This window comes from Pseudomonas sp. RA_5y_Pfl1_P24 (genome assembly GCF_963970945.1).
GTDB lineage: Bacteria > Pseudomonadota > Gammaproteobacteria > Pseudomonadales > Pseudomonadaceae > Aquipseudomonas > Aquipseudomonas tritici.
On the sequence record NZ_CAXAOJ010000020.1, the window covers coordinates 1 to 57671 of the forward strand.

At 58.2% G+C, this 57671-nt stretch carries 47 protein-coding genes, 2 tRNA genes and 1 other RNA gene (1 of these 50 running past the window's edge); 28 read left to right on the forward strand and 22 right to left on the reverse strand.

Features of this window, described 5'->3' with window-relative positions; genetic code table 11:
• Positions 1 to 257 precede the first annotated feature (257 nt).
• The 6 genes from AACY30_RS25270 to AACY30_RS25295 form a co-directional block, all read right to left on the reverse strand.
• Positions 258 to 584, reverse strand: coding sequence for a DUF2388 domain-containing protein (locus AACY30_RS25270; protein WP_339436792.1), 327 nt, complete (start codon positions 582 to 584; stop codon positions 258 to 260).
• A 124-nt stretch (positions 585 to 708) separates the two neighbouring features.
• Positions 709 to 1089, reverse strand: a complete 381-nt coding sequence (locus AACY30_RS25275) for a hypothetical protein (protein WP_339436793.1) — start codon at positions 1087 to 1089, stop codon at positions 709 to 711.
• Between the two features lie 287 nt (positions 1090 to 1376).
• Positions 1377 to 1773: a transfer-messenger RNA gene (gene ssrA / locus AACY30_RS25280) on the reverse strand.
• A gap of 104 nt (positions 1774 to 1877) precedes the next feature.
• Positions 1878 to 2156 carry a hypothetical protein gene (locus AACY30_RS25285; RefSeq protein ID WP_033898249.1) on the reverse strand — a complete coding sequence of 93 codons (279 nt, stop codon included), beginning with the start codon at positions 2154 to 2156 and terminating at the stop codon, positions 1878 to 1880.
• A 150-nt stretch (positions 2157 to 2306) separates the two neighbouring features.
• Positions 2307 to 5117, reverse strand: a complete 2811-nt coding sequence (locus tag AACY30_RS25290) for an FAD-binding and (Fe-S)-binding domain-containing protein (RefSeq protein ID WP_339541305.1) — start codon at positions 5115 to 5117, stop codon at positions 2307 to 2309.
• Between the two features lie 70 nt (positions 5118 to 5187).
• Positions 5188 to 6882, reverse strand: coding sequence for a lactate permease LctP family transporter (locus AACY30_RS25295; RefSeq protein ID WP_339439265.1), 1695 nt, complete (start codon positions 6880 to 6882; stop codon positions 5188 to 5190).
• 251 nt (positions 6883 to 7133) lie between these two features.
• Here AACY30_RS25295 and AACY30_RS25300 point away from each other — a divergent pair, with 251 nt between their 5' ends.
• Positions 7134 to 7901, forward strand: coding sequence for an FCD domain-containing protein (locus AACY30_RS25300; RefSeq protein ID WP_028617983.1), 768 nt, complete (start codon positions 7134 to 7136; stop codon positions 7899 to 7901).
• 36 nt (positions 7902 to 7937) lie between these two features.
• Here AACY30_RS25300 and smpB read toward each other — a convergent pair whose 3' ends face one another.
• A complete protein-coding gene (gene smpB / locus AACY30_RS25305) occupies positions 7938 to 8420 on the reverse strand; it encodes an SsrA-binding protein SmpB (RefSeq protein WP_049711476.1) in 483 nt (160 codons plus the stop codon).
• Positions 8421 to 8588: 168 nt separating this feature from the next.
• On the opposite strand from smpB, the gene AACY30_RS25310 reads away from it, so the two are divergent.
• The gene (locus tag AACY30_RS25310; protein WP_339471724.1) at positions 8589 to 9023 is read left to right on the forward strand and encodes a type II toxin-antitoxin system RatA family toxin; all 435 of its coding nucleotides are present in this window, start codon (positions 8589 to 8591) and stop codon (positions 9021 to 9023) included.
• Complete coding sequence (locus AACY30_RS25315) at positions 9016 to 9318, forward strand: RnfH family protein (RefSeq protein ID WP_339541306.1); 303 nt, start codon at positions 9016 to 9018, stop codon at positions 9316 to 9318. Before AACY30_RS25310 ends, AACY30_RS25315 begins: the two co-directional genes overlap by 8 nt.
• A gap of 63 nt (positions 9319 to 9381) precedes the next feature.
• Here the strand turns inward: AACY30_RS25315 and AACY30_RS25320 are convergent, their stop codons facing one another.
• Positions 9382 to 9909, reverse strand: a complete 528-nt coding sequence (locus AACY30_RS25320) for an outer membrane protein assembly factor BamE (RefSeq protein WP_339471726.1) — start codon at positions 9907 to 9909, stop codon at positions 9382 to 9384.
• 98 nt (positions 9910 to 10007) lie between these two features.
• Between AACY30_RS25320 and fur the strand changes: the two genes are divergently transcribed.
• Entirely contained in the window at positions 10008 to 10412 is a 405-nt protein-coding gene (gene fur, locus AACY30_RS25325; protein WP_003194220.1) for a ferric iron uptake transcriptional regulator, read from the forward strand.
• Positions 10413 to 10498: 86 nt separating this feature from the next.
• Here fur and recN read toward each other — a convergent pair whose 3' ends face one another.
• Positions 10499 to 12172, reverse strand: a complete 1674-nt coding sequence (recN, locus tag AACY30_RS25330) for a DNA repair protein RecN (protein WP_339541307.1) — start codon at positions 12170 to 12172, stop codon at positions 10499 to 10501.
• Between the two features lie 254 nt (positions 12173 to 12426).
• On the opposite strand from recN, the gene grpE reads away from it, so the two are divergent.
• The 8 genes from grpE to AACY30_RS25370 all read left to right on the forward strand — a co-directional run bounded on the left by grpE (position 12427) and on the right by AACY30_RS25370 (position 22892).
• On the forward strand, positions 12427 to 12987 hold the full coding sequence (gene grpE, locus AACY30_RS25335; protein WP_049711480.1) for a nucleotide exchange factor GrpE: 561 nt from the start codon (positions 12427 to 12429) through the stop codon (positions 12985 to 12987).
• A gap of 102 nt (positions 12988 to 13089) precedes the next feature.
• On the forward strand, positions 13090 to 15006 hold the full coding sequence (gene dnaK / locus AACY30_RS25340; RefSeq protein WP_339471730.1) for a molecular chaperone DnaK: 1917 nt from the start codon (positions 13090 to 13092) through the stop codon (positions 15004 to 15006).
• 317 nt (positions 15007 to 15323) lie between these two features.
• Positions 15324 to 16448, forward strand: a complete 1125-nt coding sequence (gene dnaJ / locus AACY30_RS25345; protein WP_339420282.1) for a molecular chaperone DnaJ — start codon at positions 15324 to 15326, stop codon at positions 16446 to 16448.
• Between the two features lie 10 nt (positions 16449 to 16458).
• Entirely contained in the window at positions 16459 to 17265 is an 807-nt protein-coding gene (gene dapB / locus AACY30_RS25350; RefSeq protein ID WP_339420284.1) for a 4-hydroxy-tetrahydrodipicolinate reductase, read from the forward strand.
• Between the two features lie 257 nt (positions 17266 to 17522).
• Entirely contained in the window at positions 17523 to 18659 is a 1137-nt protein-coding gene (carA, locus tag AACY30_RS25355) for a glutamine-hydrolyzing carbamoyl-phosphate synthase small subunit (protein WP_065881648.1), read from the forward strand.
• A gap of 105 nt (positions 18660 to 18764) precedes the next feature.
• Positions 18765 to 21986, forward strand: coding sequence for a carbamoyl-phosphate synthase large subunit (gene carB / locus AACY30_RS25360; protein WP_045060049.1), 3222 nt, complete (start codon positions 18765 to 18767; stop codon positions 21984 to 21986).
• Positions 21983 to 22459: a transcription elongation factor GreA gene (gene greA / locus AACY30_RS25365; RefSeq protein WP_049711485.1), complete on the forward strand. Its 477-nt coding sequence runs from the start codon at positions 21983 to 21985 to the stop codon at positions 22457 to 22459. The genes carB and greA overlap by 4 nt, the downstream gene beginning before the upstream one ends.
• A gap of 28 nt (positions 22460 to 22487) precedes the next feature.
• Positions 22488 to 22892, forward strand: a complete 405-nt coding sequence (locus AACY30_RS25370) for an MFS transporter (RefSeq protein WP_339471736.1) — start codon at positions 22488 to 22490, stop codon at positions 22890 to 22892.
• Positions 22893 to 22901: 9 nt separating this feature from the next.
• Here the strand turns inward: AACY30_RS25370 and AACY30_RS25375 are convergent, their stop codons facing one another.
• The gene (locus AACY30_RS25375; protein WP_017139256.1) at positions 22902 to 23210 is read right to left on the reverse strand and encodes a YhbY family RNA-binding protein; all 309 of its coding nucleotides are present in this window, start codon (positions 23208 to 23210) and stop codon (positions 22902 to 22904) included.
• A gap of 105 nt (positions 23211 to 23315) precedes the next feature.
• Here AACY30_RS25375 and rlmE point away from each other — a divergent pair, with 105 nt between their 5' ends.
• The 16 genes from rlmE (at position 23316) to AACY30_RS25455 (ending at position 39568) form a co-directional block, all read left to right on the forward strand.
• Positions 23316 to 23966, forward strand: coding sequence for a 23S rRNA (uridine(2552)-2'-O)-methyltransferase RlmE (gene rlmE / locus AACY30_RS25380; protein ID WP_034117848.1), 651 nt, complete (start codon positions 23316 to 23318; stop codon positions 23964 to 23966).
• 200 nt (positions 23967 to 24166) lie between these two features.
• A complete protein-coding gene (gene ftsH, locus AACY30_RS25385) occupies positions 24167 to 26077 on the forward strand; it encodes an ATP-dependent zinc metalloprotease FtsH (RefSeq protein ID WP_339471737.1) in 1911 nt (636 codons plus the stop codon).
• Positions 26078 to 26085: 8 nt separating this feature from the next.
• Positions 26086 to 26937 (forward strand): dihydropteroate synthase, encoded by an 852-nt coding sequence (gene folP, locus AACY30_RS25390; RefSeq protein ID WP_339541308.1) that lies wholly within the window; start codon positions 26086 to 26088, stop codon positions 26935 to 26937.
• A 16-nt stretch (positions 26938 to 26953) separates the two neighbouring features.
• Complete coding sequence (gene glmM / locus AACY30_RS25395) at positions 26954 to 28291, forward strand: phosphoglucosamine mutase (RefSeq protein ID WP_339420293.1); 1338 nt, start codon at positions 26954 to 26956, stop codon at positions 28289 to 28291.
• A 66-nt stretch (positions 28292 to 28357) separates the two neighbouring features.
• Entirely contained in the window at positions 28358 to 29113 is a 756-nt protein-coding gene (gene tpiA / locus AACY30_RS25400) for a triose-phosphate isomerase (RefSeq protein ID WP_003194193.1), read from the forward strand.
• A 4-nt stretch (positions 29114 to 29117) separates the two neighbouring features.
• Positions 29118 to 29501, forward strand: coding sequence for a preprotein translocase subunit SecG (gene secG, locus AACY30_RS25405; RefSeq protein WP_003235031.1), 384 nt, complete (start codon positions 29118 to 29120; stop codon positions 29499 to 29501).
• A 21-nt stretch (positions 29502 to 29522) separates the two neighbouring features.
• Positions 29523 to 29608: transfer RNA gene (locus AACY30_RS25410), tRNA-Leu, on the forward strand.
• A gap of 96 nt (positions 29609 to 29704) precedes the next feature.
• Positions 29705 to 29781: transfer RNA gene (locus AACY30_RS25415), tRNA-Met, on the forward strand.
• Positions 29782 to 29921: 140 nt separating this feature from the next.
• Positions 29922 to 30380 (forward strand): ribosome maturation factor RimP, encoded by a 459-nt coding sequence (rimP, locus tag AACY30_RS25420; RefSeq protein ID WP_049713475.1) that lies wholly within the window; start codon positions 29922 to 29924, stop codon positions 30378 to 30380.
• A gap of 47 nt (positions 30381 to 30427) precedes the next feature.
• Positions 30428 to 31909, forward strand: a complete 1482-nt coding sequence (nusA, locus tag AACY30_RS25425) for a transcription termination factor NusA (protein WP_049711491.1) — start codon at positions 30428 to 30430, stop codon at positions 31907 to 31909.
• A gap of 27 nt (positions 31910 to 31936) precedes the next feature.
• Positions 31937 to 34447, forward strand: coding sequence for a translation initiation factor IF-2 (gene infB, locus AACY30_RS25430; RefSeq protein WP_339471739.1), 2511 nt, complete (start codon positions 31937 to 31939; stop codon positions 34445 to 34447).
• Between the two features lie 159 nt (positions 34448 to 34606).
• Entirely contained in the window at positions 34607 to 35002 is a 396-nt protein-coding gene (gene rbfA / locus AACY30_RS25435; protein WP_065875288.1) for a 30S ribosome-binding factor RbfA, read from the forward strand.
• Positions 35003 to 35005: 3 nt separating this feature from the next.
• A complete protein-coding gene (gene truB / locus AACY30_RS25440) occupies positions 35006 to 35923 on the forward strand; it encodes a tRNA pseudouridine(55) synthase TruB (RefSeq protein WP_016976825.1) in 918 nt (305 codons plus the stop codon).
• Positions 35924 to 36082: 159 nt separating this feature from the next.
• Positions 36083 to 36352: a 30S ribosomal protein S15 gene (gene rpsO, locus AACY30_RS25445; RefSeq protein WP_003176135.1), complete on the forward strand. Its 270-nt coding sequence runs from the start codon at positions 36083 to 36085 to the stop codon at positions 36350 to 36352.
• A gap of 194 nt (positions 36353 to 36546) precedes the next feature.
• Entirely contained in the window at positions 36547 to 38652 is a 2106-nt protein-coding gene (gene pnp, locus AACY30_RS25450; RefSeq protein ID WP_049711495.1) for a polyribonucleotide nucleotidyltransferase, read from the forward strand.
• A 295-nt stretch (positions 38653 to 38947) separates the two neighbouring features.
• Positions 38948 to 39568, forward strand: coding sequence for a BON domain-containing protein (locus AACY30_RS25455; protein WP_339471741.1), 621 nt, complete (start codon positions 38948 to 38950; stop codon positions 39566 to 39568).
• A 233-nt stretch (positions 39569 to 39801) separates the two neighbouring features.
• Here the strand turns inward: AACY30_RS25455 and AACY30_RS25460 are convergent, their stop codons facing one another.
• From AACY30_RS25460 to AACY30_RS25515, 12 genes are all read right to left on the reverse strand, one after another.
• Positions 39802 to 42732, reverse strand: a complete 2931-nt coding sequence (locus AACY30_RS25460) for a DUF748 domain-containing protein (RefSeq protein ID WP_339541309.1) — start codon at positions 42730 to 42732, stop codon at positions 39802 to 39804.
• Between the two features lie 87 nt (positions 42733 to 42819).
• Entirely contained in the window at positions 42820 to 43836 is a 1017-nt protein-coding gene (locus tag AACY30_RS25465) for a class I SAM-dependent rRNA methyltransferase (RefSeq protein ID WP_339541310.1), read from the reverse strand.
• Positions 43837 to 43893: 57 nt separating this feature from the next.
• The gene (locus tag AACY30_RS25470; RefSeq protein WP_339471743.1) at positions 43894 to 44763 is read right to left on the reverse strand and encodes an oxygenase MpaB family protein; all 870 of its coding nucleotides are present in this window, start codon (positions 44761 to 44763) and stop codon (positions 43894 to 43896) included.
• A 16-nt stretch (positions 44764 to 44779) separates the two neighbouring features.
• Positions 44780 to 46717 carry an acetate--CoA ligase gene (gene acs / locus AACY30_RS25475; RefSeq protein ID WP_339471745.1) on the reverse strand — a complete coding sequence of 646 codons (1938 nt, stop codon included), beginning with the start codon at positions 46715 to 46717 and terminating at the stop codon, positions 44780 to 44782.
• 105 nt (positions 46718 to 46822) lie between these two features.
• Positions 46823 to 48487, reverse strand: a complete 1665-nt coding sequence (pgi, locus tag AACY30_RS25480) for a glucose-6-phosphate isomerase (protein WP_339420303.1) — start codon at positions 48485 to 48487, stop codon at positions 46823 to 46825.
• Positions 48488 to 48713: 226 nt separating this feature from the next.
• A complete protein-coding gene (gene panC / locus AACY30_RS25485; RefSeq protein ID WP_339541311.1) occupies positions 48714 to 49565 on the reverse strand; it encodes a pantoate--beta-alanine ligase in 852 nt (283 codons plus the stop codon).
• A complete protein-coding gene (panB, locus tag AACY30_RS25490; protein ID WP_049711503.1) occupies positions 49562 to 50362 on the reverse strand; it encodes a 3-methyl-2-oxobutanoate hydroxymethyltransferase in 801 nt (266 codons plus the stop codon). Before panB ends, panC begins: the two co-directional genes overlap by 4 nt.
• Before the next feature lie 278 nt (positions 50363 to 50640).
• Positions 50641 to 51126: a 2-amino-4-hydroxy-6-hydroxymethyldihydropteridine diphosphokinase gene (gene folK, locus AACY30_RS25495; RefSeq protein WP_339471749.1), complete on the reverse strand. Its 486-nt coding sequence runs from the start codon at positions 51124 to 51126 to the stop codon at positions 50641 to 50643.
• 2 nt (positions 51127 to 51128) lie between these two features.
• Positions 51129 to 52532 (reverse strand): polynucleotide adenylyltransferase PcnB, encoded by a 1404-nt coding sequence (locus tag AACY30_RS25500; protein WP_065875682.1) that lies wholly within the window; start codon positions 52530 to 52532, stop codon positions 51129 to 51131.
• A gap of 708 nt (positions 52533 to 53240) precedes the next feature.
• Positions 53241 to 54671 carry a sigma-54-dependent transcriptional regulator gene (locus AACY30_RS25505; RefSeq protein WP_339471750.1) on the reverse strand — a complete coding sequence of 477 codons (1431 nt, stop codon included), beginning with the start codon at positions 54669 to 54671 and terminating at the stop codon, positions 53241 to 53243.
• 22 nt (positions 54672 to 54693) lie between these two features.
• The gene (locus tag AACY30_RS25510) at positions 54694 to 57648 is read right to left on the reverse strand and encodes a sensor histidine kinase (RefSeq protein WP_175402993.1); all 2955 of its coding nucleotides are present in this window, start codon (positions 57646 to 57648) and stop codon (positions 54694 to 54696) included.
• Positions 57632 to 57671, reverse strand: partial view of a hypothetical protein gene (locus tag AACY30_RS25515; RefSeq protein WP_003176118.1) — the 3' end only. Its footprint extends 137 nt past the window's final position; only the last 40 of its 177 coding nucleotides appear in the window; its start codon lies beyond the right edge, outside the window; the stop codon is at positions 57632 to 57634. Before AACY30_RS25515 ends, AACY30_RS25510 begins: the two co-directional genes overlap by 17 nt.

Here is a 57671-nt window from a genome sequence, read left to right on the forward strand (position 1 = left end):
TTGAAAAGGTCGCCGAGGTCGAGCAGGTGCTGCTGAACAGACATAAAAAATCCGATGCCAGATATCTGGCATCGGATTTTCTAGGAGCTTCGACGTGAGCTCAAATGCTTAAGTGAACAGCATTACGCTTGTGGGCGGACCTAAAGGGAATTCTTCAAATGAGTAGGGCGACTTTGCACTCTGCCCTGTAAATGCCAGGTGAAAAGGATGTCGCAGAAACGAAAGGTCTGGTGTGGCGGCTGGCTTGAAGGTCGCTTTCAGAATGATGTAGCTATCGACTGGGCCAGCTGCATGTCTGACATGAGCGGAGAAGGATAGGTTGACTGGTAGTATCTGGACGCCTGCTCAAACTCCGCGCCGCGAATCTCGCCGTCTGAACCAATGAAGGCCAGGGCGTCAGTCTTGGCTGACTTGAAAATCTCAGGCGGTTCGGTCGTGAGGGATGTGGTCGCCCCAATTAAAATGGTTGGCGCGGAGATTGTGAGAAATATCGCGGCAGCGATAGGGTTGGCGCCATCACCTGATACGGCCTGCGTGCTGATCGAAGCCAGTAGGGCGATTGCCAACGTCTTCCATGTGTCCATTCTACGAAGCTTCCATTGCGATCTGAGGGCGCCACATTAGCAGAGCAGGGCGCTTGCCAGAAACAAGAAGCCCGGCGCTTGGCCGGGCTCATTGATGGCTGCTTATGCTGCTACCGCCAAGGTATCAGCCCTCACAGGCACCAGGATCTTTATATGCTTCGCACCAGGCGGCCTTCAGAAGAACTTTGCATTCGGCGTCGTATTTTTCACGTAGTTTGGTAGTGCTAGCTGGCGTCATCGGCCCGGGTATCTCGTTGCGCAAGTCCACCAATTTTTGCGCAACGTCATCCTGGGCCTGCGGGGTATCGCCAGCATGAACCAGAAGCGTGTAGAAAGCTTTTGAGGACTGCTTGCGGCTTATGTCGGGCTGGTCACCAGCTACTGAAAGCAATTCGTAGTAGGCCGCGCAGTGGAGATCTCTCTCTTTTGGGGTTTCTGCTTGGGCGGTTAAGGAAATGCAGGTGAAGATGGCGCAGAAGGCCAGTGGCATCGAGGATAGGCGCATGAAAACGAGTCCATTCGAGAGGGGCACAGATTTTATCAGCTCAGGGCATAGATACAAGAAGCCCGGCGCTGGGCCGGGCACTAGATTTTCAACTGCTCGAACTTTCCGGGGGCAGTAAATCGCCACGCAACCTTAAAGGCTGCGCCGCCGCTTATCAGTTCTGATTGCTGAATTATTGAGGGCCACCATTTCACGAGATTCTGCGCCTTACTCCAGTACCACCACCCATTCAGGCACAAAAAAGGCACTTGCGGTAACCGCTAAGTGCCTGATTTGTATAGCTTGTTTGGTGGAGCCGGGGGGATTTGAACCCCCGTCCGCCAGTACTCCGCTGTCGGTACTACATGCGTAGCCGTTTCTATTAAGTTAACCCTCAGCGACCCGAAGGGCAGGGTGCTTTGGGCGAGTTGTGTAAGTTTTAGCCGCTTCGTCCACAACGTACTGCACGGCGATTCTGTTCTATATGACAATCACTTTGGGTTTACAGACATCCCCTGGTGATTGCTGGACCCGAAGGTACCAGAAGCTCAGGGCTAAGGCTGCTTACGCAGCGAGAGCGAATTCCTGGCCGTAGTTTTCGTCATTGGCAACTATAAGAAGTTGCAACAGTGGATTTACGAGTTCTGTTACCAACTCGGCATGCACCTAAAGTTTCGCGACCGGCGTCGAATCCTAAACGGCCCCGTGCTTGTAACTCGTTGTTTCTTAGTGAGTGACAAGCCTGTGCAGTGTACGCCAAACCGTCACGGAAGGCCAACCCGAAGGTTAGCCGTCCCTGACCGTGCTGCCTATTGGCCGCCTTTTTCGCTGTTCTGCAGGTCCTGCAGCGCCTTCGAGGTGATCTCAATGCACTTTTTGTCATCGCCGGCGGCGTGGGCTGCTTTAGCCGAAGACACAGCGGTATCTATCTCGCCACTTTTACCACTGGTGTCGGTGGCGAGCAGCGCTTTACCGTTGTTGATTTTGTCCAGGTTGATCTGGCACAGGTCTTTATCACCTGCCGCGAAAGCAGGGGACGCCAGCATCGCAGCGGTAATGAACAAGCCAGCAAGAGCGGAACGCTTCATAGGGTATCTCCTTGCGCAAAAGGGCTCGACGCTGCTGGCATTGAACGGCTGCCAGCGACATCAGTGATGAGCCTCGTTTGTCGAGGCCTATGCAGATGACTACACCGGCGCGCAGGGGTTCTGTTTTTTTGCAGGCTCATTTTTGCAGGGTCAGTGGGCGCGAGCCTGCGTGACACGGTCCACCAGGTAGACCAGCCCGTGATAATCAATGCCGCCATGCTGGCTCAGGCCGATCTCGCAGGTGCGGCTGGTGGAGATACCCTCGCTGCAATGCTGCACCGCGTCCTTGAGGGTGCGCAGTGAGTGGGCGTTGAGTTCCGGCGTGGTGAAACCCTTATCGCCAGCAAACCCGCAGCAATGAATGCCTTCCGGGATGACCACGGTGTTAGAGCAGCGCCGGGCCAGGTCGATCAGCGCCTGGCTCTCTCCCAGATGCTGGGTGCTGCAGGTGACGTGCACGGCGATGGGGGCTGCCTGTGGTGTGAAATCGAGGCGATCCATTAGGTGAGTGCGGATAAAACGCACCGGATCGTAAAGATCCAGCCGTGTTTCAGCCAGATCCTGCACCAGACGCAAGGTGCACGGGCTGGTGTCGCAGTAAATCGGGTCGAGCCCGCCGCGGCTGGCGTGGAGCAGGGCGCCGATCAGTTCCTGGCGCTTGTGTTCGGCCTGTTCAGCGTAGCCTTTGGAGGCAAAGGGCTGGCCGCAGCACAGGTTGTCCTGATTGTCGGGGAAGACGACTTGGTAACCGGCCTTTTCCAAGAGACCGCGGGTTTTGTCGTACAACGACATCTGTTCTTTATCTCCCGCCGCCGGGCCCATGGCGCGTGAGACGCAGGCGGCCAAGTAGACCACCCGTGGCCGCTCGTCCGTGACCGCCGGGCTGAAGCGGATGGCTTTCTCCGGTTGCGGCATGGCGTTTGTCCACTGCGGAATCTGTCCCTTGGACAGCTTGGTGACGGTGGCCGATAGCTTCGCCAGGCGAGGTGCGCCCAGCAGCATGCGTGCGCCGTTGGCGACATGCAGGGTAAAGCGCGCGCCCTGCAGCGCAGTGGCGAAATGAGTGGCGAGCCATTCGGCCGTTTTCGTACGGTCGGCGTCACGGCTGCGTAGTTTTTTCACCAGGTCGCCGGTATTGATTCCCACGGGGCAGCGTTGAGCGCAAAGGCCGGTGGCGGCGCAGGTGTCGATGCCTTGATAGTGGTAGGCGGCTTCTAGCTCGGTGGTGTCGACGCCCGCTCGTTTCTTCGCCTGGATATCGCGCCAGATCACGATGCGTTGGCGTGGACTCAAGGTCAGGCCTTTCGACGGGCACACCGGCTCGCAGAAGCCGCATTCGATGCACTTATCCACAAGCTCGTCGGCGGCGGGTAGCGGCTTGAGGTGCTTGAGGTGGATTTGCGGGTCTTCGCTGAGCACCACGTCCGGGTTGAGAATGCCATTGGGGTCGAGCAGGCGTTTGAGTTGCCACATCAATTGATAGGCGTCGCTGCCCCACTCCAACTCAACGAACGGCGCCATGTTGCGACCGGTACCGTGTTCAGCTTTCAACGAACCACCAAACTCCACCGCCACCAGGTGCGCCACGTCGTCCATGAACGCTTGGTAGCGTGCGACTTCTTCCGCGCTGTTGAAGCCTTGGGTGAACACGAAGTGCAGGTTGCCTTCCAGCGCGTGTCCGAAAAGGATTGCTTCGTCGTAGTGATGTTTGTCGAACAGTTCGATCAAGCGATTTACACCGATTGCCAGTTGCTCGACCGCAAAGGTGACGTCTTCGATGATTACCGTGGTGCCGGTTTTGCGTACGGCGCCGACGGCGGGAAAGGTGTCTTTGCGAATGGCCCACAGGCGCGCATTTTCTACCGGGTCTTCGGTGAAATCGACCTGTTTCTCCACAGGGAAATCGGCCAGGGAGGCCATGATCAGCGCCAATTGCTCATGCAACAAAGACGGCGACGCTGCGCGAGATTCGATCAATAGTGCGCAGGCATTTTCCGATAGATGTTGTACGAAGGCGGGCATGCCCGGCTTGTCTTGAACCGAGCGCATGCTGCGTCGATCCAACAGCTCGACGGCCGAGACCGGTTGGGTCTTGAGGACGGTCACCGCGTTGCAGCAGGTCTCGACATCCGGAAACACAATCAAGGCCGAGGCTTTGTTCGGATGATCGACCACCGTGTCATAGGTGACCGCACTGATAAATCCAAGCGTACCCTCGGAGCCCACCAGCAGATGGCTGAGGATATCCAGCGGCTCATCGAAATCCACCAGGGCATTAAGTGACAGCCCGGTGGTATTTTTCAGGCGGTATTTGTGGCGGATTTTTGCCGCCAATTCAGCGTTTGCCCGCGTCTCGCGGCCCAGTGTCGCCAGGCGTTCCAGCAGCGAGCCGTGTTGTTCGCGAAACGCCGCCACGCTGGCCGCGTCTTCGGTGTCCAGTCGGCTGCCGTCAGCCAGTACCAAGCGGATGCCTGCCAGGGTGTGATAGGTGTTCTGCGCTGTGCCGCAGCACATGCCGCTGGCGTTGTTGGCGACGATGCCGCCGATCTTGCAGGCATTGATCGACGCCGGATCCGGCCCGATCTTGCGCCCAAAAGGCGCCAGCCATGCATTGGCCTGGGCGCCGATCACGCCAGGTTGCAGGCGAATTTGGGTGCCCTGCCCACGAATTTCGCGGCCGTTCCAATTGTCCCCCAGCACGATCAGCACTGAGTCGCTGATGGCTTGGCCCGAAAGGCTGGTGCCGGCTGCGCGGAAGGTGACGGCCACACGGTCGCGTTGGGCGAGTTGCAACAGCGCCACCACCTCGTCTTCCGACTCCACGCGGATCACCAACTGTGGGATCAGTCGGTAAAAACTAGCGTCGGTGCCAAAAGCGAGGGTGGAAAGGGGATCGTCGAAACGCCGATCTTTCGGGATCAGTTGTGCGACGTCGCTCAGAAAAGCAGCAGGCAGGCTCATCGGTCCTCCAGAAATAGCAGACGCCGGAATGGGTGTCCGGCGTCGATTCTTACCCTATTACGTACCGACCTTAATGCACCAGCATTCCGGTGAACCAGTAGGCCTGAGCCAGGGTGATCAACCCGACGATCGTCGCAAAGAACAGGCTGTGCTTGAGGGTAAAGCGGAACAGGTCGGATTCCTTGCCCACCAACCCCGTGGCGGCGCAGGCCACGGCAATCGATTGTGGCGAGATCATTTTGCCGGTCACACCGCCACTGGTGTTCGCGGCGACCAGCAGCGTGTCGTTGACACCGATCTGATGCGCGGTGGTGGCTTGCAGTGAGCTGAACAGCGCGTTGGACGAGGTGTCGGAGCCTGTCAGGAAAACGCCCAGCCACCCGAGGAATGGCGAGAAGAATGGGAAGGCTGCACCTGTGCCGGCCAATACCAGCGCCATGGTCGAAGACATGCCGGAGTAGTTGGTGACAAAAGCGAAGGCTAGCACCATGCCAATGGACAGAATTGGCCAGCGCAGTTCGTAAAAGGTCTCTTTTAAAGTGGTAAGACCAGTTTTTAGATTGATCTTCAGCACCAGCATTGAGATCAGCGCAGAGAAGAAAATCGCTGTGCCGGTCGCCGAGATGGGGTCCAGCTTGAACACTGCCGCAATTGCAGTGGGGTTGGTCACAATCGGCGCAACTTTGATCACCAGTTGGTCCAGGTGCGGGATCGCGAAGTTGAACACCCAGCTATACATCGAGCCGCCGGCGGCGAACATGGCCTTGAACGGCTTGAGGGTCCAGATAGTGACCAGCACGGTCAGAATAAGGAACGGTGACCAGGCCTTGAAAATTTGCCCCAGGCTGTACGGTGAGACAACCGTGTTGCGTGGCAGACCAAAACCGCCGGCGCTGGCGACGACCGCTGCGCTTGAAGTCGCACCGGCAATCTGTGCACCTGCTGTGCGCTTGGGTTGCCAGACTTTCAGGAACAGGGTCAGGGAGATCAAGCTGGCGAGCGCCGAGGTGATGTCCGGCAGTTCCGGGCCGATGAAGTTGGAAGTGAAGTACTGGGTGATGGCAAAGCTCAAGCCCGCTACCAGTGCGGCCGGCCAGGTTTCACGCACGCCGCGCAAACCGTCCATCATGAACACCAGCCAGAACGGCACGAACATCGACAGTAGGGGCAACTGACGGCCAGTCATGGCGCCGATTTTGAACGCATCGATGCCGGTCACTTGGCCTGCAACGATGATCGGGATACCGAGTGCGCCGAAGGCCACGGGGGCGGTGTTGGCAATCAGGCACAGGCCAGCGGCGTACAGTGGATTGAAGCCAAGGCCGACGAGCAGTGCCGCGGTGATTGCCACGGGAGCGCCGAAACCGGCGGCACCTTCCAGGAAGGCGCCGAAGCAAAAGCCGATCAGCAGCACTTGCAGGCGTTGGTCGTCGGTGATCGATAGGACTGAGCTGCGAATGACTTCGAACTGGCCGCTCTTGACGGTCAGTTTGTACAGGAACACGGCCGCGACAATGATCCAGGCGATTGGCCACAGGCCATAGGCAAAACCGTAACCGGCGGCGGCCAGTGCCATGTCCACCGGCATCTGGAAGGCAAAGATCGCTACCAGGATCGACAGCGCCAAGGTGATGCTGCCGGCTACGTGACCTTTGAGGCGGAACACGGCCAGGGCCAGGAAGAAGAATACGATCGGAATAACCGCCGCCAGTGCGGACAGGCCGAGGCTGCCGAGTGGGCTGTAGAGCTGTTGCCAGGTTTGCATATGGGGTGGCCCCTGATTGTTGTTGTTTGGTCAGCTTGGATAATTGGTAATACCAATTTACAATCGCTGTTGGCTAGAGTAAAAGCCTTGGCAGGCGTGTGTCAATTTGCCGCTCGCGAAACTTTGGTCGTAGGTCCGCGGGCAGGTGGTTCTGATCGGTTGAAACGAGGGCGTTCTGATAGGTGCTGCAAGCGCTGCGATAGGCCAGAATAGAGGCCCCGGCGAGTGGTCGGGATGGTGGAGAGTGAGTTATGGGGTTTGATCAGGTGCGTCAGCGCCGTTTGTCTGACGATATCGTCGAGCAGCTTGAGGGCATGATCCTTGAGGGCACGCTAAAGTCCGGCGAGCGCTTGCCGGCCGAGCGCGCCTTGGCTGAGCAATTTGGTGTGTCGCGCCCTTCCTTGCGGGAGGCAATCCAGAAATTGTCTGCCAAAGGCTTGCTCGTCAGCCGCCAGGGCGGGGGGAACTACGTGGCTGAGTCATTGGGTTCTACTTTCAGTGATCCGCTGCTGCACCTGCTGGAAAACAATCCCGAAGCTCAGCGTGATCTGTTGGAGTTTCGCCAGACCCTTGAGGCATCTTGTGCCTATTACGCAGCGCTGCGCGCCACCGAAGTCGATCGTGAGCGTCTTACGGCGGCTTTCGAAGCGCTACAGGATTGCTACACCCGTTCCGATGAAGTAAGTCGTGCGGAAGAGGGGGCGGCGGATGCGCGGTTTCACTTGGCTATCGCCGAGGCCAGCCACAACGCGGTTTTGCTGCACACCATTCGCGGGCTGTTCGACCTGCTCAAGCGCAACGTGGTGACCAACATCGGTGGCATGTACCAGCAGCGTACGGAAACCCGCGACATGCTGATCAGTCAGCACCGGGATCTGTACCTGGCAATCATCGAGGGGCGGGCCGAGCAGGCACGAGAAGTTTCCACACGTCACCTGCTGTATGTGCAGGAAGTGTTGGAAGAGGTGCGTCAGGAGGTTCAGCGTGTGGCGCGTGCGGAGCGGCGCAAGGGGATGTAGCCGAGGGGGGGTCCCAAGGCTACTTCGCAGCAAGGGTCAGTCTTCCTTGCCCTTGTTACGCACAGCGCGATGCAGCTCGCGATTGGAATCGCGCTCGCGCTCGGTATCACGCTTGTCGTATTCCTTCTTGCCTTTGCCCAAGGCGATCTCGCACTTGACCAGGTGCTTGCTCCAGTACCAGGACAAGCAGATGCAGGCGTAGCCCTTCTGCTGTACGGCGGAGGCGAGCTTTTCCAGTTCGCGAGCGTTGAGCAACAGTTTGCGCGTGCGTACCGGGTCGGCAATCACGTGGGTGCTCGCGGTGGTCAGCGGGGTGATATGACTGCCTAGCAGCCACGCCTCGCCATCCTTGAGCAGCACATAACTGTCGACCAGTTGCAGCTTGCTGGCACGCAGACTCTTTACTTCCCAGCCGGCCAGGACCAGACCAGCCTCGAACCGATGTTCGATGAAGTAATCGTGTCGCGCCTTTTTATTTTGCGCGATGGTCCCTGTGGGGTGTTTCTTTTGTTTAGCCATAGGGGCGGCATTATAGGGAGTTGCGAGCGTATCGGCTACGGTCAACCTGCGTGCTTGAGCGTGTTGGACGAATCCCGGACAATGCGGGCAGTTCTCTTGTTTTTTTCTTTCGCGGATCGGGCTGTTCTTTCGCGATGTTTGCCGCTCAGCTGTGGAAATAACGCACACATGACGACGCATATTCAACGTTCGGCGCTGCTGCCTTATCCGGCACAAGCGCTTTATGACCTGGTCAACGACGTGGCGCGTTACCCGGAATTCTTGCCGTGGTGCTCGACAGCCGAAGTGCTGGAGGGCAGCGATGAATACATGGTCGCCAGCGTTGGGGTCGCGAAGGGCGGCCTCAGTCAGCACTTTGTAACGCGTAATGCGCTGGTGCCCGGGAAATCCATCGAAATGAAGTTGCAGGAAGGGCCGTTTACCCAGTTGCATGGCGTCTGGGTATTCAAGGCGCTGACCGATAAGGCCTGCAAAATAAGCCTCGATCTTTCCTTTGATTACGCCGGTCCTGTCGTGCGTGCGACGTTGGGGCCTTTATTCAACCAGGCGGCCAATACGTTGGTGGATGCGTTCTGTCAGCGAGCCAAGCAACTGCATGGTTGAGATTGAAGTGGTATATGCCGCCATGGATCGCCAGGTTTTGCTGGTGGTGAGGGTGCCAGCAGGCACCAGCGTGCGCTCGGCGGTTCAGGCGTCAGGTATTGCCGTGCACTTTCCAGAGCTGGATCTGGCTGATTGCCCTTTGGGGGTATTCGGCAAGGTGGTCGCGAACGCGCAAGTGCATGCCGTGCAGGCGGGTGATCGTATTGAGATTTACCGGCCGCTGCTGGCGGACCCGAAAGAGGTGCGCCGGCTGCGCGCAGCCAAGGCTGCTTTGGCCAAGCAGCAGAGCTCGTAGGCCCTCCAAATGGGAGGCAACAAAAAGCCCGGCATGCCGGGCTTTTTGTTGGGCACCGCAAACTTACTGCGGGCTGGTGTCCAGAGGCTGCGGCGTCGGGACGGGAACAGTTTCCACGCCGTCGATGTCTTTCTGGATCTTGTCGAGCAAAGATCCAGGCTTGGCCGGTACTTCAGACTTCGGCTTCTCGCCTTCCTGCGCAGGTGCGGTCACGTTAGTGCCGTTATCCTTGCCGAGCAGGGCTTCATCACGGCTTACGCCAGGCATGAAGTCGCCGGACAGGCTGACAAGCTGGTCATTGCCATTGAAGATGACACTGACGCGCTCCTGCTGGCGTTCACCGCCACCTGGCTGCAGGCTGTAGAGATAATCCCAGCGATCGGCGTGGAAAGTGTCGGTCAGCAGGGGGTTACCCATAATAAACCGTACTTGCCGTCGGGTCATTCCGGGGCGTAACTGGTCTATCATGTCCTGCGTGACGACATTGCCCTGCTGGATGTCGATTTTGTAAACCCCGGGGAATGAACAACCGGCGAGTGCGAGCAGTCCCACAAAGGTGAAACTGGTTAGCAAGAGCTTGGTGTTTTGCATCGGTGGGCGACTTCCACTATCTTGGCTGGGACAACGTAAACGCCGATCATACCCGTATTAAGAGAAGCTGCGAAGCAGCATCCGCGAGAAAGCTAACCATGGTTGAAAATAGCGAACTACGCAAAGCCGGTCTTAAAGTGACTCTGCCACGAGTCAAGATTCTACAAATGCTCGATTCTGCTGAGCAGCGCCACATGAGTGCCGAGGATGTCTACAAGGCGCTGATGGAGTCTAACGAGGACGTTGGCCTGGCCACGGTTTACCGTGTGCTGACCCAGTTTGAGGCCGCAGGGCTGGTGGTTCGTCATAATTTCGACGGCGGTCATGCGGTGTTCGAATTGGCTGACGGTGGGCATCATGACCACATGGTTGACCTGGATACCAATGAGGTTATCGAGTTCACCAGCCCGGAGATCGAAGCCCTGCAGCATAAGATTGCTGAGGAGCATGGCTTCGATTTGGTTGACCATAATCTGGTCCTGTACATCCGTAAGAAAAAGTAACAAGCGCTGCAGATTGACGTTGCAAAACGATCGAAGGCGACCTTAGGGTCGCCTTCGTGCTTTCTATAATAGAGAAAATTGTCCGCTTAGGCCTTCGCCGCCACGACCATCTTCTTCGCGTGCGCCAAAGACTCCTTGGTCAAATCGATGCCACCGAGCATGCGCGCGACTTCTTCCACGCGCTCCGACTTATTCAGCTTGGACACGGCTGTGTGTGTTGCATCACTGCCGCGTACCTTATGCACAAACAAATGCTGATGCCCTTGGGCCGCGACTTGCGGCAAGTGAGTCACCGTTAGCACTTGGCCTCGATCTCCCAGGCGCCGCAGCAACTGGCCAACAATTTCCGCCGTCGGTCCGCCAATACCCACATCGACTTCATCGAATACCAGGGTCGGCACCCGAGAGGTTTGCGCGGTAATTACCTGGATCGCCAGGCTGATCCTCGACAGCTCGCCACCAGATGCCACTTTTGCCAGTGCTTTGAGCGGCTGTCCAGGGTTGGCGCTGACCAGTAGTTCCACCTGTTCCAGGCCGTGGGGCTGCAGTTCGTTGCTGGCGTTGGTGCGCAATTCAATGGTGAAGCGTCCGCCCGGCATACCCAGGCGCTGGATTTCCAACTCCACTGCGCTGGCCAGGCCAGTGGCTGCTTGTTGACGCAGGTCGCTCAGTTCGCGCGCTTTCTCTTGGTAATGACGGGCGAAAGAAGCGAGCTCGTCACCCAGGCGCTCGATAGATTCATCGTTGGCGTTCAGGGTCTCGATTTCATCCAGTAGCTTCTGCTGCATCGTCACTACTTCGGTGGGCTGGATTCGATGTTTGCGCGCCAGGGTATAAATGGTGTCCAGGCGTTCTTCTATGTCCTGCAGGCGTGCCGGGTCGGCATCGAAGTGATCCAGGAAACGGTTCAGTTCGCCTACCGCTTCTTCTACTTGAATCTGTGCACTGGTGAGCAGGGTGGCGGCCTCGCTTAGCGACCCGGAAGCGTTGTTCACGCTCGACAAGCGATTGAGGCTGGCAGTCAGTGCGTTGAGCACATTGCCGGAATCGCTCTCGCTACATTGCTCCACCACCTGTCGGCAGATACCCAGCAGGGTTTCTGCGTTGGTGAGGTTCTTATGTTCTTGCTCAAGCTGCTCTAGTTCGGTCTCGCCCAGGCCCAGGCTTTCCAGCTCTTCGAGTTGATAACTGAGCAACTGATGGCGAGCACGTTGTTCATCGCCGGAATTGGAGAGCCGCTCCAGCTCTTGGCGAGTCTGGCGCCAGCGTTGAGCGGCAAGTTGCACCTGGCGGGCAAGGTCTGTCGCGCCAGCGTATTCGTCGAGTAGGCGGCGATGGGTGTCGGTTTTCAGCAGGGACTGGTGTTCGTGTTGGCTGTGGATATCTATCAGCAACTCGCCCAGGGCTTTAAGGTCGCCCAACGGGCAAGGTGTGCCGTTGATATAGCCACGTGAACGGCCTTCCGCCGTGATGACCCGACGCAGGATGCACGGACCTTCATTATTTAGGTCGCGCTCGGCTAGCCAGACTTCCGCCTCGGGTATGTCTGCCAGGTCGAAGGTGGCCAGGATGTCGGCCTTGTCCGCACCGGGGCGAACCACGCCGCTGTCGGCGCGATCACCCAGGGTCAGGCCCAGGGCGTCTAGCATGATCGACTTGCCGGCGCCGGTTTCGCCTGTGATTACGCTCATCCCGCGATCCAATTCAAGATCCAGGTGTTCAACGATGGCGTAGTTATGTACGGACAGGTGCACGAGCATGTTGGCCGCTCCCAGGCTTTAGGTCTGGTTATTTATACAGTTTTTTCTTTGGCGCTGACAATCCTGACGCTTAGCTCGATTTGCTTGAGTCAACGTCTTTTTAAGTGCTGCCAGGAATTAGCGGGCAGGAATTGATGAAGGTCAGTCGAAAGACTTTTGGTAACGCCTTCGCCCTTGAACCTGGAAATTGTGGCCCCATATACCGGAACAGAAGCGCGAGTTGAGTTCGCGCATGATTTTGAAAGGAGAAAACTATGGCTGACGAACAGACGCAGGATACGCAAACTCCAGACGCCAATTCGGCTGTCGGCGATGAGCTGGCAACTCGTGTGCAAGTGCTCGAAGAGCAATTGGCTGCTGCGCAGGACCAGTCTTTGCGTGTTGCCGCCGATCTGCAGAACGTCCGCCGCCGTGCCGAGCAGGATGTAGAAAAGGCTCACAAATTCGCACTGGAGAAGTTCGCCAGTGACTTGCTGCCGATCATTGACAGCCTGGAGCGTGGCCTTGAGTTGTCCAACCCGGACGACGAAAACATCCGCCCAATGCGCGAAGGGATCGAGCTGACCTTGAAAATGTTTCAGGACACCCTGAAGCGTTATCAGTTGGAAGCCATCGATCCAATGGGTGGTGAACCGTTCAACGCTGAGCACCACCAAGCCATGGCCATGCAGGAAAGCCATGACCTGGAGCCTAATAGTGTGTTGAAAGTGTTCCAGAAGGGATATCAGCTCAACGGTCGCTTGCTGCGCCCGGCGATGGTTGTGGTGAGCAAGGCTCCTGCACCGGTTTCGCCTTCTATTGATGAGCAGGCTTGAAATACGCCGTAAGGCCCCCATCTATAAGTCAAGCGTTTAAGTGCTACCGCAGTTAGCCACCACTGCTGCGGCATCCAAATTCAAGTTTCGGGAGAGTAAATCATGGGCAAAATTATCGGTATCGACCTGGGGACCACCAACTCCTGTGTCTCCGTCATGGAAAACGGCAAAGCTAAAGTCATCGAAAACGCCGAAGGCGCGCGTACTACGCCGTCGATCATTGCTTATGCAAATGATGGCGAGATCCTGGTTGGCCAGTCGGCCAAGCGCCAGGCTGTGACCAACCCGCACAACACTCTGTACGCGGTGAAGCGTCTGATCGGTCGTAAGTTCGATGAAGAAGTCGTACAGAAAGACATCAAGATGGTGCCTTACAAAATCGCCAAGGCTGACAACGGTGACGCCTGGGTTGAAGTAAATGGCAACAAGATGTCTGCACCGCAGATCTCGGCTGAAGTCTTGAAAAAGATGAAAAAGACTGCCGAAGATTACCTCGGTGAGGCAGTGACTGAGGCGGTAATCACTGTTCCGGCCTACTTCAACGACAGCCAGCGTCAGGCGACCAAAGACGCCGGCCGCATCGCGGGCCTGGACGTAAAACGCATCATCAACGAACCCACCGCAGCGGCTCTCGCTTACGGTATGGACAAGGCCAAAGGCGATCACACCGTGATCGTTTATGACTTGGGTGGCGGTACTTTCGACGTTTCGGTCATCGAGATCGCTGAAGTCGACGGCGAGCACCAGTTCGAAGTGTTGGCCACCAACGGTGACACGTTCCTGGGCGGTGAAGACTTCGATATTCGTCTGATCGACTACCTCGTTGACGAATTCAAGAAAGAAAGCGGCATGAACCTCAAGGGTGACCCGCTGGCCATGCAGCGCCTGAAAGAAGCTGCTGAGAAGGCCAAGATCGAGCTGTCCTCGAGCATGTCGACCGACGTTAACCTGCCGTACATCACTGCAGATGCCACCGGTCCTAAGCACTTGAACGTGAAGATTTCTCGCGCCAAGTTGGAAGCTCTGGTTGAAGACCTGGTTCAGCGCACCATCGAACCTTGCCGCATCGCTTTGAAAGATGCCGGTATCGACGTTGGCGCCATCAACGACGTGATCCTGGTGGGCGGTCAGACCCGCATGCCACTGGTTCAGCAGAAAGTCACCGAGTTCTTCGGCAAGGAAGCGCGTAAAGACGTGAACCCTGACGAAGCAGTTGCCATGGGTGCTGCTATCCAAGGTGCGGTATTGGCCGGTGATGTGAAAGACGTGCTGCTGCTCGACGTCAGCCCGCTGACCTTGGGTATCGAAACCATGGGCGGCGTGATGACTGCGCTGATCGAGAAAAACACCACGATTCCTACCAAGAAATCCCAGGTGTTCTCGACTGCCGATGACAACCAGGGTGCTGTGACCATTCACGTGCTGCAAGGTGAGCGTAAGCAAGCGGCTCAGAACAAGTCCCTGGGCAAGTTCGACCTGGCTGAGATTCCACCAGCACCCCGTGGCGTGCCACAGATCGAAGTGACCTTCGACATCGATGCCAACGGTATCCTGCACGTTGGCGCGAAAGACAAGGCGACCGGCAAAGAGCAGAAGATCACTATCAAGGCCAACTCCGGTCTGTCTGATGAAGAAATTCAACAGATGATTCGTGATGCTGAAGCCAACGCTGATGCGGATGCCAAGTTTGCTGAATTGGCTGGCGCCCGCAACCAGGGTGATGCACTGGTTCACTCGACGCGCAAAATGGTCGCTGATGCTGGCGATAAAGTGAGTGCTGAAGAGAAGGCCGCGATCGAAGCTGCCGTAGTTGCCCTGGAAGCCGCCGTTAAAGGCGACGACAAGGCTGCTATCGAAGCCAAGATCGAGGAGCTGTCCAAAGTCTCCGCGCCGGTTGCACAGAAAATGTATGCCGAACAAGGTCAGCCAGCTGACGGTGCAGCGCAACAGGCAGAGCCTGAAGCCAAGCACGACGATGTTGTCGATGCCGAGTTCGAAGAAGTTAAAGAACAGAAGTAACTTGGTCGCCCGGTTGACCGCTTTTAAGCGGTGACTGGTAGGATGTCGCCGCGCGGGAGCTTGCTCCCGCGTTGGCGTGTCTGGGGTAAGCGAATTTTTACAGCATGCGACAGCGTTCGGGTGCTGGCGGTGTGATCGGGAATGCTCCTGCTTTCCGAGCAATAACTACCGTATTTTTGGCCGGGTCCTTGGCTAAAAGTAGTAATGACCAGGATCGTTGAATTGACGTGAGTTGGGTCCGGGCCTGTATTGGGGCTCAACGAGTTTGGCGGGGCTCAGGAGGGTCTGGCCGAACGTCCTTAAGAGTGCAAAGACTTATGGCAAAGCGTGACTATTACGAAGTGTTGGGTGTGGAACGCGGCTCCAGCGAGGCGGACCTGAAGAAGGCCTACCGTCGCCTGGCGATGAAGCATCACCCGGACCGTAATCCGGATAGCAAAGAATCCGAAGAGATGTTCAAAGAGGCCAATGAGGCCTACGAATGCCTGTCTGATCCCAACAAACGTGCGGCCTACGACCAGTATGGCCATGCCGGTGTCGACCCGAACATGGGGGGCGGCGGTGCCGGTTTTGGTGGTCAGAACTTCTCCGACATTTTCGGCGATGTATTCAGCGATTTCTTCGGCGGTGCCCGGGGTGGTCAGCGTGGCGGCGCCCAGCGTGGCAGCGATTTGCGCTACACCCTGGAATTGAATCTGGAAGAAGCCGTGCGCGGCACCAGCGTCAACATTCGCGTGCCGACGCTGGTCAACTGCAAGCCGTGCGATGGTTCGGGTGCCAAGAAGGGCTCCTCGCCGATCACCTGCCCGACGTGTGGTGGTATCGGCCAGGTTCGTATGCAGCAGGGCTTCTTTTCGGTGCAGCAGACCTGCCCGCGCTGTCATGGCCAGGGCAAGATCATTTCTGATCCTTGCGATTCCTGCCACGGCGAAGGACGTGTCGAAGAGTACAAGACGCTGTCGGTAAAAGTGCCGGCTGGCGTGGATACCGGTGACCGCATTCGCCTGTCGGGCGAAGGTGAGGCGGGTGCTCAAGGCGGACCTACGGGCGACCTGTACGTTGTAATCAATGTGCGCGAGCACTCGATTTTCCAGCGCGACGGCAAGCACCTGTTCTGTGAAGTGCCGATCAGCTTTGTCGACGCAGCCTTGGGTGGCGAGCTGGAAATCCCGACGCTGGACGGACGGGTCAAGCTCAAGATTCCTGAAGGCACGCAGACCGGCAAGCAGTTCCGTATTCGTGGCAAAGGCGTTGCGCCGGTGCGCGGTGGTGGAGCGGGCGACCTGATGTGCCGTGTGGCAGTTGAAACGCCGGTCAATCTGGGGCGTCGTCAGCGCGAATTGCTTGAAGAGTTCCGCAGTTCGCTGGAAGGCGATGACTCACACTCGCCGAAAACCACGGGCTTTTTCGATGGCGTGAAGCGCTTCTTCGGCGACCTGTAAGGAATTGAATATGCGACGTATAGCCGTAATGGGCGCTGCCGGGCGCATGGGCAAGACGCTGGTCGAAGCGGTGCAACAGCGCTCGCCGGCCTCCGGGCTGACCGCCGCGATTGTGCGTCCGGGTAGCACGTTGATCGGTGCGGATGCCGGTGAGTTAGCTTCTCTGGGGCGTATCGGTGTTTCGCTGTCCGGCCACTTGGAGCAGGTGGCTGATGAGTTCGACGTACTGATCGACTTTACGCTGCCGGACGTGATGCTGAAAAACCTGGCGTTCTGCCGCAGGGCGGGTAAGGCCATGGTGATTGGCACCACCGGTTTGACGGCTGAGCAGAAGCAGTTGCTGGTGGAGGCGGGGAAGGATATTCCGGTCGTCTTCGCGGCGAACTTCAGTGTCGGTGTGAATCTGTCGCTCAAATTGCTGGACCTGGCGGCGCGCGTGCTGGGTGATGAAGCGGATATCGAGATCATCGAGACCCATCATCGCCACAAGATCGACGCGCCGTCGGGTACTGCATTGCGCATGGGTGAAGCCATCGCCGATGCGCTGGGTCGCGATTTGTCGAAAGTGGCGGTGTACGGGCGTGAAGGTCACACCGGTGCGCGTGCGCGTGACACCATCGGCTTTGCGACTGTGCGCGGTGGCGACGTGGTCGGTGATCACACCGTGTTGTTCGCCACTGAAGGCGAGCGCCTGGAAATCACGCACAAGGCGTCTAGTCGGATGACCTTTGCCAAGGGTGCGGTACGTGCTGCGCTGTGGTTGGAAGGGCGCGAGCCAGGTCTCTACGACATGCGCGATGTGCTGGATCTGCACTGATCATTCGCTAAAACAGGGCTTAAAGCTTATGCTTGGGCCCCGTTTTTCCCGCTAAGCGACGTCCTGTCGCATTCCCCTGCCTTTTAGGCTCATTAGCGGTGGACCAAAAAAGCCTTTTTCTGTAAGCTACAGCTTTAGTGTGTTCACTAAAAGCGCGCAGAATAATTCAGTGAATGAGCGGGGTGACGTGTCCATACGTCACTCCGCTTTTTTACACCTGCGATCGCCCTTTCAGGCTTTATTTACGGGAGGTCTTCTTGACTAAGCCAGCCATACTCGCCCTTGCTGATGGCAGCATTTTTCGCGGCGAAGCCATTGGAGCCGACGGTCAGACCGTTGGAGAGGTGGTGTTTAACACTGCCATGACCGGCTATCAGGAAATCCTTACCGATCCTTCCTACGCCCAACAGATCGTTACCCTGACCTATCCGCACGTCGGCAACACCGGTACTACACCGGAAGATGTCGAGTCTGATCGTGTCTGGTCGGCTGGTCTGGTGATTCGTGACCTGCCACTGGTTGCGAGCAACTGGCGTAACACGATGTCGCTGTCCGACTACCTCAAAGCCAACAACGTTGTGGCTATCGCGGGTATCGATACGCGCCGCCTGACGCGCATCCTGCGTGAAAAAGGCTCGCAGAACGGCTGCATCATGGTCGGTGACAATATCTCCGAAGAGGCGGCGATTGCCGCAGCGCAAGGTTTCCCTGGCCTGAAAGGCATGGACCTGGCGAAAGTCGTCAGCGTCAAAGAGAAGTACGAGTGGCGCTCCACTGTCTGGGACTTGAAGACCGACAGTCACGCGACTATCGATGCCGCTGAGCTGCCGTACCACGTTGTCGCCTACGACTACGGCGTCAAATACAACATCCTGCGCATGTTGGTAGAGCGCGGTTGCCGCGTGACCGTGGTGCCGGCGCAAACTCCGGCCAGCGATGTATTGGCCTTGCAGCCAGACGGCGTGTTCTTGTCCAACGGCCCGGGTGACCCTGAGCCATGCGACTACGCTATCCAGGCCATCAAGGAAGTGCTGGAGACTGAGATTCCGGTGTTCGGCATCTGCCTCGGCCACCAGCTGCTGGCACTGGCTTCCGGCGCCAAAACCCTGAAAATGGGCCACGGCCACCACGGTGCCAACCACCCTGTACAGGACCTGGATACCGGTGTTGTGATGATCACCAGCCAGAACCACGGTTTTGCGGTGGATGAAGCGACCTTGCCGGCGAATGTCCGCGCCATTCACAAGTCGCTGTTCGACGGTTCCCTGCAAGGCATCGAGCGCACTGACAAGAGCGCGTTCAGCTTCCAGGGCCACCCTGAAGCCAGCCCGGGCCCGAACGACGTAGCGCCGCTGTTCGACCGTTTCATCAATGAGATGGCCAAGCGACGCTAACTGAGCGGTCTGCGGGCGGCCCCTAACTCCGGCGGCCCCTGCAGGCTCTCTAAAGATTGTTCAAGACGGCTTGCCGACTGACCTGCGGATTTGAGTGACAAACCCATGCCAAAACGTACAGACATAAAAAGCATCCTGATTCTCGGCGCTGGCCCGATCGTGATCGGCCAGGCCTGCGAATTCGACTACTCCGGCGCCCAGGCCTGTAAAGCCCTGCGCGAGGAGGGCTACCGCGTCATCCTGGTGAACTCCAACCCGGCCACCATCATGACCGACCCGGACATGGCCGACGCCACCTATATCGAGCCGATCAAGTGGCAGACCGTTGCCAAGATCATCGAGAAAGAGCGTCCGGACGCGCTGCTGCCGACCATGGGCGGCCAGACTGCTCTGAACTGCGCACTGGACCTGGAGCGCGAAGGCGTCCTGGAAAAGTTCGGCGTAGAGATGATCGGCGCGAATGCCGACACCATCGACAAAGCAGAAGACCGTTCGCGCTTTGACAAGGCAATGAAATCCATCGGCCTGGACTGCCCGCGCTCGGGCATCGCCCACAGCATGGAAGAAGCCAACGCAGTGCTCGAGAAGCTGGGCTTCCCGTGCATCATCCGTCCGTCCTTCACCATGGGTGGCACCGGCGGCGGTATCGCTTACAACCGTGAAGAGTTCGAAGAAATCTGCGCCCGTGGCCTGGACCTGTCGCCGACCAAAGAGCTGCTGATCGACGAATCCCTGATCGGCTGGAAAGAGTATGAGATGGAGGTTGTCCGCGATAAGAAGGACAACTGCATCATCGTCTGCTCCATCGAAAACTTTGACCCGATGGGTGTGCACACCGGTGACTCGATCACTGTTGCGCCGGCACAGACCCTGACGGACAAGGAATACCAGATCATGCGTAACGCCTCCCTGGCGGTACTGCGCGAGATCGGCGTGGAAACCGGCGGCTCCAACGTCCAGTTCGGCATCTGCCCGGACACGGGTCGCATGGTCGTCATCGAGATGAACCCGCGGGTATCCCGTTCCTCGGCCCTGGCCTCGAAAGCCACCGGTTTCCCGATTGCGCGTATCGCTGCCAAGTTGGCGATCGGCTATACCCTTGACGAACTGCAGAACGAAATCACCGGCGGCGCTACTCCAGCGTCCTTCGAACCGTCGATCGACTACGTCGTGACCAAGCTGCCACGCTTCGCCTTTGAGAAATTCCCGAAAGCCGACGCACGCCTGACCACTCAAATGAAGTCGGTGGGTGAGGTCATGGCTATCGGCCGGACTTTCCAGGAATCCCTGCAGAAAGCTTTGCGCGGTTTGGAAGTGGGCGTTTGCGGCCTGGACGAAAAGCTCGACCTGAGCAATCCGGAAAGCATGAGCATCCTCAAGCGCGAATTGACCGTGCCGGGCGCCGAGCGCATCTGGTACGTGGCTGACGCCTTCCGCGCCGGTCTGTCGGTCGAAGACATCTTCGGCATGAACATGATCGACCCGTGGTTCCTGGTGCAGATCGAAGATCTGATCAAGGAAGAAGAGAAGGTCAAGACCCTGGGGCTGGCCAGCATCGACCGCGACTTGATGTTCAAGCTCAAGCGCAAAGGCTTCTCCGACATGCGTCTGGCCAAGCTGCTGGGCGTGACCGAGAAAGCGCTGCGTCGTCACCGTCACAAGCTGGAGATCTTCCCGGTCTACAAGCGCGTTGACACCTGCGCGGCTGAATTCGCCACCGACACGGCCTACATGTACTCGACTTACGAGGAAGAGTGCGAAGCGGCGCCTTCGGGCCGCGACAAGATCATGATCCTCGGCGGCGGTCCAAACCGTATCGGCCAGGGTATCGAGTTCGACTACTGCTGCGTACACGCGGCACTGGCCCTACGCGAAGACGGTTACGAGACCATCATGGTCAACTGCAACCCAGAAACTGTTTCCACCGACTACGACACTTCCGATCGCTTGTACTTCGAACCCGTGACCCTGGAAGACGTGCTGGAAATCTGCCGGGTTGAGAAGCCTAAGGGTGTAATCGTCCAGTACGGCGGCCAGACCCCGCTGAAACTGGCGCGTGCCCTGGAAGAGGCCGGCGTGCCAATCATCGGCACCAGTCCGGACGCCATCGACCGTGCCGAAGACCGCGAGCGCTTCCAGCAAATGGTTGAGCGCCTGAACCTGCGTCAGCCGCCAAACGCCACCGTGCGCAGCGAAGATGAAGCCATTCGCGCAGCCAGCAAGATCGGCTACCCGCTGGTGGTGCGTCCGTCCTACGTGTTGGGCGGTCGTGCGATGGAAATTGTCTACGAAGAAGAAGAGCTCAAGCGCTACCTGCGTGATGCGGTGAAAGTGTCCAACGACAGCCCGGTGCTGCTCGACCACTTCCTCAACTGCGCCATCGAAATGGATGTGGACGCAGTCTGCGACGGCACCGACGTAGTGATCGGCGCGATCATGCAGCACATCGAACAGGCTGGCGTTCACTCCGGTGACTCCGCTTGCTCGCTGCCGCCGTACTCGCTGCCGGCGCACATCCAGGACGAGATGCGCGAGCAGGTCAAGAAAATGGCCCTGGAACTGGGCGTGGTCGGCCTGATGAACGTCCAGTTGGCGCTGCAAGGCGAAGACATCTACGTCATCGAAGTCAACCCTCGCGCTTCGCGTACTGTACCGTTTGTTTCCAAGTGCATCGGTGTGTCCCTGGCTATGATCGCTGCCCGTGTGATGGCCGGTAAGACCCTGAAGGAAATCGGCTTCACCAAGGAGATCATTCCGAACTTCTACAGCGTGAAAGAGGCGGTGTTCCCATTCGCCAAATTCCCTGGTGTGGACCCGATCCTGGGCCCAGAGATGAAGTCCACCGGTGAAGTGATGGGCGTGGGCGATACCTTCGGCGAGGCGTTTGCTAAAGCCCAAATGGGTGCCAGCGAAGTGCTGCCGACCGGCGGTACTGCGTTCATCAGCGTGCGCGATGACGATAAGCCGCTGGTTGCGGGCGTGGCCCGTGATTTGATCAACTTGGGCTTCGAGGTCGTGGCCACCGCCGGGACCGCCAAGCTGATCGAAGCCGCAGGCCTGAAAGTGCGTCGCGTGAACAAAGTGACGGAAGGCCGTCCGCACGTGGTCGACATGATCAAGAATGACGAAGTCACCCTGATCATCAACACCACCGAAGGTCGCCAGTCGATCGCGGACTCCTATTCCATTCGTCGTAACGCTTTGCAGCACAAGATCTACTGCACCACCACCATTGCTGCTGGCGAAGCCATCTGTGAAGCGCTCAAGTTCGGTCCGGAAAAGACCGTGCGTCGCTTGCAAGATCTACACGCAGGATTGAAGGCATGACCAAATACCCAATGACCGTCCAGGGCGCCAAGGCCCTGGAAGAGGAACACGCCCATCTGACCAAAGTCGTCCGCCCGAAGCTGAGCCAGGATATCGGCACCGCTCGCGAGCTGGGTGACTTGAAGGAAAATGCCGAATACCACGCTGCTCGCGAGCAGCAAGGTATGGTCGAGGCGCGGATCCGTGACATCGAAGGCCGTATGCAGAATGCGGTAATCATCGATGTGACGACCATTCCACATACCGGCAAGGTGATTTTCGGCACCACCGTGGAAATCGCCAACGTCGAGACGGATGAGCGCGTCGTCTACCACATCGTGGGCGAAGACGAAGCTGACTTCAAACTCGGCAAGATCTCCGTTGGTTCTCCGCTTGCCCGCGCCTTGATTGCCAAGGAAGAGGGTGATGTAGTGGCTGTGAAAACGCCAAGCGGCGTGATCGAGTACGAGATTGTTGAAGTTCGTCACATCTGAAAGACGGCGCCCGCTCTATGCGGGCGCCATGCTTTGGCAGCTCTCCCAGATGCTTTGGGTAGGCGGCCTGTGGTTGTTGCACATCGGTGTGTTACCGGCGCTGGGCCTGATTGGCCTGGCACCGTTGCTGATCGATGAAATCGATGGATTACTCAGTGCGTTGCTGGTGGGTTTCGCGGCGGCGTGCGTGACGCTCCAGGCGTTGGTGCTGGTCAAGGCCGAAGGCTTGGGGAGTTTATGGCGGGATATTCGCGGCCAACTGCTGTTGATGGCGCTGTATGCGTGCGCAATGTTTTGCGTGGTGCATGTGTGGCTGCCGGAAGCGTTGCGCTGGCAGCTGTTCAGCTATCTTGTGCTAGGGTTCTCCGGTCTGGTGCTGGTTATACAGCCGGCACCGGGATGGAGTGGCGGGGCGCGCGAAGCACGCCCGTAACCCTTGATATCATTTGAAACGATGAACGTTCGACAGTTGCTTGTTGACGCTGAAGTTCTTGCGATACAGCAGCGCCATCTTGCCGATGACCTGAACCAGGTCCGCTTTGCCCACCTTGCACAGTTCTGCAATGGCGGCCAGGCGCGCTTCGCGGTCAAGGATGTTGACCTTGATCTTGATCAGTTCGTGATCGCCCAATGCGCGTTCAAGTTCGGCTAGCACACCTTCAGTCAAACCGTTGTCTGCCACAATCAGAACTGGTTTCAGATGGTGGCCAATGGATTTGTACTGTTTCTTCTGCTCTTGAGTGAGCGGCATAATCTGACCCCTGCGTCTGATCTTGTAAAAAGCGGCGGCCAGTTTACCCGAGCGAGTCCGGGACCGCCCAGTTAATCACGACCCGTTTTATTTTCGAGGTGGCCCGTGGCCCGTTCCAAAACTAGCCTTAAGTGGCTGCAAGAGCATTTCAACGACCCTTACGTCAAAAAGGCGCAAAAGGACGGCTACCGTTCACGGGCCAGTTACAAGCTGCTGGAGATCCAGGACAAGGACAAGTTGATCCGTCCAGGCATGAGCGTTATCGACCTTGGCGCGGCGCCGGGTGGGTGGTCGCAGGTGACCAGTCGTCTGATTGGTGGTCAAGGTCGCTTGATCGCTTCCGACATCCTGGAAATGGACAGTATCCCGGATGTGACCTTTGTTCATGGGGACTTCACCCAGGACGCCGTGCTCGCCGAGATCCTTGAGGCTGTGGGAAATTCGCAGGTAGACCTTGTGATTTCCGACATGGCCCCCAATATGAGTGGATTACCGGCCGTCGATATGCCGCGAGCCATGTTCCTGTGTGAACTGGCCCTGGATTTGGCGGGTCGGGTGTTGCGTCCTGGTGGTGACTTCCTGGTGAAGGTCTTCCAGGGCGAAGGGTTTGACGAGTACCACAAGAACATCCGCAAGTTGTTCGATAAGGTGCAGACGCGCAAGCCTGACTCTTCCCGGGACAGGTCTCGGGAGCAGTATCTGTTGTGCCGCGGCTTCCGCGGTGTTGAAGGCGCTGCGAGCGAAGAGCGTTTTTGAGGATTTGGAGGAGGGCGATAGGTTTTTTTATATCGCTTTCGTCACGAAGCTTTACGAATATTGTGTAGTCAAAGTTTCACAAAGGGTTACAGACGGCGCCTGCCAGAGTTGTAGGTAATGTAGTAAGTTAGGCCGGTGAATATCATGCGAAGCGCGCGCCAGTAGCGGAGCTTGCTTCAGAGGGTAGTTAATTGAACGATATGGCAAAGAATCTGATCCTGTGGTTGATCATCGCGGCTGTCCTCGTGACGGTGATGAACAACTTCTCCAGCCCTAACGAGCCGCAGACCCTCAACTATTCCGACTTCATCCAGCAAGTTAAGGATGGCAAGGTCGAGCGCGTAGCGGTTGATGGCTACGTGATTACCGGTAAGCGCGTCGATGGCGACAGCTTCAAGACCATTCGTCCGGCTATTCAGGACAACGGTCTGATCGGCGATCTGGTGGATAACAAGGTCGTTGTTGAGGGTAAGCTGCCTGAGCAGCAAAGCATCTGGACCCAGCTTCTGGTGGCGAGCTTCCCGATTCTGGTAATCATCGCCGTGTTCATGTTCTTCATGCGCCAGATGCAAGGCGGTGCGGGAGGCAAGGGCGGGCCGATGAGCTTCGGCAAGAGCAAGGCGCGCCTGCTCTCCGAAGACCAGGTGAAAACCACCCTGGCTGATGTTGCCGGTTGCGACGAGGCCAAGGAAGAAGTGGGCGAGCTGGTCGAGTTCCTGCGCGATCCAGGCAAGTTCCAGCGCCTGGGTGGTCGTATTCCGCGCGGCGTGCTGATGGTCGGTCCTCCGGGTACTGGTAAAACCTTGCTGGCCAAGGCGATTGCCGGCGAAGCCAAGGTGCCTTTCTTCACTATTTCCGGTTCCGACTTCGTAGAAATGTTTGTCGGCGTCGGTGCAAGCCGTGTTCGCGACATGTTCGAACAAGCCAAGAAGCACGCGCCCTGCATCATCTTCATCGATGAAATCGACGCCGTTGGTCGCCATCGTGGTGCCGGCATGGGCGGTGGTCATGATGAGCGTGAGCAGACCCTCAACCAGTTGCTGGTTGAGATGGACGGCTTTGAAATGAATGACGGCATTATCGTCATCGCTGCAACCAACCGTCCTGACGTGCTGGACCCTGCGCTGCTGCGTCCTGGTCGTTTCGACCGTCAGGTCGTGGTTGGCTTGCCGGATATTCGTGGCCGCGAACAGATCCTGAAAGTACACATGCGCAAAGTACCTATGGGTGACGATGTGGCTCCGGCCGTGATTGCCCGTGGTACTCCAGGTTTCTCCGGTGCTGACTTGGCTAACCTGGTCAACGAGGCTTCGCTGTTCGCTGCCCGTACCGGCAAGCGTATCGTTGAAATGAAAGAGTTCGAACTGGCGAAAGACAAGATCATGATGGGCGCTGAGCGCAAATCCATGGTCATGTCCGAGAAAGAGAAGCAGAACACTGCTTATCATGAAGCCGGTCACGCCATTGTGGGGCGCGTTGTGCCTGAGCACGATCCGGTCTACAAAGTGTCGATCATTCCTCGTGGTCGGGCGCTGGGTGTCACCATGTTCCTGCCGGAAGAGGATCGTTACAGCCTCTCCAAGCGCGCACTGATCAGCCAGATCTGCTCGCTGTACGGCGGTCGAATTGCTGAAGAGATGACGCTGGGCTTCGACGGTGTTACCACTGGCGCATCCAACGACATCATGCGTGCCAGCCAGATTGCGCGGAACATGGTCACCAAGTGGGGGCTGTCGGAAAAACTCGGTCCTTTGATGTATGCCGAGGAAGAGGGCGAAGTATTCTTGGGTCGTGGCGGTGGCGGTCAAAGCGCCAGCTTCTCCGGTGAGACGGCCAAGCTGATCGACTCCGAGGTGCGCAGCATCATTGACCAGTGCTACGGCACGGCTAAGCAGATCCTGACCGACAACCGCGACAAGTTGGATGCAATGGCCGACGCGCTGATGAAGTACGAGACCATTGATGCCGACCAGATTGACGACATCATGGCGGGTCGCGCACCGCGCGAGCCTCGCGATTGGGAAGGTGGTTCGGGCACTTCGGGCACGCCGCCTGTGGTTCAGAACGAACGCCCTGAAACTCCGATCGGCGGTCCGGCAGCTGACGTCTAAGGTTTGAAATGACTTCTGCGTTGTCCTCCACCCGGTTGCCTTGCGGCAGCCGGGTTCTTGATTTGGCCCATACACATGTGATGGGCATTCTTAATGTAACCCCCGACTCTTTTTCCGATGGTGGCCGCTTCAGCCAGCTTGATGCCGCGCTGCGTCATGCCGAGGCAATGGTGGCGGCGGGGGCGACCCTTATTGATGTCGGCGGTGAGTCGACTCGCCCTGGTGCTCGCGTAGTTTCTCCCCTGGAGGAGCTGGAGAGGGTGGCGCCGATAGTTGAGCGTATCTCCCGAGAATTGGATGTGATCATTTCGGTTGATACGTCGACCCCCGCCGTGATGCGCGAGACTGCGCGCCTGGGAGCCGGGCTGATCAACGATGTGCGCGCTCTTCAGCGAGATGGCGCGCTGGATGCGGCCGCGGCTACCGGTTTGCCGGTGTGCCTGATGCATATGCTGGGTGAGCCCGGCAACATGCAGGACAACCCTCACTATGATGATCTTGTTGGTGAAGTGAGTGGTTTTCTCGCTGAGCGGATTGCTCAATGCGCTGCCGTAGGGATTGCGGCTGAAAAGATCATCCTCGATCCCGGCTTCGGCTTCGCCAAGACCCTGCAACACAATTTAAGCCTTTTCAAGCATATGGAATCCCTGCACGCACTTGGTCGGCCGCTGTTGGTCGGTGTTTCGCGCAAGAGCATGATCGGGCTGGCGCTGAATCGTCCGGTGGGTGAGCGGCTGTACGGTGGTCTTGCACTGGCAGCGCTCGCGGTAACGAAGGGCGCACGCATCTTGCGTGTGCACGATGTCGCCCAGACTGTGGATGTGGTGCGTATGATTGCTGCGGTAGAATCAGCCGAATAAGAATGATGGAGCACTTATGACTAAAAAATACTTTGGCACCGACGGTATCCGTGGTCGGGTCGGCGAATTTCCAATTACCCCTGACTTCATGCTCAAGCTGGGTTGGGCGGCGGGTATGGCGTTCCGCAGTATGGGCGCGTGCCGCATCTTGGTCGGCAAGGACACCCGTATTTCGGGTTACATGTTTGAGTCCGCACTGGAAGCGGGCCTGTCCGCCGCGGGTGCCGATGTGATGCTGCTGGGGCCTATGCCGACGCCGGCGATCGCCTACCTGACGCGTACCTTTCACGCTGAAGCCGGTATCGTGATCAGTGCCTCGCACAACCCCCATGATGATAACGGTATCAAGTTCTTCTCGGGCCAAGGCACCAAGCTCCCGGACGAGATCGAGTTGATGATTGAAGAGCTGCTGGATGCGCCGATGACGGTGGTTGATTCCAGCAAGCTGGGCAAGGTGTCGCGAATCAATGACGCGTCTGGCCGCTATATCGAATTCTGCAAGAGCAGTGTGCCGAGCAGTACCAGTTTCGCCGGCCTCAAAATTGTGGTCGACTGCGCTCATGGTGCTACCTACAAAGTAGCGCCCAGCGTATTCAAGGAGTTGGGCGCGGACGTGACGGTGCTGTCGGCTCAGCCGAACGGCTTGAACATCAATGATAACTGCGGCTCCACTCACATGGGGCAGTTGCAGGCGGCCGTCCTTGCCGAGCATGCAGACTTGGGTATTGCCTTCGATGGTGATGGCGACCGCGTTCTGATGGTGGATCACACCGGCGCCATTGTGGATGGTGATGATCTGTTGTTCATCATTGCACGCGACCTGCATGAGCGTAACAAGCTGCAAGGCGGCGTTGTCGGCACGCTGATGAGTAATCTGGGGCTTGAGCTGGCCTTGGCAGACCTGGGTATCCCATTCGTGCGTGCCAATGTCGGTGACCGCTATGTGATCGCCGAACTGCTTGAGCGCAACTGGCTAGTGGGTGGCGAGAATTCCGGGCACGTTGTCTGCTTCCAGCACACCACCACAGGCGATGCGATTATTGCTGCGCTGCAGGTGCTGCTGTCATTGCGTCGTCGCGAAGAGAGCCTCGCCCAGGCGCGTCAGGCGCTGCGTAAATGTCCACAAGTGCTGGTCAATGTGCGTTTTGCCGGTGGCGAAAATCCGATCGATCACCCTGCTGTCAAGGAGGCGTGCGAGCGCGCGACCCTGGCAATGGCGGGGCGTGGCCGTGTGTTATTGCGCAAGTCCGGCACAGAGCCTCTGGTGCGCGTCATGGTCGAAGGTGACGACGAAACACAGGTTCGCGGCCATGCCGAAGACCTGGCAAAACTGGTAACTGAAGTTTGCGCCTGAATTCGGCTTGCCAGTGATGATGTGGTTGGGTAACATCTGCGCCCACTTTGACCGACGAGGTACAGCATGCGTCGCACTATGGTAGCTGGTAACTGGAAGATGCACGGTACCCGCGCCAGTGTCGCTGAGCTGATCAATGGCCTTCGTCATCTGGCCTTGCCTAGCGGTGTTGACGTTGCGGTTTTCCCACCTTGCCTGCATATCAACCAAGTGGTTGATGGCTTGAAAGGTAAGTCGATCCAGGTCGGCGCGCAGAATTCTGCGGTGGAGCCGATGCAAGGTGCGTTGACCGGTGAGATTTCGCCGAGTCAGTTGGTCGATGCGGGTTGTTCCTATGTGCTTGTTGGGCACTCCGAGCGCCGCCAGATGATGGGCGAGCGTGATGGGACACTCAATCGCAAGTTCGCCGCAGCACAGGCTTGTGGCTTGATTCCAGTGTTGTGCATAGGGGAAACCCTGGAGCAGCGTGAATCGGGCAAGACTCTTGAAGTTGTCTCGCGTCAGCTAGGCAGTATCATCGAGGAGCTGGGTGTTGGTGCGTTTGCAAAAGCAGTAATTGCTTATGAACCAGTCTGGGCTATTGGTACCGGACTGACTGCTACACCGCAACAGGCGCAGGATGTGCACGCAGCCATCCGCGCGCAGTTGGCGGCAGAGAATTCTGAAGTCGCACAAGGTGTGCGTCTTCTATACGGCGGCAGCGTGAAGGCGGCCAATGCGGTCGAACTGTTCGGCATGCCGGATATCGATGGGGGGCTCATTGGTGGAGCTTCCCTGAATGCAGATGAGTTCGGTGCGATCTGTCGCGCCGCGGGAAACTGAAAAAATGCTGGAAACAGTCGTAGTCGTTTTTCATCTGTTGGCTGCCCTGGGCGTAGTTGCCCTGGTTTTGCTGCAACAGGGTAAAGGTGCGGATGCTGGTGCGTCTTTCGGTGCAGGTGCTTCAAATACTGTGTTCGGAAGCCAAGGTTCCTCTACCTTTCTTAGTAAGTTTACTGCTATACTTGCCGCCGGTTTCTTCATAACCAGCTTGGGGTTAGGTTACTTTGCTAAAGAGAAAGCTCATGTGCTGACTCAAGCAGGTTTGCCAAACCCAGCAGTGTTGGAAGTACCAAAAGCAAAACCGGCTTCTGATGATGTCCCGGTGCTTCAAGAGCAAAAGTCGGCTACTCCAGCGACTGACGTGCCTCCAGCTCAAGAGCAGAAGTAAGAAGGTTGTAAACGCTGTATTGCCGAGGTGGTGGAATTGGTAGACACGCAACCTTGAGGTGGTTGTGCCCATAGGGTGTAGGGGTTCGAGTCCCCTTCTCGGTACCAATTATCAGGAAAGCCCGCTGTTGCGGGCTTTCTTGTAGGTGGAAGGTTACATTGACCCTGTAAGGGATCAGTCGTATACTTCCGCCCCAGCTTTGTCGCGGGGTGGAGCAGTCTGGTAGCTCGTCGGGCTCATAACCCGAAGGTCGTCGGTTCAAATCCGGCCCCCGCAACCAGTTTTAGCGGAGCCCCTTTTAAGGGGCTTTTTGTTAGCTGGACACTTTCAACGCCGCTGTTCGACGGCGTTTCAAGGATGGGCGTTTCGCCCATTTTTTTATTTTGCACAGCATGCACATACATGCACGAGGGGGTTCAGGTGTCGAGCAAGCTAGAAGAGTTGCAGGCCTTGCTGGCCCCGGTGGTCGTGGCCCTAGGCTATGAATGCTGGGGTATTGAGTTTTCGGCTCAAGGTCGCCACTCAATGTTGCGCGTTTATATCGATAAAGAGGGCGGCGTGCTGGTGGACGATTGTGCCATTGTCAGCCGTCAGATCAGCGGTGTGCTGGATGTTGAAGATCCAATTGCTGTTGAATACACCCTCGAAGTTTCCTCGCCAGGCATGGAACGCCCACTGTTCACTATTGATCAGTTTGCAAAATTTGCCGGTGAACAAGTGAAGATCAAGCTGCGATCCCCGTTCGAAGGGCGACGCAATTTTCAGGGCCTTCTGCGCGGTGTAGAAGAGCAGGACGTTGTGGTGCAAGTGGAAGACCATGAGTTCCTGTTGCCGATCGATATGATCGACAAGGCCAACATTATTCCCAGTTTTGGCTGAGACGCGGATCCCGCGGATCCAATGGCTTGCGAAAGGCGAGGCGTACGATGAGCAAAGAAGTACTGCTGGTTGTTGAGTCGGTATCCAATGAAAAGGGCGTACCGGCAAACGTGATTTTTGAAGCGCTGGAGCTGGCCCTGGCCACTGCTACCAAAAAGCGTTTTGAAGACGAAGTAGATCTGCGTGTGGAAATCAACCGCCACACCGGTGCCTATGAGACTTTCCGTCGCTGGACGGTCGTCGAAGAAGCCGATCTTGATGATCCGGCCATCGAAACCTGGCCGAGCAAGGTTGCCGAAACGCACCCTGGCGCCAATGTCGGTGATGTCGTAGAAGAAAAGATCGAATCGATCGAGTTCGGCCGTATTGCTGCACAGACCGCCAAGCAGGTCATCGTGCAGAAGGTTCGCGAAGCCGAGCGAGCTCAAGTCGTTGACGCTTATCGCGAGCGCCTGGGTGAAATCATCTCCGGTACCGTGAAAAAAGTCACCCGCGACAACGTGATCGTTGACCTGGGCAACAACGCTGAAGCGTTGCTGGCCCGTGAAGACATCATCTCTCGCGAAACCTTCCGTGTCGGCGTGCGTCTGCGTGCGCTGCTCAAGGAAATCCGCACCGAGAACCGCGGCCCTCAGTTGATCCTGTCGCGTACCGCGCCGGAAATGCTGATCGAGCTGTTCCGTATCGAGGTGCCGGAAATTGCCGAAGGCCTGATCGAAGTCATGGCTGCGTCCCGCGACCCGGGTTCGCGCGCCAAGATCGCGGTCCGTTCCAAGGACAAGCGTATTGATCCGCAAGGTGCTTGCATTGGTATGCGCGGTTCGCGCGTCCAGGCAGTGTCTGGCGAGCTGGGCGGTGAGCGTGTGGATATCGTGCTGTGGGACGATAACCCGGCTCAGTTCGTGATCAACGCGATGTCGCCGGCTGAAGTGGCGGCAATTATCGTTGACGAGGATGCCCATGCAATGGACATCGCCGTTGGCGCAGACAACCTGGCTCAGGCCATTGGTCGTGGTGGTCAGAACGTGCGTCTGGCCAGCCAACTGACCGGTTGGACCCTGAATGTGATGACCGAATCGGACATCCAGGCTAAGCAGCAAGCAGAAACCGGTGACATCCTGCGCAACTTTATCGAAGAGCTCGAAGTCGATGAAGACCTGGCACAGGTGCTGGTAGATGAAGGCTTCACCAGCCTGGAAGAGATTGCCTACGTACCGTTGGAAGAAATGCTCAACATCGACGGCTTTGACGAAGACACCGTCAACGAGCTTCGCGCTCGGGCCAAGGATCGTTTGTTGACTAAAGCCATCGCTACTGAGGAAAAGCTGGCAGACGCCCATCCGGCCGAAGACCTGCTCTCGCTTGAGGGTATGGACAAGGATTTGGCGATGGAACTGGCGGTGCGCGGCGTAATTACCCGCGAAGACCTGGCCGAGCAGTCTATTGACGATCTGCTCGACATCGACGGCATTGACGAAGATCGTGCCGGCAAGTTGATCATGGCCGCCCGAGCCCATTGGTTCGAGTAACTAGGCGCGGCCTGAGGAGAGAAGTGCATGACGCAAGTCACGGTGAAACAACTGGCCGATGAGGTCAAAACACCGGTAGAGCGCCTGTTGCAGCAGATGCGTGAGGCAGGTCTGCCGCACACCGCCGCCGATGAAGGTGTGAGCGATAGTGAGAAGCAGTCTTTGCTGACTCACTTGAAGAGCAGCCACAAGGCGAAAGTGGAAGAACCGCGCAAGATTACATTGCAGCGCAAAACCACCAGCACACTGCGTGTTGCGGGTAGCAAGAGCATCAGCGTTGAAGTACGTAAGAAGAAAGTCTTCGTACAACGCAGCCCGGAAGAAATCGAAGCCGAGCGCAAACGCGATCTGGAAGAACGTCGCGCAGTAGAAAATGCTGCTCGTCAGAAGGCTGAAGAAGAAGCCAAGCGTCGCACCGAAGAAGAAGCGCGTCGCCAGCCTGCGACTACTGAATCGGTCTCCGCGCCTAGCGCGCCAGTAGAAGCTGTGCGTGAGGCCGCTCCGGTTGCCGCGGCACCAGCACCTGCTGCTGATGCCCGCAAGCGCGAAGAACCTCGCCGTCCGGACAAACCACGTGCTGACGATAGCAATCGTCGCGGCGGCGGCGGTGATGGCGAGCGCAAAAATGCTCCGCATCGTGCCTCGGTCAAAGAGAAAGCGCCTGCGCCACGCGTTGCCCCACGTACTACCGACGAAGAAAGCGATAGCTTCCGTCGTGGTGGTCGCGGCAAGGCCAAGCTGAAAAAACGCAACGCCCACGGTTTCCAGAGCCCAACCGGCCCTGTCGTGCGTGATGTGCAGATCGGCGAGACCATCTCTGTTGGCGATCTCGCCAATCAGATGTCGGTCAAGGCTGCTGAAATCATCAAGTTCATGTTCAAACTGGGCACCCCAGCGACCATCAACCAGGTGCTTGATCAGGAAACTGCTCAGCTGGTAGCCGAAGAACTGGGCCACAAAGTGACCCTGGTCAGCGACACCGCCTTGGAAGACTCCCTGGCCGAGTCCCTGAAGTTTGAAGGTGAGACGTTCTCCCGTGCACCAGTTGTGACCGTAATGGGCCACGTTGACCATGGTAAAACTTCCCTGCTCGACTATATCCGTCGTGCCAAGGTAGCTGCTGGCGAAGCCGGTGGTATCACCCAGCACATCGGTGCGTACCACGTTGAAACCGAACGCGGCATGGTCACCTTCCTCGACACCCCAGGTCACGCCGCGTTTACCGCAATGCGTGCCCGTGGTGCCAAGGCAACTGATATCGTGATCCTGGTAGTTGCAGCGGACGACGGCGTGATGCCGCAGACCATTGAAGCTGTCCAGCACGCCAAGGCTGCGGGTGTTCCACTGGTTGTTGCAGTGAACAAAATCGACAAGCCGGGCGCCGATCTCGATCGCATCCGTAGCGAACTGTCGGTTCACGGCGTGACTTCCGAAGAGTGGGGCGGTGATACGCCGTTCGTTTCGGTCTCGGCTAAAGTCGGTACTGGTGTAGACGAACTGCTCGAGGCAGTCCTGCTGCAAGCCGAAGTACTCGAACTGAAAGCAACGCCATCGGCTCCAGGTCGCGGTGTTGTGGTTGAATCGCGTCTCGACAAAGGTCGTGGTCCGGTGGCAACTGTTCTGGTTCAAGACGGTACCCTGCGCCAAGGCGACATGGTGCTGGTCGGTTCGAACTATGGTCGTGTACGTGCCATGCTCGACGAGAACGGCAAGCCAATCAAAGAAGCCGGTCCTTCCATCCCTGTCGAGATCCTCGGCCTGGACGGTACTCCGGACGCTGGCGACGAGATGAGCGTGCTGTCTGACGAGAAGAAAGCCCGTGAAGTGGCTCTGTTCCGTCAAGGCAAGTTCCGCGAAGTCAAACTGGCTCGTGCTCATGCCGGCAAGCTGGAAAACATCTTCGAAAACATGGGCCAGGCAGAGAAGAAGACGCTCAACATCGTCCTCAAATCTGACGTCCGTGGTTCTCTCGAAGCGTTGAACGGCGCCTTGAACGGCCTGGGTAACGACGAAGTGCAAGTGCGTGTTGTCGGTGGCGGTGTCGGTGGTATCACCGAGTCCGACGCCAACCTGGCACTGGCTTCCAACGCTGTACTGTTCGGTTTCAACGTGCGTGCCGATGCTGGCGCTCGCAAGATCGTCGAGCAGGAAGGCCTGGACATGCGTTACTACAACGTCATCTACGACATCATCGAAGACGTCAAGAAAGCCCTCACCGGCATGCTTGGCAGCGATGTCCGGGAGAACATCCTGGGTGTGGCCGAGGTGCGTGATGTGTTCCGCTCGCCGAAATTCGGCGCGATCGCCGGTTGCATGGTTATCGAAGGTGTTGTGCACCGTAACCGTCCAATCCGTGTACTGCGTGAAGACATCGTTATCTTTGAAGGCGAGCTGGAATCCCTGCGCCGCTTCAAGGATGACGCTTCCGAAGTGCGTGCCGGCATGGAATGCGGTATCGGCGTCAAGAGCTACAACGACGTTAAGCCTGGCGACAAGATCGAAGTCTACGAGAAGGTCCAGGTTGCTCGCAGCCTCTAACTCGCGCACTTCAGGAGCCACACGGCGTGTGGGCATGCAAATGCCTCGCGCTGTGTCCGGACTCTAAACGCAACGCCCGGTCTGGCTTTTGTCAGGCCGGGCGTTTGCCGCTTTCAGACCCCACGGGTTTCACCGTGTGGCAGTAACAGGTAACAAGACATGGCAAAAGAATACAGCCGTACCCAGCGTATCGGCGATCAGATGCAGCGTGAGCTGGCACAACTGATCCGTCGCGAAGTCAAAGACCCCCGCGTTGGCCTGGTCACCATCACCGCCGTTGAAGTGAGCCGTGACGTGGGTCACGCCAAGATCTTTATCACCGTGATGGGGCAGGACAACAGCGAAGAAATTGCACAAAGCATCAAGGTGCTCAACTCGGCAGCGGGTTTCCTGCGCATGCAGTTGGCCCGTGAGATGAAGCTGCGCAGCGTTCCTCAGTTGCACTTCCACTACGACGAAAGTGTCGTGCGTGGTGCGCACCTGTCGGCTCTGATCGAGCGCGCCGTGGCTGAAGACAGCCAGCGCCCGTCCACACCTGAAGACGCCAAGGAGTAAGCGGTGGCTCAGGTCAAACGTATACGTCGCAACGTCAGCGGCATCATTCTGCTCGACAAACCCATTGGCTTTACCTCCAATGCCGCGTTGCAGAAGGTCCGCTGGCTGCTCAATGCCGAGAAGGCCGGGCACACCGGCAGCCTCGACCCCTTGGCCACTGGCGTGTTGCCGCTGTGCTTTGGCGAGGCGACCAAGTTCTCGCAATACCTGCTCGATTCCGACAAGGGTTATGAAACCCTGATGCAACTGGGCAAGACCACCACCACGGCCGACGCCGAAGGTGATGTTTTGCAGGTTCGCGACGTGACCGTTGGTCGTGCTGATATCGAAGCTGCTTTACCCGGTTTTCGTGGGCAAATCAGTCAGATACCGCCGATGTACTCGGCGCTCAAGCGCGATGGGCAGCCTCTTTACAAGCTGGCACGTGCGGGCGAAGTAGTGGAGCGCGAACCGCGTTCTGTTACTATTGCGCGCTTGGAATTGCTCGCCTGTGAAGGCGACACCGCCCGCTTGGCCGTGGACTGCAGCAAAGGCACCTATATCCGTACCCTGGTGGAAGATATTGGTGAAAAGCTCGGTTGCGGTGCGTACGTTGCAGAACTGCGACGCACCCAGGCCGGTCCTTTCAGCCTGGCCCAGACGGTCACGCTGGAAGAGTTGGAAGCGGTACATGCCGAAGGTGGCAACGAAGCGGTTGATCGCTTCCTGATGCCTTCAGACAGCGGCTTGCTGGATTGGCCGTTGCTGCACTTCTCGGAGCACAGCGCGTTCTACTGGCTCAACGGCCAACCGGTGCGTGCCCCGGATGCCCCGAAGTTCGGTATGGTGCGGGTACAGGATCATAACGGTCGCTTTATCGGTATCGGTGAAGTGAGCGAAGACGGGCGCATCGCGCCGCGTCGACTGATTCGGTCAGAATGACCGGAACCAGTTTGTGGTAAAAGCGCAGTAGCTTTTACGCAAACTGGAACGAGTGTGGCTGTTAACAGGCACGGTCAACACTCATTTTTAGATACAGGGATTTATCCCTGGCCTGTTGAAACTGCCCTTTGGGTGGTTTCCTGAAAAAAGGATTGCCTCATGGCTCTCGACGTTCAAGAAAAAGCACAAATCGTAGCTGACTATCAGCAAGCTGTTGGTGACACTGGTTCGCCAGAAGTGCAAGTTGCACTGCTGACCCACAACATCAACAAGCTGCAAGGTCACTTCAAGGCCAACGGCAAAGACCACCACTCCCGTCGTGGTCTGATCCGCATGGTAAACCAGCGCCGTAAGCTGCTGGACTACCTGAAAGGCAAGGATCTGGGTCGCTATCAGGCTCTGATCGGTCGCCTGGGTCTGCGTCGCTAATAAGCGATTGCGCTAGAGGTTGGTTGTCTGCCGTGTGTCAGTGGGATTCCCGCTGGCCCATGGCAGGCTCCCAGCCTCAAGTTTTATCTGGATACACGTTTTACCCTGGACGAGGGTCGGGCCGATTCCCGACATTGCCCAAGAATTTCGCAAGAAGACACGTTCCCCAAGAGCCACAAAGAAGGTAGGACACCGTGAACCCGGTTATCAAAAAATTCCAGTTCGGTCAGTCGACCGTTACTCTCGAGACAGGCCGTATCGCCCGTCAAGCCTCCGGCGCAGTGCTGGTTACCGTTGACGACGACGTTACCGTTCTGGTGACCGTTGTTGGCGCCAAGACCGCTGACCCGAGCAAAGGCTTCTTCCCTCTTTCCGTTCACTACCAGGAAAAGACTTACGCTGCCGGTAAGATCCCTGGCGGTTTCTTCAAGCGTGAAGGCCGTCCTTCCGAGAAAGAAACCCTGACTTCCCGACTGATCGACCGTCCGATCCGTCCGCTGTTCCCAGAAGGCTTCATGAACGAAGTGCAGGTTGTCTGCACCGTCGTTTCCACCAGCAAGAAGACCGATCCGGACATCGCTGCGATGATCGGTACCTCGGCTGCCCTGGCTATTTCCGGTATTCCTTTCGATGGCCCGATCGGCGCTGCCCGCGTTGCCTTCCACGAAAGCACCGGTTACCTGCTGAACCCGACTTACGAGCAACAGAAAGCTTCGAGCCTGGACATGGTCGTAGCCGGTACCTCGGAAGCCGTGTTGATGGTTGAATCGGAAGCCAAAGAGCTGACCGAAGACCAGATGCTGGGCGCCGTGCTGTTTGCTCACGACGAGTTCCAGGTTGTGATCAACGCTGTTAAAGAATTGGCTGCCGAAGCTGCCAAACCAACCTGGACTTGGGCTCCACAGCCTGAAGCCACCGCACTGCTGGGCGCTATCCGTGCCGAATTCGGCGACGCGATCTCCCAGGCCTACGCCATCACCGTCAAGGCCGACCGTTACGCTCGCCTGGGTGAGTTGAAGGATCAGGTTGTTGCCAAGCTGTCCGGTGAAGAAGGCCAGCCTTCTTCCAGCGAAGTCAAAGCTGCCTTCGGTGAAATCGAATACCGCACCGTTCGCGAAAACATCGTTAACGGCAAGCCACGTATCGACGGTCGCGACACCCGCACTGTACGTCCGCTGAACATTGAAGTCGGCGTTCTGCCGAAGACTCACGGTTCGGCCCTGTTCACCCGTGGTGAAACCCAGGCTCTGGTCGTTGCAACACTGGGCACCGCCCGTGACGCACAACTGCTGGACACCCTGGAAGGCGAGAAAAAAGACCCGTTCATGCTGCACTACAACTTCCCTCCGTTCTCGGTAGGTGAGTGTGGTCGCATGGGCGGCGCTGGTCGTCGCGAAATCGGTCACGGTCGTCTGGCGCGTCGTTCGATCGCCGCCATGCTGCCGGCTGCGGACGTGTTCCCGTACACCATCCGTGTTGTGTCGGAAATCACTGAGTCCAACGGTTCCAGCTCCATGGCTTCGGTCTGCGGTGCTTCCCTGGCGCTGATGGACGCGGGTGTGCCGATGAAGGCACCGGTTGCCGGTATCGCCATGGGCCTGGTTAAAGAAGGCGAGAAGTTCGCCATCCTGACCGACATCCTGGGTGACGAAGACCACCTGGGCGACATGGACTTCAAAGTGGCCGGTACCGCCAAAGGTGTTACCGCGCTGCAGATGGACATCAAGATCAAGGGCATCACCGAAGAAATCATGGAAATCGCTCTGGGCCAAGCCCTGGAAGCGCGCCTGAACATCCTCGGCCAGATGAACCAGATCATTGGTCAGTCCCGTACCGAACTGTCGGAAAATGCTCCGACCATGATCGCGATGAAAATCGACACCGACAAAATCCGTGATGTTATCGGTAAAGGTGGCGCGACCATTCGTGCGATCTGCGAAGAGACCAAGGCTTCGATCGACATCGAAGACGACGGCTCGATCAAGATCTTCGGCGAAACCAAGGAAGCTGCAGAAGCGGCGCGTCAGCGCGTTCTGGGCATCACCGCGGAAGCCGAGATCGGCAAGATCTACGTCGGTAAGGTTGAGCGCATCGTCGACTTCGGCGCATTCGTCAACATCCTGCCGGGCAAAGACGGTCTGGTTCACATCTCCATGCTGAGCGACGCTCGCGTTGAGAAAGTGACCGACATTCTGAAAGAAGGCCAGGAAGTGGAAGTACTGGTACTGGACGTGGACAACCGCGGCCGTATCAAGCTCTCCATCAAGGACGTAGCAGCAGCCAAGGCTTCGGGCGTTTAATTACCCCACGCTGTAGGCTGAAAAAAAGGACTCTTCGGAGTCCTTTTTTTATGCCTATAAGAAAATCTCTAGAAATCAGTCGCTTAGTTATACCTAAAACCCGCAACTTGCATGCAGGCAAGTTCCTCTTCATGCAAGTTGCACGATTTCGAAGAAAGAAGATTTTATTAAGCTATTGATTTATAAGGATTTAATTGGCGAGCGTGAGTTGGCACAGTGCCTGCAACAACCCTGTTAGCGCTGCAGCATCAAGGTTCACACACTGCAGTCTTTTAATAAAACAGGAGTTACTCGTATGAAGAAGTTCGCTCTCGCTACTGCTACCGCTCTGACCCTGGCCATGGGTGCTAACGTGGCCTTTGCCCAGACTTCCCAAGCGCCAATGACCCTGGCTGCTGGTGAAGTGACCAAGGCTAAAGAAGCCACCTCGGACACTTGGATCACTACCAAAGTCAAAGCTGACCTGCTGACTGAAAAAGGCATCCCGGGCTCGGATATTGAGGTTGAAACCAACAAAGGCGTGGTTTCCCTGTCTTCCGAAGTCGCTGTCTCGGACGCTCAGAAAGCCACTGCTGTGGCGATCACCAAGAAAATCAAAGGTGTGACTGCGGTTTCTGCTGATGGCCTGATGGCTGGCGGTGCAACTAAAGCCGATAACATGGACAAAACCAAGGCCGCTGCTGCTGACGCCAAAGGCGCTACCTCGGATACTTGGATCACCACCAAAGTGAAAGCTGACTTGGTAACCGAGAAAGGCATTCCTGGCACCGACATCAAAGTCGAAACCAACAAAGGCGTGGTTTCCCTGTCGTCCTCTACTGCCGTGACTGAGTCGCAGAAGGCCACTGCCGTGGCAATCACCAAAAAAATCAAAGGCGTTAAAGCTGTATCGGCTGATGGCCTGAAAGCAGAGTAACGCTCCAGAATTCGCCTGAACTAAACGTCGGCGGCGGCGAGTGAGCTAGATATACACTCAACGCACCTCCACCAGTTCATGCGACCGACCACACGGATGTGGTCATTACAGGCCCCGGCACTTGTGTCGGGGCCTGTTCTATTCTGGCTCGGAATACGTTTTGTAGGCTTATGAAGATCAAATGTGGGAGCGAGCAAGCCCGCTTCCCCATTCAGGTGTGCGTAGAGGTCGGGTCACTCAGCATCCAGATGCATCGGTGTCACCACTCGACCATCTTTCTCTGCCTGCCCCAGGTTGGCATCGATGAAGTACACCCGGTCATCTTCCAACTGTCCTTTGTCTACCAGGTAATCCTTGATAGTGCTTGCGCGGTCTTGGCCCAACTGGCGCAGCAACACATCACTGCCACTCCAGAATTTGATAACGCCGTCCTTCAGCTTGGCGGTACGTTCATCGCGGCTGAGGTCTTTCCACTCCGCCGGCGGCTGCTGTTTCAGACGGGTGCGGTAGATGCCTTCCAGCAACGGTGCTTTTTCACTTTCCGGTACTTCCAGCAAGGAAGCCTGGGCCGGAACCTTGTCACCACGGCGTTGCAGCATCTTGTAGTAGTTGTATTGGTATTCGCGTTCCAGGCGCTGCGCGGCGAGGAACGGCCCGTCGCTGCTGGCAGCGGCCGTGCCTTCGATTTCCAGGCGCAGCGCAGGGCGCTCTTTAAGCGCCTTGGCCAGCGTGTTCAAGGCGCCCTCGGCGTCTTTGTTCAGCTCGCTGGAACCCGGGCCGAACGAGACATTACCGAGGTCTTCCGAGCCCCCACCGGTCACCAGCCCACCGATGAACTTGAAGGGCGCCGTCGCCGCGCGGGCCACGAGATTGCGCAGGGTCTGCCAAACGATCGGCATTACGCTGAATTGGGGATTGTTCAAATCGCCCGTCACTGGCAACTCGATGGTGATTTTGCCGTTAGTGTCTTTGAGTAGCGCAATCGCCAGGCGAATCGGCAAGTCCACCGCATCAGTGCTGTCGACCTTCTCGCCCAGTTGCAATTGTTCGACGACCACTTTGTTTTCGGCCTTCAATTGGCCCTTGGTGATCACGTAGTGCAGGTCAAGGTTGAGTCGGCCCTTGCGGATACGGAAGCCGGCGAACTTGCCGGAGTAGGGCGTCAGGTTAGTCAGTTCGACGCGCTTGAAGCTGGTGGCGATGTCCAGCGCCGCCATTGGATCAAACGGGTTCACGCTGCCTTTGATGGTGACGGGCGCGTAACGGTCCACCTTACCCTTGATGTCGACGCTGGCCGGTTTGGCCTGTCGGCTGTCGATAGTGCCGATTTGTCCGTTGAGTTGTTGAATCGCCGTGGCGAAGTTAGGTGTGAGGCTGAAGTCGGCAAAGTTGGCGGAGCCGTCGTTGATCGCAATCTGGCCGATACGAATGCCCAGGGGCTTATCTTTGCTGGCCGGTTTGGCCGCTGACTTAGCACCACTGTCGGCCGGCTGTGGAATCAGCAGGTCGTCGATGTTGGTGGTGCGGTCATCATTGATCATGAAGCGCGCATACGGTTGCTGCAGGTTGACCTTGTCGATCGACAGGCTGTCGCCGTGCTGATAGTTCACGCCTTCGAGTACCAGGCGCTGCCATTTGAGGAAGTCGCGCGTTTTAAGGGTGTCCAGGGTGTGCAGTTGGTCGACCTGCGCCCGACCGGTGACCTGCAACTTCAGAGGGGCGGTGCCTTTCAGGTTCACATCGAGATTGCTGCTGAGCATACCGCTACGCAGTTCCAGGCGGATGAACGGACTGATGTAGGACTGGGCGACCCGCAGGTCGATGTCTTGGGTATTTACCTTCAGCTTGGCGCTGACTGGGTCGAGGTTGACCTCTCCGGTCGCCTGGATTTTGCCTTGTTTGCCCAGCCCCGTGTCGAGCTTCAAGGTGAACGGGTTCTGGTTGAGGCTATCGAAGTTCTGCACATCGACGTTCAACGGGCCCAGTTCCAGCGCAACCGCCGGCTTGGCCTGACGGTCGGCCAGGTGCACTTGATAGTTGCGTAGTTGCACATCCTTGAGCAGGACCTGCCACGGTTTGCTCGGCGCCGCAGGTTCGGCTTTTGGCGAGTCGGCAGTGGCCGGAGCGCTGACAGGCTCCGGCGCCTTGGCGGGTTTACTGGGTTGACTGGCGAACAGTTTCTGCCAGTCCAGTTGCCCATCGGCCTCAAGGGCCGCCCAGGTTTCCAGCTTGTTGCTGCGGATCTTACCGACGATTACCTGCTGCTTGGCCAGGTCCACCGTGGACTCGCTGACGTCCAAGCGCTCCAGGCGCACCAACGGGCGGCCGTCCGGTGCTTTGATGGCAAATGGCGCGATGCTGGCGGCGGTGTTGGTCAGGTTCAGTTCAGTCTCTTTGGCCAGGCTGAACGTGTATTCGGTGCTGAAGTTGAGCACACCGTCTTCCAGCACCAGGGGCAAGGCGTCACGTACATAGGGCCACCAGGCTTTCATCTTGCCATCGGTGACCTTCAGCGTACCTTCGGAGGTAATCGGCACCAGGCTGAAACTACCTTTCCAATCGATTCTCCCACCGTCAGGCCCCGCCGCGACCAGCGTCATGTCGGCATTATCTTCAGGCAGGGTGCTGAGGTTTTTCAGCTCGAAGTCGAGTGAGTCGTATAGAAATTCGATAGGTTCGCTGGGGCGTAAGTCTTGAAAGTGCACATAGCCGCTCGACAATTTGATGCCATCGACACGCAACGGGAAAGGCTTGGCATCCGGATCGGCCGGGGCGGGCTCGCTGGCGGGCAGCTTGAACAACTGCGCCAGATTCAACTTGCCGGACTTGTCGAACAGCAACTCGGTCTTGGGCTTGTCCAATTGCACATCAGCCAGGTGCAGGGCTCGGGTCCATAGACTGTCGATTTGCAGGTTGGCGTAGAGGCGTTCGAACCCCACTTGTTCATTGCCAGGCTCGCCTATTTTGAGCCCCCATGCCGTCACTTCCAGGCTGAACGGGTTGAGCTCTATTCGCTCGATCCGCGCTGGCACCGTCGCGTAATTGGCCAGTTGCTGGTTGGCAATGCGAAGCGCGATACCGGGGAGAATCAAAAAGCCCAGCAAGCTGTAAAGGGCAAGGGCGGTCAACAAAGCGCCAGCGGCGCGAATCAATCCTTTGGGCATGGGGCGGCGCCATCTATATCAAACAAGAGTGCCTTGGAGTATGGCACGGGTTTTCGGTTCCGAAGCGCAGGGCCTTTGGGAAACGCCTTACAGTTGGAGTATCAGGGTTTTCAGCGGGGGCTGTTGATCCTGTGAGGGAAAGTCCGCACCGGGCGTCATGATTGTCCAGTCGCGCACCGGGCGCCCGGCCTTTTGCGCACAACGCAGCACCTGTTCGCGCCAATCCTCCATGCTGACCTTTGCCAGGTTGTTGCAGCAGATCAGCACGCCGTTGTCTGCGGTGGCAAGCAATGCGGGTTTGAGCAGGCTTTGATAGTCGCGCAGCAGGTCGACGGTGCCGAACGCGCTCTTGGCCCAGGCCGGAGGGTCCAGCAATACCAAGTCGTATTGACGTTGCTCCAGGCGCGGATAGCTTGGCAGTTTCTGCCCGCGACGCTGGGTGATCGGCAGGCCCGCCAGTTGGCGGATCGCCGGGAAGTAGTCGGATTGCACGAAGTGCAGGGTCGGCAATTGTGGGTTCAGCAGGCTATTTTCGCGCCCGACTGCGAGGTTGCCCTCGGCGAAGTCCAGGTTACATACCTCGCGGGCACCACCGGCGGCCGCGCTCAGGCCGACGCCGCAGGTATAGGCGAACAGGTTCAGCACGCTTTTACCGGCGCTGTGCTCCTTGACCCAGCCCCGGGTGTTGCGCAGGTCGAGGAACAGCAGTGGATCCTGCCCAGCATGCCGCCCGCGTACGCGGTAATTGAGCCCCCACTCGTGACCCACCAGGTCTTCCAGTGCAGCAGGTTCGGCACGATACACCGTGTCTTCGCGGTCAACGCGCGAATTGCCACGGGAACGGTCGTTGTAGACCAGTAGCAATTCCAGGCCCAAGTACTGGTTGATCTGTTGATGCAGGTCCAGCAGGTCTGCCGTTTCCAGGGACTGGTGAAAGCTCTGCACCAGCAGTTGAGGGCCGTAGCGGTCGATGGTCAGGCCGCCAGCGCCTTCCTGGCTGCCGTGGAACAGCCGGTAGCAGTCGGTGTCTTGGGCGTGCAGTTCGCTGATCAGGTCTTGGCGATGATCGAGGGCGGCGCGCAGCGCCTGATTCAAGGAAGACATGGAGCGCGCCTTGCTGGGGAAATGAGGGCGCGAAGTTTAACAGTTATGCGCCGTCGCCTACATCAACCCCATCCGCCGATGGGCCCGTTGCACCGAACCATTGCGCATCGCCCAACGCAGCATCGGCGCACTGCGTTTGACCCCGGCACGGATCATCTGGCGTTGCAGCGGACTCTGGTGCTGACCGAGCATGGCGCTGGCCCAGTCAGGCAGCAGGTCGATCCCGGCTCGCATCATCAAGGCGCCAAAGGGCTTGGCAAGGGTACTGGGGGAGGGCGCATTCAGCAGCAGGCGCAACACTTCCCGGCTGCGGTCATCGCACAGCAACTGCGGACGTATGCGTGCCAGATAATCCGACACTTCCTGCCGGGAATGCGGAACACCCTGCGCGCCCAGACGCTCGGCCACCAAGGCAATTTCACTGTAGTAACGGTCCTGGTCTCGACCTGAAAGGTGCGGGTTGCGGTAGCGAAGGTGGGCGGCCAAGAAGTTACTGACCTCCGCGACATGCACCCAAGTCAGCAGCTCCGGGTCGCTGGCCGCATAAGGTCGCCCGTCCGGCGCATGGCCGACCACCTGCAGGTGAATGGTGCGGACTTTCTCGATCAGCCATTCGGCATCTTTTCGCGCGCCAAAGGTGGTGCCCGAGATGAACTGCGAGGTACGCCGCAACCGCCCGAGCATGTCCTGGCGAAAATTAGAATGGTCCCACACACCCGCCAGGGCCAGTGGGTGCAAAGCTTGCAGCATCAAGGCACTGATGCCGCCGATAAGCATACTGCTGAAATCGCCATGTACTTGCCAACTCACCGAGTCGGGCCCGAACAGGCCTGGGTCGCCCTTGGGGTTTTCCAGGTCCAACTGGCCCAGCGACAAGCCGGTCAGGCTCATCAGCTGGTTTTCGATACGGCTGCGGATAAATTCCATGGCGACTTGGGGCTTCCTATCGGTTCAGGCGTTTGTCGATCAAACTCTCTACGACGCTCGGGTCGGCCAGGGTCGAGGTATCACCGAGGCTGTCGAGTTCGTTGCAGGCGATCTTGCGCAAAATCCTGCGCATGATCTTGCCGGAACGGGTTTTCGGCAAGGCCGGGGCCCATTGGATCAGTTCCGGCTTGGCAAAGCTGCCGATTTCCTTGCTGACCAACGCCAGCAGGTGCTCTTTCAGCGCGTCGTCGGGTTCCACCCCATTCATGGGCGTGACAAACGCATAGACGCCCTGGCCTTTGACGTCGTGGGGGTAACCCACCACGGCGGCTTCGGCCACCAAGTCATGCAGGACCAGCGCGCTCTCCACCTCGGCGGTGCCGATACGGTGGCCGGACACGTTGATCACATCGTCAATGCGGCCAGTGATCCAATAATCGCCGTCTTCGTCGCGTCGCGCGCCGTCGCCGGTGAAGTAGTAACCGGGGTAGGGTTTGAAATAGGTGTCGATCATGCGCTGCGGATCGCCGTACACACTGCGGATCTGCCCGGGCCAGCTGGCTTTGATCGCCAGCACACCGCTGCCGGCGCCGCTGAATTCCTTGCCTTGCTCGTCAAGCAATACGGGTTGTACGCCGAACATCGGCTGGGTGGCACAACCGGGTTTGATCCGCTGGGCGCTGACCAGTGGGCTGAGCATGATGCCGCCGGTCTCGGTTTGCCACCAGGTATCCACAATCGGGCAGCGCTGTTCGCCCACCGCGTTGAAGTACCAGTCCCAGGCTTCCGGGTTGATCGGTTCGCCGACGCTGCCCAGCAAGCGCAGGCTGGCGCGGGACGTGTTCTCCAGCGGGCCGTGGCCTTCGCGCATCAACGCGCGCAAGGCAGTGGGCGCGGTGTAGAAGATGTTGACCTTGTGCTTGTCGATGACCTGCCAGAAGCGCGAGCTGTCCGGGTAGCTTGGTACGCCTTCGAATATCAGCGAGGTCGCGCCATTGGCCAGCGGGCCGTACACGATGTAACTGTGACCGGTGACCCAGCCCACATCGGCTGTGCACCAGAACACTTCGCCGTCGCGGTAGTCGAGCACGTATTTGAAGGTCATCGCCGCTTGCAGCAGGTAACCGCCCGTGGTGTGCAGGACGCCCTTGGGTTTACCGGTGCTGCCGGAGGTGTAGAGGATGAACAGCGGGTCTTCGGCGTCCATCGGCTCGGGCGGGCAGTCGTCGCTTGCGGCATCCAGAGCCTGTTGATACTTGAGGTCGCGGGCTTCGGTCCAGTTAACGGTCGCACCCGTGCGTTCCACCACCAGCACCGTACTGACGTTCGGGCAGTTGGTCAGGGCTTTGTCGACATTCTGTTTCAGCGCCACTGGCTTACCGCCGCGCACGCCTTCGTCAGCGGTGATCACGGTGCGGCAGTCTGCGTCGAGAATACGGTCGCGCAGGGCGTCCGGCGAGAAGCCACCAAACACCACGGAATGCACCGCGCCAATCCGCGTGCAGGCGAGCATGGCGTAGGCTGCTTCCGGGATCATCGGCATGTAGATGCACACCCGGTCGCCTTTCTTCACGCCGCGGCTTTTCAGCACATTGGCCAGGCGGCTGACGTTCTGGTGCAGTTGGCGGTACGTGATTTTGGAAGAATTTGTCGGATCATCGCCTTCCCAGATGAAGGCCGGCTGATCGGCGCGTTGCGCCAGGTGGCGGTCGATGCAGTTGTAGCTGACGTTCAATTGGCCGCCGGCAAACCATTGCGCAGCACCGGTCTTGATGTCTGAGCGTTGAACGGTGTGCCAAGGGGTTATCCAGTCGAGAAAGCCTTTGGCCTGTTCAGCCCAGAACGTGTCCGGTTGATCGATGGATTGGCGATAGAGGCGTTGATAGTCCTCTTGATTGAGTTGCGCAGCCCGGCGGACGGCATCGGCGGTGGGGAACGTGCTGATATCGAACATGAGCGATCCTTATTCTTGTTTTAGCCACAAGTCATAAAGATGCACCCTGCAGGGGGAGGGTTCAAGGCCAACCTCCAAATGGACGTTGGCCCTGCAATACCTGAATCAGCCGCGGTGACGACCACGGAAGTAGTTGATCAGGCCCTGAGTCGACGCATCGTCAGCCAGGGTTTCCTCGGCACCGGTCAGGCGGTTGTAGACGCCCTTGCCCAGCTCTTTGCCAAGTTCCACGCCCCATTGGTCGAAGGCGTTGATACCCCAGATCACGCTCTGCACGAACACTTTGTGCTCATACATGGCAACCAGCGCGCCCAAGCGACGCGGGCTGATACGCTCGACCACAAGGGTGTTGCTCGGACGGTTGCCCGGGATCACCTTGTGCGGCGCAAGTTTCTGCACTTCTTCTTCCGAGATGCCCTTGTCGCGCAACTCGGCTTCGGCTTCGCTGCGGGTCTTGCCGAGCATCAGCGCCTGGCTCTGGGACAAGCAGTTGGCATACAGCCACTGATGGTGGTCGGACACCGGGTTGAAGCTGACGATTGGCACGATGAAGTCGGCCGGGATCAGTTGGGTCCCTTGGTGCAGCAACTGGTGGTAAGCATGCTGACCGTTGCAGCCCACGCCGCCCCAGATCACCGGGCCGGTATCGGTAGACACTGGCGTGCCGTCCTGCCGCACGCTTTTGCCGTTTGATTCCATGTCCAACTGCTGCAAGTGTTTGGTGATGTTACGCAGGTAGTGGTCGTACGGCAGGATCGCATGGCTTTGCGCACCCCAGAAGTTGCCATACCACACGCCCAGTAAGCCCAGCAGCACCGGCATGTTGGCTTCGAATGGCGCGTTCTGGAAATGCTGGTCCATGGTGTAGGCACCGGACAGCAGTTCCTTGAAGTTGGACATGCCGATGGCCAAGGCGATGGGCAAACCGATGGCTGACCACAGCGAGTAACGGCCGCCGACCCAGTCCCACATCGGGAAGATGTTCTCTTCGCGGATACCGAAAGCCACGGCGGCCGCGTTGTTGCTCGACACGGCGATGAAGTGGCGATACAGCTCGGCTTCCGAGCCACCCTGGGCCAGGTACCAGGCGCGGGCGGCCTGGGCGTTTTTCAGGGTTTCCAGGGTGTTGAAGGATTTCGACGAGACGATAAACAGGGTGGTCTCGGCGCGCAGCTTCATGGTTAGCTCGTGGAACTCGCTGCCGTCAATGTTTGCCAGGTAATGGCAGCGCACGCCTTTATGCGCGTAGGACAACAGCGCCTCGGAAACCAGCTCCGGGCCGAGGAACGAGCCGCCGATACCGATGTTCACTACGTCGGTGATCGGCTTCTCGGTGTAGCCACGCCACAAACCGTCGTGGATGCGGCCGACCAGGTCAGTGATCTGGTTCAGCACCTTGTGCACGTCCGGCATGATGTTCACGCCGTTGACCGACAGCTTGTCACCCACTGGGCGGCGCAAGGCGGTGTGCAGGGCAGGGCGGCCTTCGGAGGAGTTGACTGGCTCGCCTGCGTACAGCGCATCGATCGCGCCTTTGAGATTCACTTCCTTTGCCAGGGCCACCAGCAGGTCGCGGGTTTCGCTGGTGATCAGATTTTTCGAGTAATCGAGGAAAAGTCCGCAGCTGCTCAAGGTGAACTGGGAAAAGCGCTGAGGATCGGCATTGAACGCTTCGCGCATGCTGAAATCCTGCATGGCTTGGCGGTGTTGATTGAGCGCTTGCCAGGCGGGCAGAGCGGTAACGTCATGAGGAGTGCGGTAGTACGCCATCGCTGCGGGTTTCCTTTTATTACGGGGACTGCCTTTAGGACACTTCTGAGCCCGGAACGTCCAGTCTTTCATCAAGGAATGGGTTCGGGACAGCGCTAACCATAGCGCAGGGCGATTACATTAAACCTAGCGTGTCGATATGTCTTGGTTTTGTCTGCGCTTATGCCGGTACTTTTTTGCACCGGCACTTTTTATTGACGCAGCGAGAAGGGCAACTGCAAGGGGGTCAGTCGAGGGTCAGATGCAGGTTGTCGATGAGGCGAGTGGCGCCCAGGTAGGCGGCTACCAGAATGACGATATCCCGATCCTCGGCAGTGGCCGGGCGCAGATGCACACCCTGGCGTACCTCGAGGTAGTCCAGGCGCAACCCGGCGGCTTCGATTTGCTGGACCTGTTCGGCGCGCAACGTCGCGAAGTCGTGGTCACCGGCTTTGATCGCAGCAGCGATCAGGGTGAGGCAGCCGTACAGCACCGGCGCAATAGCGCGTTGCTCGTCGGTGAGGTAGCCGTTGCGTGACGACAGCGCAAGGCCGTCGTCGGCGCGCACGGTGGGTTCGCCGATGATCTGGATCGGCATATTCAGGTCATGGACCATGGCGCGGATCACGGCCAGTTGCTGGTAATCCTTCTGGCCAAACACGGCCGTGTCCGGCTGGACCATGTTGAACAGTTTGCTGACCACCGTTGCCACACCTTCGAAATGCCCCGGGCGGCTGGCGCCGCACAGGCCTTCGGACAGTTGCGGCACGCTGACGCGAGTTTGGCCGGTCATGCCCCCGGGGTACATTTCTTCGACAGTAGGTGCGAACAATAGACTGCAACCGGCTTGCAGCAGCTTTCCCTGGTCGGCAGCCAAGGTGCGCGGGTATTTGTCCAGGTCTTCACCGGCGCCGAATTGCAGCGGGTTGACGAAGATGCTGGCGACGACGAAGTCCGCCTGCTGGGCTGCCTTGGTCACCAGTGTGGCGTGACCGCTGTGCAAGTTGCCCATGGTCGGCACAAAGCCTATGCGCTTGCCGGCGCTGCGGGCGTGAGTCACGGCAGCACGCAATTCGCGTACGGTTTTTACGGTGTTCATGCAGAGAATCCGTGTTCGGCGCCAGGGAACGTTACGCCTTTGACTTCAGCAACATAGGCGCTCAATGCGTCGTGGATACTGGCCTGGCCAATCATGAAATTCTTAACGAATTTTGGCACGCGGCCGGTGATCGACAGGCCGAGCATGTCATGTAACACCAGCACCTGGCCATCGGTTGCGGAACCCGCGCCGATACCGATGACTGGCACTTTGACGGCCTGGGTGATTTCGGCGGCCAGTTCGCTCGGCACGCACTCGAGCAGGATCATTGCAGCGCCTGCTTGTTCCAGGGCGATTGCATCGGCACGCATCTGCCGTGCCTGCGCCTCATTGCGGCCCTGTACCTTGTAGCCGCCGAGGAGGTTCACCGACTGTGGCGTCAGGCCCATGTGTGCGCACACCGGCACACCACGTTCCGCCAGTAGGCGGATCGATTCGGCAAGCCACACCGCGCCTTCAACTTTGATCATGTGCGCACCGGCTTGCATCAACTTGCCGGCATTCTGGAAAGTCTGTTCGAGCGTCGCGTAACCCATGAACGGCAGGTCGGCGATGATAAACGCGCCGTCGTTGCCGCGCTTGACGCTGGCCGTGTGGTACGCCAATTCATCGGTGGTGACGGGCAGGGTGCTGTCATTCCCTTGAAGAACCATGCCCAGGGAGTCGCCCACCAGCAACACTTCAACCCCGGCCTGGCAGCTGGCGTGGGCGAACGTGGCGTCATAGCAGGTCAGCATGGTGATTTTTTCACCCTTGAGCTTGAGGCTCTGCAAGGTGGTCAGGGTAATGTCTGGCATGAAAAGGGTCCTCGTTCAGGCGCTTGGAAACAGCGAGTAACGCGCGTGAGTCTTCGTTTATTCAGGCGCACTGTCTTGAGAGCAGTGCTTATAAGGCCTGGATTGCGCCCTTTAGCGCCGGGTTGGCGGCAGCGGGACGCCTATAGTCGTGAGGAGGGCACGGGAAGTCAATTGGATGTGTTACCGCATTGTTACGATGGCTGTGTTACCGCTGTTACTGACGCGATTCAGCAAGTGGGAAAGCGATTTTAAGTGCGCAGGCTCCCACATTGACCCAGTCAGTCTTGGGGCAAGCGTTCCAGGCCGAGAAACGGGCAGGCGGCCAGCAAGTCGCTGAGCATTTGACCGTCGGGCAGTTGCAGCGCGGCGGGCGCCAGCTCGGCCAGTGGATACAGCACAAACGCCCGCAGGTGCATTTGATAGTGCGGCACCTTGAGGCGCGGCTCGTCGATCAGGCGATCGCCAAACAGCAGGATGTCCAGGTCGAGAGTGCGCGGGCCCCAACGCTCAAGGCGTTCGCGGCCTTGATCGTTCTCGATGGCTTGCAGCGCATCCAGCAGTTCAAGGGGCGCAAGGCTACTGTCCAAGGCAGCAACCGCATTGGTGTAGCGCGGTTGGCCTGGGAGCAGGGAGTCACTTTGATAAAAGGCGGAGACGCCAGCAACGGTGGTGCCTGGCAATTGTGCCAGCGCTTCGATAGCGCTGCGCAATTGCTGATCCGGGGCAGCCAGATTGCTGCCCATGCCGATGTAGATACGTTCCACGTTTATTCGCCTGCAGCGCCCGAGGCGTCAGCCGAACTGCGCTTGCGTTTGGTGCTGCTGCGTCGACGCTTCTTAGGGCCAGCGCCTTCGCCATCGCCTTTGCTGCCGAGGTCACGAATCATGTCGCGGCGCTCGCTGTCATTGGCGTCCTGATAGTCGGTCCACCATTCGCCCAGGCCGTCGGTCTGCTCGCCGGCGCTTTCGCGCAGCAGCAGGAAGTCGTAGCCGGCGCGGAAGCGCGGGTTATCCAGCAACAGATCGGCGCGTTTGCCGCTGCGACGTGGCAGGCGCTCTTGCATGTCCCAGATCTCGCGGATCGGCAGGGTGAAGCGTTTGGGAATGGCGATGCGTTGGCACTGCTCGACGATCAACTCATGCGCGGCTTCTTGCATGGCTGGAATCGGCGGCATGCCACGATCCTGCAGGCGCAGTACGCGTTTTGGCAGGGCTGGCCACAACAAAGCGGCAAACAGGAACGCCGGGGTGACCGGCTTGTTCTGCTTGATGCGCAGGTCGGTGTTGATCAGCGCTTCGCTGATCAAGGTGTGGGTGTACGTCGGGTTGTGTTCCAAAGCCTCGGCGCTGGCCGGGAACAGTGGGTCGAACAACTGCAGGTCCACCAGCATTTCAAAGGTGTCGGCGGCGTAGCCCGAGAGGAACAGCTTGAGCACTTCCTCGAACAGGCGTGCCGAGGGAATCTCGCGCAGCATCGGTGCCAGTTCGCGAATCGGCGCGGCGGTGTGCTTCTCGATGCCGAAGTTCAGCTTGGCGGCGAAACGCACGGCCCGCAGCATGCGCACCGGGTCTTCCTGGTAGCGTTGTACCGGGTCGCCGATCAGGCGGATCAGGTTATTACGAATATCGTGTACGCCATTGGCGTAATCGAGGATGCGCTCGCTGACCGGGTCGTAATACAGGGCGTTGATGGTGAAGTCGCGTCGCTGCGCGTCTTCTTCCAGGGTGCCATAGACGTTGTCGCGCAAGATGCGCCCGCTTTCGTTGCGGGAAGATTGATTGGTGTCTTCCTCTTCATCGTTCTGCGGGTGGCCTGCACGGAACGTCGCCACTTCGATGATTTCGCGACCGAAGTGGATATGCACCAGCTTGAAGCGCCGGCCGATGATCCGCGCATTGCGGAATTCGGCACGCACTTGCTCAGGCGTGGCGCTGGTGGCGACGTCGAAGTCTTTCGGCGTGATATTGAGCAGCATGTCACGTACGCAGCCACCCACCAGATAAGCCTGGTAGCCGGCGTTCTGCAAACGTTCGACGATGTTCACTGCATAACGGCTGAATTGAGCGCGCTGCAATGAATGCTGATTGCTGTTAAGCACTTCAGGCGTGCTGCGAATGTGTTGCGTACGACGCAAGGGAGAACGGAATGACTGGAACAACTTCTTCAGCATGGGATGCACTGTTTGAAGGAATGTTCGGCCATAACGAAGAATGACCGCATGATGGGCGGGGATTCTAGCATTTAGTCAGGGGATGGTGTAGGAACAAGCTGCAAGCCCCAAGCCAAAAGCTTCAAGAGATTGCTGGAAAGCCAATTCGCAGAAACTACAAGGGGAGCCGAAGCTCCCCCAGAAGTAGTTGCGTGCTCTATTTTTATTATTGGTTGCGGGCTTCTTGTTTTTGTTGATCGCCCTCGCCATGAAGCTTCACCTTCATGACACTCCCAATCGGGAGTCAAGAGCAAACGGATTGCTTTGGTTGCTGTGTTGCTGATCTACGATCCAACCAGTTCAGGCTCTGCCTTAGGGCAGTTTTTGTTGTTCTCGGCCTGGTTGCGGGGTAAGCCCCAAATGCAACGCCTCTCCAAAAGAATCAGTTAGCTGCGCCTCCGCCGTGTTGTTTTTGTTATGCGTGAGTCGATTCGTCTTATTTTTATTGTCTTGTACTAAGCTTGTTATTGTTTTTGTACTAAGCATATAGCAGGGTGCGTGCCAACTTTTGCGCCGTCCAGCAAATCCGGGGTATTGAGGTGCTTTCGGGTGTTTGATGGACCAAAAAAAGCCGGGGCTTCGTTACCGTAAGCCCCGGCTTTTGTTACGCGAAATATCCGCGGTAACAGTTTTTTCACATCTGTGGGTGTTACCTGTGGGGGCGCACCCTCAACTCTCGCTGGCCACACCGGTCTTGCGCCGTGGAATGCCCAGGCGCTGGCGGCGTTCCCACAGGCACTTGCGGCTCACGCCCAGTTTGCGTGCCAGCTCGGTCTCGGTCATATGGTCCTGATGCTCAAGGACAAAATGCTGGAAGTAATCTTCCAGCGACAAATCTTCCGTCGGCTCATGGCTGGTATTGCTACCGCCGCCCGGTTGTGGGGCCAGGCCGATGAAGTCGTCGTCGTCCAAGTCGCTCAGTTCGATATCGATGCCCAGCAGCTCGGCGGAAATCTCCGGGCTTTCCGACAGAATTACCGCGCGCTCGACCGCATTTTCCAGTTCCCGCACGTTACCCGGCCACGAGTAATGCCGAATCGCCTGCTCGGCATCCGGCGCAAACTTCAGGTCGGTACGGTTGATGCGTGCGCTCTGGCGAAGCAGGAACGCGCTGGCGATCTCGTTGACGTCGGCGCCGCGTTCACGCAGTGCCGGCAGCTTGAGGGCGATCACGTGCAGGCGGTAATACAGGTCTTCACGGAACTGCCCGATCTTGGCCAGGCTTTTCAGGTCACGGTGGGTGGCCGCAATCAGGCGCACGTCGACCTTTTGCGATTGCACCGAACCGACACGGCGAATCTCACCTTCCTGCAGCACGCGCAGCAAACGCGCTTGGGCTTCCAATGGCAGTTCGCCGATTTCATCGAGGAACAAGGTGCCACCGTCCGCCGCTTCCACCAGGCCCGCACGCCCGGCGCTGGCGCCGGTGAACGCGCCTTTCTCGTGACCGAACAGTTCGGACTCGATCAGGGATTCAGGGATGGCCGCGCAGTTCACCGAAATCATCGGCGCCTTGGCACGCTTGGACAGATTGTGCAGGGCGCGGGCCACCAGTTCTTTACCGGTGCCTGATTCGCCTTGGATCAATACATTGGAGTCAGTCGGCGCGACTTTGCGGATCTTGCTGTACAGATCCTGCATGGGCGGGCACGAACCGATGATGCCGATTTCGCCATTGCTGTTATCAACCCCTGGCTTGTCGGCAGCTTTGCTGGCGGGACGCTGTTCGGCAGGCGCGCTGCTGACCGACTGACGGTCGCGCAAAATACGCGCCACCGCCTGGAGCATTTCGTCATGGTCGAAAGGCTTGGCGATGTAGTCCACCGCGCCCATCTTCATGGAGTCCACCGCCGAACGCAGGCTGGCGTAGCTGGTCATGATCAGCACCGGGGTGCCTTGGCCGAGCTTGATCAACTCAGTGCCAGGTGCGCCAGGCAGGCGCAGGTCACTGACAATCAGGTCGAACGTGGGAATGCTGAATCGCTCCTGGGCTTCCTGCACAGAGCCGGCTTCGCTGACTTGGTACTGATTTCGTTCAAGCAGGCGACGCAAGGCAGAGCGGATAATGGTTTCGTCTTCGACGATCAAAATGTGCGGCATTGATTCAATTCTCTCGACGGTCTCAGTTCACAGCGGACGTCGCTTCGACATGACGCGGCAAGGTCACCCGAATACGGGTGCCGCGTTGGCTTTCTGTGTCAGCCGGGCTGTCGATGGTGATTTGTCCATAATGCTCTTCAACGATGGAATAGACCAGTGCAAGGCCCAGACCGGTACCTTCACCCGGGTCCTTGGTGGTGAAGAAGGGTTCGAACAATCGGTCCATGATGTTCTGTGGAATACCGCTACCTTCATCTTCGACGATCAGATCGACCGTATGTTCGAAAGCCTCGGTCTTGACGCGTACCGCGCTGCCGGCGGGGGTCGCATCGCGGGCGTTGGACAGCAGGTTGATCAGCACTTGAGCCAGGCGTTGTGAGTCGCCATCTACCCAGTGGTCCGGGTCGCACAAGTTGAAAAACTGTACTTCGAAATTACGCCGGTTCAAGGCGAGCAAGCCTATGGCATCCTGCGCCACTTCGGCCAGGCACACGGCTTCGTCCTGGTTCTGATGGCCGCCTGCGTGGGCGAAGCTCATCAGCGACTGCACGATCCGCGAGACGCGCTTGGTCTGTTCGAGGATTTGCCCGCTGATCTCGGTAATTTCGCCGTCTTCTTCTCGCTCTTCCCTTAGATTCTGCGCCAGGCACGCGATACCGGTGATCGGATTACCGATTTCATGGGCCACCCCCGCTGCCAGTCGACCGATACTGGCCAGGCGCTCGGAGTGCACCAGCTTGTCTTCGAGCATCTGGGTTTCGGTCAGGTCTTCCACCAGCAACACCAGGCCGCTGTTACCGGGGGCGAGGGGTTCATCGATGGCGGCCTTGTGCAGGTTGAGCCAGCGTGTCTGGCCGTCGAGGGCCAGATGCTGCTTGTGCAAGTGCTCGTCGGGCAAGTTGATAAAACCTTGCAGCAATTCTTTCCACGGCTCGCCCAGGGTATTGAGGCGTGAACCGACGACGCGTTGTGCGGGGATGCCCGTGAGCTCTTCCATGGCCTTGTTCCACATCAGGATCTCTTGATCCTTGGCCAGGGAACACACGCCCATGGGCAGTTCCTGCAGGGTCTGGCGGTGGTAGCGGCGCAGGGCGTCGAGTTCGGCGGCGAGACCAGTGAGGCGGGAGTGGTAATCCTCCAGCCGGCTCTCGATGAAATGGATGTCTTCGGTGACATAGTTTTCGCCGCCGGCCTTATAGGGCAGGAACGTTTCCACCATGTCCTGGGCCACGCTCGGCCCCATCAGCCCCGACAGGTTGGCTTCGATACGATCACGTAAACGACGCAGCGCGTAGGGGCGGCGTTCGTCGAACGGCAGGTAGAGATCGCGCAGCGCCTGTTCGACTTCCTTTTGCGCTGCCTTGGCGCCCAAAGGCTTGGCCAGTTGCGTGGCGAACTCCTGGGGCGAGGCCGCATGCAATTCACGCCGTTGCGGGCGACGCACGTTATCCACCGCACAGGCTTCGGCTGCGCTGGTTTCTTCCGGGCTTGCGTTGGTGAACAGCGAGATCAGGGTGAACATCAAGACGTTGGCGGCCAAGGACGCAATCGCCGCCATGTGCCAACTGGTGTCATCCAGCACGTAAATCATGTTCAGCAACGGAATGTAGAAGCCCTGCAGGTTGCCGACCAGCGGTAGCAGCATGGTCACGACCCACACCAGGATCCCCGCCAGCAAGCCGGCGATAAACCCACGGCGATTGGCGGTCGGCCAGTACAGTACCGACAACACACCCGGCAGGAACTGCAAGGTGGCGACAAAGGCAACGATACCCAGGTTGGCCAGGTCTTGCCCGGCGCCCAGCAGCAGGTAGAAACCGTATCCGGCCATGATGATCGCAACAATCAGCGCGCGGCGCGTCCATTTCAGCCAGCGGTAGATGTTGCCTTCAGCCGGCGGCTGGTAAAGCGGCAATACCAAATGGTTGAGTGCCATGCCCGAAAGCGCCAGGGTCGTGACGATGATCAACCCGCTGGCCGCTGACAAACCGCCGACGTAAGCCAGCAGTGCCAACGCCGGGCTGTTGGCGGCAATGCCGATGCCGAGGGTGAAGTATTCCGGGTTGGTGGTTGCCCCCAGTTTCAGGCCCGCCCACAGGATCAGCGGCACAGCCAGGCTCATCAACAGCAGGAACAGCGGCAAACCCCAGCTGGCGCTGACCAGCGAGCGCGGGTTGAGGTTTTCGGTGAAGGTCATGTGGTACATGTGCGGCATCACGATCGCCGAGGCGAAGAACACCAGCAGCAGCGTGCGCCATGGGCCTTCCTGCAGGGGCGTGTGCAGGGCGGCGAGGGCGGTCTGGTTTTGCAGCAGCCACAACTCCAACTGTTGCGGGCCGTCGAACACACCGTACAGCGCATAGAGGCCGACGCCGCCAATGGCGATCAGCTTGATCACCGACTCGAAGGCAATCGCAAACACAAGGCCTTCGTGTTTCTCACGGGTGGCGATATGGCGCGAGCCGAAGAAAATCGTGAACAGGCTGATCAGCGCGCAGAACGCCAGGGCGACTCTATGTTGCACCGGCTCGCGGGTGAGGATGCTGATGGAGTCGGCCACGGCCTGGATTTGCAGGGCCAGCAACGGCAATACACCGATCAACATGAAAATGGTGGTCAGTGCGCCGGCCCAGGTGCTGCGAAAGCGGAAGGCAAACAGGTCGGCCAAGGATGACAATTGATAAGTGCGGGTGATCTTCAGGATCGGGTACAGCAACACCGGCGCCAGCAGAAACGCGCCGGACACCCCGAGATAGCTGGAAAGAAAGCCATAACCGTATTGATAAGCCAGGCCGACGGTGCCGTAAAAGGCCCAGGCACTGGCATACACGCCCAGGGACAAGGTGTAGGTCAACGGATGGCGAATGATCGCCCGCGGAATCATTCCGCGCTCACTGATCCAGGCGACGCCGAACAACGCGGCCAGATAGGCGGCGCTTATCAGCAGCATCTGCGTGAGGCTAAAGCTCATCGGCATCTTTTTGGCTCTGCAGGATGAAA

Excerpts from the sequence above, each read along its gene's own strand:
- AACY30_RS25270 (WP_339436792.1), bottom strand. The coding sequence starts at position 584 with ATGGACACATGGAAGACGTTGGCAATCGCCCTACTGGCTTCGATCAGC.
- AACY30_RS25275 (WP_339436793.1), bottom strand. The coding sequence starts at position 1,089 with ATGCGCCTATCCTCGATGCCACTGGCCTTCTGCGCCATCTTCACCTGC.
- AACY30_RS25285 (WP_033898249.1), bottom strand. The coding sequence starts at position 2,156 with ATGAAGCGTTCCGCTCTTGCTGGCTTGTTCATTACCGCTGCGATGCTG.
- AACY30_RS25290 (WP_339541305.1), bottom strand. The coding sequence starts at position 5,117 with ATGAGCCTGCCTGCTGCTTTTCTGAGCGACGTCGCACAACTGATCCCG.
- AACY30_RS25295 (WP_339439265.1), bottom strand. The coding sequence starts at position 6,882 with ATGCAAACCTGGCAACAGCTCTACAGCCCACTCGGCAGCCTCGGCCTG.
- AACY30_RS25300 (WP_028617983.1), top strand. The coding sequence starts at position 7,134 with ATGGGGTTTGATCAGGTGCGTCAGCGCCGTTTGTCTGACGATATCGTC.
- smpB (WP_049711476.1), bottom strand. The coding sequence starts at position 8,420 with ATGGCTAAACAAAAGAAACACCCCACAGGGACCATCGCGCAAAATAAA.
- AACY30_RS25310 (WP_339471724.1), top strand. The coding sequence starts at position 8,589 with ATGACGACGCATATTCAACGTTCGGCGCTGCTGCCTTATCCGGCACAA.
- AACY30_RS25315 (WP_339541306.1), top strand. The coding sequence starts at position 9,016 with ATGGTTGAGATTGAAGTGGTATATGCCGCCATGGATCGCCAGGTTTTG.
- AACY30_RS25320 (WP_339471726.1), bottom strand. The coding sequence starts at position 9,909 with ATGCAAAACACCAAGCTCTTGCTAACCAGTTTCACCTTTGTGGGACTG.
- fur (WP_003194220.1), top strand. The coding sequence starts at position 10,008 with ATGGTTGAAAATAGCGAACTACGCAAAGCCGGTCTTAAAGTGACTCTG.
- recN (WP_339541307.1), bottom strand. The coding sequence starts at position 12,172 with ATGCTCGTGCACCTGTCCGTACATAACTACGCCATCGTTGAACACCTG.
- grpE (WP_049711480.1), top strand. The coding sequence starts at position 12,427 with ATGGCTGACGAACAGACGCAGGATACGCAAACTCCAGACGCCAATTCG.
- dnaK (WP_339471730.1), top strand. The coding sequence starts at position 13,090 with ATGGGCAAAATTATCGGTATCGACCTGGGGACCACCAACTCCTGTGTC.
- dnaJ (WP_339420282.1), top strand. The coding sequence starts at position 15,324 with ATGGCAAAGCGTGACTATTACGAAGTGTTGGGTGTGGAACGCGGCTCC.
- dapB (WP_339420284.1), top strand. The coding sequence starts at position 16,459 with ATGCGACGTATAGCCGTAATGGGCGCTGCCGGGCGCATGGGCAAGACG.
- carB (WP_045060049.1), top strand. The coding sequence starts at position 18,765 with ATGCCAAAACGTACAGACATAAAAAGCATCCTGATTCTCGGCGCTGGC.
- greA (WP_049711485.1), top strand. The coding sequence starts at position 21,983 with ATGACCAAATACCCAATGACCGTCCAGGGCGCCAAGGCCCTGGAAGAG.
- AACY30_RS25370 (WP_339471736.1), top strand. The coding sequence starts at position 22,488 with ATGCTTTGGCAGCTCTCCCAGATGCTTTGGGTAGGCGGCCTGTGGTTG.
- AACY30_RS25375 (WP_017139256.1), bottom strand. The coding sequence starts at position 23,210 with ATGCCGCTCACTCAAGAGCAGAAGAAACAGTACAAATCCATTGGCCAC.
- ftsH (WP_339471737.1), top strand. The coding sequence starts at position 24,167 with ATGGCAAAGAATCTGATCCTGTGGTTGATCATCGCGGCTGTCCTCGTG.
- folP (WP_339541308.1), top strand. The coding sequence starts at position 26,086 with ATGACTTCTGCGTTGTCCTCCACCCGGTTGCCTTGCGGCAGCCGGGTT.
- glmM (WP_339420293.1), top strand. The coding sequence starts at position 26,954 with ATGACTAAAAAATACTTTGGCACCGACGGTATCCGTGGTCGGGTCGGC.
- tpiA (WP_003194193.1), top strand. The coding sequence starts at position 28,358 with ATGCGTCGCACTATGGTAGCTGGTAACTGGAAGATGCACGGTACCCGC.
- secG (WP_003235031.1), top strand. The coding sequence starts at position 29,118 with ATGCTGGAAACAGTCGTAGTCGTTTTTCATCTGTTGGCTGCCCTGGGC.
- nusA (WP_049711491.1), top strand. The coding sequence starts at position 30,428 with ATGAGCAAAGAAGTACTGCTGGTTGTTGAGTCGGTATCCAATGAAAAG.
- infB (WP_339471739.1), top strand. The coding sequence starts at position 31,937 with ATGACGCAAGTCACGGTGAAACAACTGGCCGATGAGGTCAAAACACCG.
- rbfA (WP_065875288.1), top strand. The coding sequence starts at position 34,607 with ATGGCAAAAGAATACAGCCGTACCCAGCGTATCGGCGATCAGATGCAG.
- rpsO (WP_003176135.1), top strand. The coding sequence starts at position 36,083 with ATGGCTCTCGACGTTCAAGAAAAAGCACAAATCGTAGCTGACTATCAG.
- AACY30_RS25455 (WP_339471741.1), top strand. The coding sequence starts at position 38,948 with ATGAAGAAGTTCGCTCTCGCTACTGCTACCGCTCTGACCCTGGCCATG.
- AACY30_RS25460 (WP_339541309.1), bottom strand. The coding sequence starts at position 42,732 with ATGCCCAAAGGATTGATTCGCGCCGCTGGCGCTTTGTTGACCGCCCTT.
- AACY30_RS25465 (WP_339541310.1), bottom strand. The coding sequence starts at position 43,836 with ATGTCTTCCTTGAATCAGGCGCTGCGCGCCGCCCTCGATCATCGCCAA.
- AACY30_RS25470 (WP_339471743.1), bottom strand. The coding sequence starts at position 44,763 with ATGGAATTTATCCGCAGCCGTATCGAAAACCAGCTGATGAGCCTGACC.
- acs (WP_339471745.1), bottom strand. The coding sequence starts at position 46,717 with ATGTTCGATATCAGCACGTTCCCCACCGCCGATGCCGTCCGCCGGGCT.
- pgi (WP_339420303.1), bottom strand. The coding sequence starts at position 48,487 with ATGGCGTACTACCGCACTCCTCATGACGTTACCGCTCTGCCCGCCTGG.
- panC (WP_339541311.1), bottom strand. The coding sequence starts at position 49,565 with ATGAACACCGTAAAAACCGTACGCGAATTGCGTGCTGCCGTGACTCAC.
- panB (WP_049711503.1), bottom strand. The coding sequence starts at position 50,362 with ATGCCAGACATTACCCTGACCACCTTGCAGAGCCTCAAGCTCAAGGGT.
- AACY30_RS25500 (WP_065875682.1), bottom strand. The coding sequence starts at position 52,532 with ATGCTGAAGAAGTTGTTCCAGTCATTCCGTTCTCCCTTGCGTCGTACG.
- AACY30_RS25505 (WP_339471750.1), bottom strand. The coding sequence starts at position 54,671 with ATGCCGCACATTTTGATCGTCGAAGACGAAACCATTATCCGCTCTGCC.
- AACY30_RS25510 (WP_175402993.1), bottom strand. The coding sequence starts at position 57,648 with ATGCCGATGAGCTTTAGCCTCACGCAGATGCTGCTGATAAGCGCCGCC.